Annotated in this window: 46 protein-coding genes (2 of these 46 only partly in view); 23 read left to right on the forward strand and 23 right to left on the reverse strand. The window is 68.5% G+C overall.

The features are described from left to right. The 3 genes from AC5P6X_RS13545 to glnA all read right to left on the reverse strand — a co-directional run. Window positions 1-380: the start of an ammonium transporter gene (locus AC5P6X_RS13545; protein WP_099605661.1), read on the reverse strand. 1,051 nt of this gene lie to the left of the window's left edge; 380 of the gene's 1,431 nt are visible here — the first part of the coding sequence; it begins with the start codon at window positions 378-380; its stop codon lies beyond the left edge, outside the window. A gap of 21 nt (window positions 381-401) precedes the next feature. Then, complete coding sequence (locus tag AC5P6X_RS13550) at window positions 402-740, reverse strand: P-II family nitrogen regulator (RefSeq protein ID WP_004134334.1); 339 nt, start codon at window positions 738-740, stop codon at window positions 402-404. Window positions 741-1,087: 347 nt separating this feature from the next. Beyond that, window positions 1,088-2,497, reverse strand: coding sequence for a type I glutamate--ammonia ligase (gene glnA, locus AC5P6X_RS13555; RefSeq protein WP_005407550.1), 1,410 nt, complete (start codon window positions 2,495-2,497; stop codon window positions 1,088-1,090). Window positions 2,498-2,720: 223 nt separating this feature from the next. Here glnA and AC5P6X_RS13560 point away from each other — a divergent pair, with 223 nt between their 5' ends. From AC5P6X_RS13560 to AC5P6X_RS13570, 3 genes are all read left to right on the forward strand, one after another. After that, window positions 2,721-3,515, forward strand: a complete 795-nt coding sequence (locus AC5P6X_RS13560) for an undecaprenyl-diphosphate phosphatase (protein WP_024956253.1) — start codon at window positions 2,721-2,723, stop codon at window positions 3,513-3,515. A gap of 73 nt (window positions 3,516-3,588) precedes the next feature. Then, window positions 3,589-4,416, forward strand: a complete 828-nt coding sequence (locus tag AC5P6X_RS13565) for an META and DUF4377 domain-containing protein (protein WP_005411853.1) — start codon at window positions 3,589-3,591, stop codon at window positions 4,414-4,416. A 142-nt stretch (window positions 4,417-4,558) separates the two neighbouring features. Next, complete coding sequence (locus AC5P6X_RS13570) at window positions 4,559-5,026, forward strand: META domain-containing protein (protein ID WP_049449734.1); 468 nt, start codon at window positions 4,559-4,561, stop codon at window positions 5,024-5,026. Between the two features lie 36 nt (window positions 5,027-5,062). Here AC5P6X_RS13570 and AC5P6X_RS13575 read toward each other — a convergent pair whose 3' ends face one another. The 9 genes from AC5P6X_RS13575 to AC5P6X_RS13615 all read right to left on the reverse strand — a co-directional run bounded on the left by AC5P6X_RS13575 (window position 5,063) and on the right by AC5P6X_RS13615 (window position 14,032). Next, a complete protein-coding gene (locus tag AC5P6X_RS13575; protein WP_005407546.1) occupies window positions 5,063-5,674 on the reverse strand; it encodes a YbhB/YbcL family Raf kinase inhibitor-like protein in 612 nt (203 codons plus the stop codon). Window positions 5,675-5,684: 10 nt separating this feature from the next. Next, window positions 5,685-7,754 carry a tetratricopeptide repeat protein gene (locus AC5P6X_RS13580; RefSeq protein ID WP_099604818.1) on the reverse strand — a complete coding sequence of 690 codons (2,070 nt, stop codon included), beginning with the start codon at window positions 7,752-7,754 and terminating at the stop codon, window positions 5,685-5,687. Window positions 7,755-7,810: 56 nt separating this feature from the next. After that, window positions 7,811-8,800 (reverse strand): YheT family hydrolase, encoded by a 990-nt coding sequence (locus AC5P6X_RS13585; RefSeq protein WP_024956257.1) that lies wholly within the window; start codon window positions 8,798-8,800, stop codon window positions 7,811-7,813. 52 nt (window positions 8,801-8,852) lie between these two features. Then, window positions 8,853-9,644: a lysophospholipid acyltransferase family protein gene (locus AC5P6X_RS13590; RefSeq protein WP_099604817.1), complete on the reverse strand. Its 792-nt coding sequence runs from the start codon at window positions 9,642-9,644 to the stop codon at window positions 8,853-8,855. A gap of 120 nt (window positions 9,645-9,764) precedes the next feature. Further along, on the reverse strand, window positions 9,765-10,199 hold the full coding sequence (locus AC5P6X_RS13595) for a hotdog fold thioesterase (protein WP_005407542.1): 435 nt from the start codon (window positions 10,197-10,199) through the stop codon (window positions 9,765-9,767). 10 nt (window positions 10,200-10,209) lie between these two features. Then, a complete protein-coding gene (locus AC5P6X_RS13600; RefSeq protein ID WP_099604816.1) occupies window positions 10,210-12,258 on the reverse strand; it encodes a phospholipase D family protein in 2,049 nt (682 codons plus the stop codon). After that, window positions 12,255-12,872 carry a YceI family protein gene (locus AC5P6X_RS13605; RefSeq protein ID WP_005407540.1) on the reverse strand — a complete coding sequence of 206 codons (618 nt, stop codon included), beginning with the start codon at window positions 12,870-12,872 and terminating at the stop codon, window positions 12,255-12,257. Before AC5P6X_RS13605 ends, AC5P6X_RS13600 begins: the two co-directional genes overlap by 4 nt. Window positions 12,873-12,876: 4 nt before the next feature. Next, a complete protein-coding gene (locus tag AC5P6X_RS13610) occupies window positions 12,877-13,353 on the reverse strand; it encodes a SixA phosphatase family protein (RefSeq protein WP_005407539.1) in 477 nt (158 codons plus the stop codon). 49 nt (window positions 13,354-13,402) lie between these two features. After that, window positions 13,403-14,032 (reverse strand): nucleotide-binding protein, encoded by a 630-nt coding sequence (locus tag AC5P6X_RS13615; protein ID WP_005407538.1) that lies wholly within the window; start codon window positions 14,030-14,032, stop codon window positions 13,403-13,405. A gap of 123 nt (window positions 14,033-14,155) precedes the next feature. On the opposite strand from AC5P6X_RS13615, the gene AC5P6X_RS13620 reads away from it, so the two are divergent. Beyond that, on the forward strand, window positions 14,156-15,640 hold the full coding sequence (locus tag AC5P6X_RS13620; protein ID WP_005411847.1) for an AAA family ATPase: 1,485 nt from the start codon (window positions 14,156-14,158) through the stop codon (window positions 15,638-15,640). A gap of 120 nt (window positions 15,641-15,760) precedes the next feature. Here the strand turns inward: AC5P6X_RS13620 and AC5P6X_RS13625 are convergent, their stop codons facing one another. Beyond that, window positions 15,761-16,396: a tetratricopeptide repeat protein gene (locus tag AC5P6X_RS13625; protein ID WP_076738897.1), complete on the reverse strand. Its 636-nt coding sequence runs from the start codon at window positions 16,394-16,396 to the stop codon at window positions 15,761-15,763. A 171-nt stretch (window positions 16,397-16,567) separates the two neighbouring features. Here AC5P6X_RS13625 and AC5P6X_RS13630 point away from each other — a divergent pair, with 171 nt between their 5' ends. Continuing rightward, on the forward strand, window positions 16,568-20,254 hold the full coding sequence (locus AC5P6X_RS13630; protein WP_088435748.1) for an indolepyruvate ferredoxin oxidoreductase family protein: 3,687 nt from the start codon (window positions 16,568-16,570) through the stop codon (window positions 20,252-20,254). A gap of 73 nt (window positions 20,255-20,327) precedes the next feature. Here the strand turns inward: AC5P6X_RS13630 and AC5P6X_RS13635 are convergent, their stop codons facing one another. Then, window positions 20,328-20,942, reverse strand: a complete 615-nt coding sequence (locus AC5P6X_RS13635; protein ID WP_187757399.1) for a DUF938 domain-containing protein — start codon at window positions 20,940-20,942, stop codon at window positions 20,328-20,330. Between the two features lie 698 nt (window positions 20,943-21,640). On the opposite strand from AC5P6X_RS13635, the gene AC5P6X_RS13640 reads away from it, so the two are divergent. From AC5P6X_RS13640 to AC5P6X_RS13680, 9 genes are read left to right on the forward strand one after another with little or no spacing between them, the layout of a single operon-like run. After that, window positions 21,641-23,272 carry a TldD/PmbA family protein gene (locus tag AC5P6X_RS13640; protein ID WP_049449760.1) on the forward strand — a complete coding sequence of 544 codons (1,632 nt, stop codon included), beginning with the start codon at window positions 21,641-21,643 and terminating at the stop codon, window positions 23,270-23,272. 30 nt (window positions 23,273-23,302) lie between these two features. Then, on the forward strand, window positions 23,303-24,937 hold the full coding sequence (locus tag AC5P6X_RS13645; protein WP_049449759.1) for a TldD/PmbA family protein: 1,635 nt from the start codon (window positions 23,303-23,305) through the stop codon (window positions 24,935-24,937). Between the two features lie 21 nt (window positions 24,938-24,958). Then, complete coding sequence (locus tag AC5P6X_RS13650; protein ID WP_049460822.1) at window positions 24,959-26,293, forward strand: TldD/PmbA family protein; 1,335 nt, start codon at window positions 24,959-24,961, stop codon at window positions 26,291-26,293. Next, window positions 26,293-27,000, forward strand: coding sequence for a DUF4159 domain-containing protein (locus AC5P6X_RS13655; protein ID WP_033834596.1), 708 nt, complete (start codon window positions 26,293-26,295; stop codon window positions 26,998-27,000). Before AC5P6X_RS13650 ends, AC5P6X_RS13655 begins: the two co-directional genes overlap by 1 nt. Before the next feature lie 16 nt (window positions 27,001-27,016). Continuing rightward, entirely contained in the window at window positions 27,017-28,000 is a 984-nt protein-coding gene (locus tag AC5P6X_RS13660) for an AAA family ATPase (RefSeq protein WP_049449757.1), read from the forward strand. A 7-nt stretch (window positions 28,001-28,007) separates the two neighbouring features. Further along, window positions 28,008-28,904 (forward strand): DUF58 domain-containing protein, encoded by an 897-nt coding sequence (locus AC5P6X_RS13665; RefSeq protein WP_049449756.1) that lies wholly within the window; start codon window positions 28,008-28,010, stop codon window positions 28,902-28,904. Beyond that, entirely contained in the window at window positions 28,901-30,022 is a 1,122-nt protein-coding gene (locus AC5P6X_RS13670) for a BatA domain-containing protein (RefSeq protein WP_329755825.1), read from the forward strand. The genes AC5P6X_RS13665 and AC5P6X_RS13670 overlap by 4 nt, the downstream gene beginning before the upstream one ends. Further along, window positions 30,019-32,184, forward strand: coding sequence for a hypothetical protein (locus AC5P6X_RS13675; RefSeq protein WP_329755824.1), 2,166 nt, complete (start codon window positions 30,019-30,021; stop codon window positions 32,182-32,184). Before AC5P6X_RS13670 ends, AC5P6X_RS13675 begins: the two co-directional genes overlap by 4 nt. Continuing rightward, window positions 32,181-33,989, forward strand: coding sequence for a hypothetical protein (locus AC5P6X_RS13680; RefSeq protein WP_329755823.1), 1,809 nt, complete (start codon window positions 32,181-32,183; stop codon window positions 33,987-33,989). The genes AC5P6X_RS13675 and AC5P6X_RS13680 overlap by 4 nt, the downstream gene beginning before the upstream one ends. A gap of 59 nt (window positions 33,990-34,048) precedes the next feature. Here the strand turns inward: AC5P6X_RS13680 and AC5P6X_RS13685 are convergent, their stop codons facing one another. Continuing rightward, entirely contained in the window at window positions 34,049-34,723 is a 675-nt protein-coding gene (locus AC5P6X_RS13685) for a hypothetical protein (RefSeq protein WP_099604808.1), read from the reverse strand. A 40-nt stretch (window positions 34,724-34,763) separates the two neighbouring features. Further along, on the reverse strand, window positions 34,764-35,282 hold the full coding sequence (locus AC5P6X_RS13690; RefSeq protein ID WP_123959325.1) for a hypothetical protein: 519 nt from the start codon (window positions 35,280-35,282) through the stop codon (window positions 34,764-34,766). 211 nt (window positions 35,283-35,493) lie between these two features. Between AC5P6X_RS13690 and AC5P6X_RS13695 the strand changes: the two genes are divergently transcribed. The 3 genes from AC5P6X_RS13695 (at window position 35,494) to AC5P6X_RS13705 (ending at window position 39,383) form a co-directional block, all read left to right on the forward strand. Beyond that, a complete protein-coding gene (locus AC5P6X_RS13695; protein ID WP_262091019.1) occupies window positions 35,494-37,983 on the forward strand; it encodes a DEAD/DEAH box helicase in 2,490 nt (829 codons plus the stop codon). Next, window positions 37,980-39,002: a ribonuclease H-like domain-containing protein gene (locus tag AC5P6X_RS13700; RefSeq protein WP_329755821.1), complete on the forward strand. Its 1,023-nt coding sequence runs from the start codon at window positions 37,980-37,982 to the stop codon at window positions 39,000-39,002. Before AC5P6X_RS13695 ends, AC5P6X_RS13700 begins: the two co-directional genes overlap by 4 nt. Before the next feature lie 66 nt (window positions 39,003-39,068). Continuing rightward, window positions 39,069-39,383, forward strand: a complete 315-nt coding sequence (locus tag AC5P6X_RS13705; RefSeq protein WP_012478704.1) for an I78 family peptidase inhibitor — start codon at window positions 39,069-39,071, stop codon at window positions 39,381-39,383. A 67-nt stretch (window positions 39,384-39,450) separates the two neighbouring features. Here the strand turns inward: AC5P6X_RS13705 and AC5P6X_RS13710 are convergent, their stop codons facing one another. Further along, window positions 39,451-41,448 (reverse strand): M56 family metallopeptidase, encoded by a 1,998-nt coding sequence (locus AC5P6X_RS13710; protein WP_088437001.1) that lies wholly within the window; start codon window positions 41,446-41,448, stop codon window positions 39,451-39,453. A 3-nt stretch (window positions 41,449-41,451) separates the two neighbouring features. Beyond that, a complete protein-coding gene (locus tag AC5P6X_RS13715) occupies window positions 41,452-41,838 on the reverse strand; it encodes a BlaI/MecI/CopY family transcriptional regulator (RefSeq protein ID WP_019661969.1) in 387 nt (128 codons plus the stop codon). 191 nt (window positions 41,839-42,029) lie between these two features. Between AC5P6X_RS13715 and AC5P6X_RS13720 the strand changes: the two genes are divergently transcribed. Next, on the forward strand, window positions 42,030-43,127 hold the full coding sequence (locus tag AC5P6X_RS13720; protein ID WP_088437008.1) for a serine hydrolase domain-containing protein: 1,098 nt from the start codon (window positions 42,030-42,032) through the stop codon (window positions 43,125-43,127). Here the strand turns inward: AC5P6X_RS13720 and AC5P6X_RS13725 are convergent. The 3 genes from AC5P6X_RS13725 to AC5P6X_RS13735 form a co-directional block, all read right to left on the reverse strand. Then, complete coding sequence (locus AC5P6X_RS13725) at window positions 43,086-43,736, reverse strand: hypothetical protein (RefSeq protein WP_234411870.1); 651 nt, start codon at window positions 43,734-43,736, stop codon at window positions 43,086-43,088. The genes AC5P6X_RS13720 and AC5P6X_RS13725 overlap by 42 nt on opposite strands. Before the next feature lie 165 nt (window positions 43,737-43,901). Then, on the reverse strand, window positions 43,902-45,317 hold the full coding sequence (locus AC5P6X_RS13730) for an XVIPCD domain-containing protein (RefSeq protein ID WP_088437003.1): 1,416 nt from the start codon (window positions 45,315-45,317) through the stop codon (window positions 43,902-43,904). Between the two features lie 123 nt (window positions 45,318-45,440). Continuing rightward, window positions 45,441-46,559, reverse strand: coding sequence for an SDR family oxidoreductase (locus AC5P6X_RS13735; RefSeq protein ID WP_005411829.1), 1,119 nt, complete (start codon window positions 46,557-46,559; stop codon window positions 45,441-45,443). A gap of 216 nt (window positions 46,560-46,775) precedes the next feature. On the opposite strand from AC5P6X_RS13735, the gene AC5P6X_RS13740 reads away from it, so the two are divergent. Further along, a complete protein-coding gene (locus AC5P6X_RS13740; protein ID WP_495215504.1) occupies window positions 46,776-47,084 on the forward strand; it encodes a hypothetical protein in 309 nt (102 codons plus the stop codon). Here AC5P6X_RS13740 and AC5P6X_RS13745 read toward each other — a convergent pair. After that, on the reverse strand, window positions 47,062-48,117 hold the full coding sequence (locus AC5P6X_RS13745) for a DNA topoisomerase IB (protein ID WP_322533714.1): 1,056 nt from the start codon (window positions 48,115-48,117) through the stop codon (window positions 47,062-47,064). The genes AC5P6X_RS13740 and AC5P6X_RS13745 overlap by 23 nt on opposite strands. A gap of 111 nt (window positions 48,118-48,228) precedes the next feature. Here AC5P6X_RS13745 and AC5P6X_RS13750 point away from each other — a divergent pair, with 111 nt between their 5' ends. The 3 genes from AC5P6X_RS13750 to AC5P6X_RS13760 all read left to right on the forward strand — a co-directional run bounded on the left by AC5P6X_RS13750 (window position 48,229) and on the right by AC5P6X_RS13760 (window position 54,778). After that, a complete protein-coding gene (locus tag AC5P6X_RS13750; RefSeq protein ID WP_005407509.1) occupies window positions 48,229-48,618 on the forward strand; it encodes an I78 family peptidase inhibitor in 390 nt (129 codons plus the stop codon). A gap of 174 nt (window positions 48,619-48,792) precedes the next feature. Further along, on the forward strand, window positions 48,793-53,247 hold the full coding sequence (gltB, locus tag AC5P6X_RS13755) for a glutamate synthase large subunit (protein WP_049449747.1): 4,455 nt from the start codon (window positions 48,793-48,795) through the stop codon (window positions 53,245-53,247). An 85-nt stretch (window positions 53,248-53,332) separates the two neighbouring features. Next, on the forward strand, window positions 53,333-54,778 hold the full coding sequence (locus AC5P6X_RS13760; protein ID WP_005407507.1) for an FAD-dependent oxidoreductase: 1,446 nt from the start codon (window positions 53,333-53,335) through the stop codon (window positions 54,776-54,778). Here the strand turns inward: AC5P6X_RS13760 and AC5P6X_RS13765 are convergent. Further along, window positions 54,764-57,172, reverse strand: coding sequence for a response regulator (locus AC5P6X_RS13765; RefSeq protein WP_329755819.1), 2,409 nt, complete (start codon window positions 57,170-57,172; stop codon window positions 54,764-54,766). The two genes, AC5P6X_RS13760 and AC5P6X_RS13765, sit on opposite strands and share 15 nt — an antisense overlap. A gap of 167 nt (window positions 57,173-57,339) precedes the next feature. Here AC5P6X_RS13765 and AC5P6X_RS13770 point away from each other — a divergent pair, with 167 nt between their 5' ends. Next, window positions 57,340-57,671: the 5' end (the start) of a methylglyoxal synthase gene (locus AC5P6X_RS13770; RefSeq protein WP_049449746.1), read on the forward strand. The gene runs 535 nt beyond the window's last position; only the first 332 of its 867 coding nucleotides appear in the window; it begins with the start codon at window positions 57,340-57,342; the stop codon falls past the right edge of the window.

A 57,671-nucleotide genomic window follows, 5' to 3' on the forward strand; every position in this document is an offset into this window, starting at 1 on the left:
ACCCACAGCAGCAGCACCAGCGAGAACACCACCAGGATCTGGCTGAGTACCGACAGCACGTTCTTCGAACGCACCAGGCCGCCGTAGAACAGGGCCAGGCCCGGCACGACCATCAGCAGCACCAGCAGGGTGGAGGTGAGCATCCAGGCCACGTCGCCATGATCATAGGCGGCGGCCGCTTCGGCCACGGCCGGCGCAGCGGCTGCAGCTGCAGGGTCCTGCAGCGGCTCAACGGCCACGCTTTCGCTCGGCAGCGGCGACACCTGCGCCTGGGCGTGGGCATTGCCCGGCCAGGCACCCGCGGCCAGCGCGCTCAGCAGCATCAACAGGCACACGATATGGAACCGGGCTTGCCACCCGGTGAGAAGGCGCATCTTCATGGGGGAGTCTCCGGAAGGGGGTTACAGCGCGTCGGCACCGATTTCGCCGGTGCGGATGCGGATGACCTGTTCGACGGCGGTGACGAAGATCTTGCCGTCACCGATCTTGCCGGTGCCTGCCGACGATTGGATCGCTTCGATCACCGCATCGGCACGCTCGTCGGTGACTACGGTTTCGATCTTGATCTTGGGCAGGAAATCGACGACGTACTCGGCGCCGCGATACAGCTCGGTGTGGCCCTTCTGGCGGCCGAAGCCTTTCACTTCGGTCACGGTAATGCCCGATACGCCTGCGTCGGACAAGGCCTCGCGGACCTCGTCGAGCTTGAACGGCCGGATGATGGCGGAGATCAGTTTCATGCGCATGTCCCGATGGTGGATGGGGCCAGCGCGCCAGCGCGCGTTGGCATCAGGCAACCACGGGTCATCAGGATGATGACCGTGGCTGTTGCACCGGACACGTACAGGGCCGGGACGGCCGTGCCTCTCTCCTTGCACGACTGACGCGGGAGGGAGGGCGGCCCTGGTCGCGTATCCGGTCTCTCTCTTGCCCCTGGATAAGCGGGCCAAAGGCCCACGTTCCAATGCAGCGGACTGACAGTCCGCTCTACAACGGCGGGCCTGCGCCCGCCTTGCGGCTCCCCAGCCGCGAAAACGGAAGCGATGGCGGCGGGTGGGAGGGGGAAACCCACCGCCATCGCATCCGGTCAGCTGGCGTAGTACAGCTGGTATTCCAGCGGGTGGGTGGCCGCGCGGAACTTGGTCACTTCCTGCATCTTCAGCGCGATGTAGCCGTCGATGAAGTCATCGCTCATCACGCCACCGGCCTTCAGGAACTCGCGGTCCTTGTCCAGCGCTTCCAGCGCCTGGTCCAGCGAGGAGCAGACCTGCGGGATCAGCTTCTCTTCTTCCGGCGGCAGGTCGTACAGGTCCTTGTCGCTCGGTGCGCCCGGGTCGATCTGGTTCTTGATGCCGTCCAGGCCGGCCATCATCAGCGCAGTGAAGGTGAGGTAGCCGGACTGGATCGGGTCCGGGAAGCGCATTTCGATACGGCGCGCCTTCGGGTTGGAGACCCACGGAATGCGGCACGATGCCGAACGGTTGCGGGCCGAATAGGCCAGCATCACCGGCGCTTCGAAGCCCGGCACCAGGCGCTTGTAGCTGTTGGTGCCCGAGTTGGCGAAGGCATTGATGGCCTTGGCGTGCTTGAAGATGCCGCCGATGTACCACAGCGCCAGCTGGCTCAGGCCACCGTAGCCGTCACCGGAGAACAGGTTGGTGCCGCCCTTGGACAGCGACTGGTGCACGTGCATGCCGCTGCCGTTGTCGCCGACGATCGGCTTGGGCATGAAGGTGACGGTCTTGCCGTTGCGGTGCGCCACGTTCTTGATCACGTACTTCATGCGCAGCAGTTCGTCGGCCTTCTGCACCAGGGTGCTGAACTTGGTGCCGATCTCGCACTGGCCGGCGGTGGCCACTTCGTGGTGCTGCACTTCCACTTCGATGCCGACCTGTTCCAGGGTCTTGCACATCTCGGCGCGCAGGTCGTGCAGGGTGTCGGTCGGCGGAACCGGGAAATAGCCGCCCTTCACGCCCGGACGGTAACCGCTGTTGGCGCCGTCGTACTTGGCGCCGCTGTTCCAGGCGGCTTCTTCGGAATCGACCTTGAAGAAAGTGTTGCCCATTTCATTGGCGAAACGGACCGAGTCGAAGATGAAGAATTCCGGCTCCGGGCCGAAGAACGCGGTTTCGGCAATGCCGGAGGACTTCAGGTAGGCCTCGGCGCGCTTGGCGATGCCGCGCGGGCAACGGCCATACGGCTGCATGGTGGCCGGGTCGAGGATGTCGCAGCTGATCACGATGGTCGGATCGGCGTAGAACGGGTCGACGTAGGCGCTGGCGGTATCCGGCAGCAGCACCATGTCCGACTCGTTGATGCCCTTCCAGCCGGCGATCGAGCTGCCATCGAACATCTTGCCTTCTTCGAACAGCGACGGTTCGACGATGCTGACCGGGAAGGTCACGTGCTGCTCGACACCACGCATGTCGACAAAGCGCAGATCGACGAATTCGATCTGGTTGTCCTTGATCAGCTTCTCAACGTTTTCCACGGACATCGGTACGACCTCGGATGGGGATGAATGCCTGCTGAGGTAGAGCAACGACCGTGCCAACTTTTCAGATGCCGCAAGTCATTGATTTCATGAAGGCCGCCCCGTGCGGGTGCAGAACGCGGCGCACCAAACGAGTGCACCGACCACCAGACGCACCCGTTTGGTGCAGCGCGGATCGTCTATCCTCTCGCCCTTCTTCCTTCCGCCGCGCGTGCACGCACCGTCCATGTCCGACCTGCTCTCCGCCCTGCTGCTGGGCATCCTCGAAGGCTTGACCGAGTTCCTGCCGATCTCCAGCACCGGCCACCTGCTCATCGCCCAGCACTGGCTGGGTGCCCGTTCGGACTTCTTCAACATCGTCATCCAGGCCGGCGCCATCGTGGCCGTGGTACTGGTGTTCCGCCAGCGCCTGCTGCAGCTGGCCACCGGCTTCAACCAGCGCGGGAACCGCGAGTACGTGTTCAAGCTGGGCGCGGCGTTCCTGGTCACCGCGGTGGTCGGCCTGGTGGTACGCAAGGCCGGCTGGTCGCTGCCGGAAACGGTCAGCCCGGTGGCCTGGGCGCTGATCATCGGTGGCGTCTGGATGCTGCTGGTGGAGGCCTACACCGCGCGCCTGCCCGACCGCGACCAGGTGACCTGGACGGTGGCGATCGGCGTCGGCCTGGCGCAGGTCGTGGCCGGCGTGTTCCCCGGCACCTCGCGCTCGGCCTCGGCCATCTTCCTGGCCATGCTGCTGGGCCTGAGCCGCCGCGCGGCCGCCGCCGAGTTCGTGTTCCTGGTCGGCATTCCCACCATGTTCGCCGCCAGCGCCTACACCTTCCTGGAAATGGCCAAGGCTGGGCAGCTGGGCAGCGAGAACTGGACCGACGTGGGCGTGGCCTTCCTTGCCGCGGCCGTCACCGGCTTCGTCGTAGTGAAGTGGCTGATGGGCTACATCAAGTCGCACAGGTTCACCGCCTTCGCCATCTACCGCATCGCGCTGGGCGCGGCGCTGCTGCTGTGGCTGCCGTCCGGCAGCTGAACAGCACCGGGGCATGGCAACCCCGTTGCCGGCCCTACCCCGTTTCCCCCACGGTTCCCCAAGGAGAATCACCATGAACCGCAAGCTCACCCTGCTCCTCCCGCTGGCCCTGATGGCCGCCTGCAGCCAGACCCCGGCACCGGCCGGCACCGGCGGCGACGACGTGGCCCCGGCCGCGGCCAAGGCAGCAGACCAGCAGACGCTGGCGCACCTGGATGCGCAGCGCCTGCAGAGCCAGCACTGGCTGCTGCAGCAGGCCACCGGCGCCGACGGCAAGCGCATCGACGCGCTGTTCGCCCGCGAGGACAAGCCGGTCACCCTGGACTTCGCTGATGGCCGCCTGTCGGTCAGCAACGCCTGCAACCACATGGGTGGCGGCTACACCTTGGCCGACGGCAAGCTGACGGTCAGTGCGATGGCCTCGACCATGATGGCCTGCAACGACAAGGCGCTGATGGCGCTGGACGAGGCTGTGTCGAGCCGCCTGCAGGGCGAGCTGAAGGCCGAGCAGGATGCCGATGGCAAGCTGACCCTGACCACCGCCAAGGGCGACGTGCTGGTGTTCAACCCGGAACCGACCGCTGAAACCCGCTACGGCGGCGCAGGCGAAACCGTGTTCCTGGAAGTGGCTGCGAAGACCGAGAAGTGCTCGCACCCGCTGATCCCGGACTACCAGTGCCTGCAGGTGCGCGAAGTGAAGTTCGACGACAAGGGCCTGAAGCAGGGCGAGCCGGGCAAGTTCGAGAACTTCTACGGCAACATCGAGGGTTACACCCACGAAGACGGCGTGCGCAACGTGGTGCGCGTCAAGCGCTACGAGGTGAAGAACCCGCCGGCCGATGCGCCGTCGCAGGCGTACGTGCTGGACATGGTGGTCGAGTCGGCCATCGAGAAGAAATAAAGCGATGGAAGGGCGGCCGAGAGGCCGCCCTTCTTCATGGTCGGTAGTGCCGGCCGCTGGCCGGCTGCCGTGCGCGGCACTGCCAACACACGGATGCTGCCGGCCAGCGGCCGGCACTACCCGGATGCATCGGGAGATCGGCATGAAGCACGTCCCCGTCCTCATCATTGCTGCGCTGCTGGCCATGTCCGCGAATGTGGCCGCTGCCAGCACGCCCAGCACCGATCAGCTTGAAGCACACCTGTGGCAACTGGTGCGTGCCACCAACGTGCAAGGAAAGCGCATCGACGCGTTGTTCGTCCGCGGTCGCGCGCCCTACACACTGCGCTTCCAGTCCGGTTTCATGAGCGAGTTGAACCTGTGCAACCACGTCAGCAACGAGTACCGGCTGCAGGGCAACCTGCTGATCCTGCGCAACGGCGTGCAGACCACAGCGCTATGCGTCGATCAGAGACTGCCCACGCAGCAGAAGCTCGCCGGAAAGCTGATGCACGGCGAAGGCTCGGCACCGACGCTTGCGCTTGACGACCGCGGCGCGCTGGTGCTGCGCAACGCGAGGGGCGACACCGCAGTGTTCGAACCGGCGGCGCTGCAAGCGGATGGAAGGTAGCGCCGGCCGCTGGCCGGCATCTTCCCTGTGTGCTGCTCAGCCCAGCGCCGGGTTCAACGTGTAGGTGCCGTGCAGTGCGGCTTCGGCCAGCACGTGGCCGTGCATGGCGCGGTACGCGTCGGCGGCGGTGAAGCGCTGCGGCAGGTCCAGCGACGCCACGTCCAGCGCGAATACCCGGAAGAAATAGCGGTGCATGCGCTCGTCGTTGAACGGCGGATACGGGCCGTCATAGCCCAGGTAATCACCGGCCATGTCCGGGTTGCCCGCGAACCAGCCGGTGAAGTCGTTCAGGCCCTGGCGGCTGCCGGCCGGGCCGGCGGGTGCGGGCTTGCCCTTCACCACGAAGCCGTCGCTGCAGCTGCCAGCGGCGATCTCCTGCACCGTGGCCGGGATATCGGCCATCACCCAGTGCACGAAATCGCAGCGCGGCTGGTCGCGCGGCACGCTCATGTCGCTGCGACCAACCGTCTCCGGCACGGTCGGTACGTCCGGGTCCACGCATACCAGCAGGAACGAACGGGTGCCGGCCGGCGCCCCGCTCCAGGCCAGGTGCGGGTTGCGGTCCGGGGCGAAACCGTTGGCGTCGCCCGCGGCGAACTCACGATCGATCGGTGCGCCGTTGGTCAGGCTGTGGCTGGTCAACTGCATCGGACTCTCCTCACTCTTCCGGGTAACCCAGGCGCACCGCAACCGGGGTGAGCTGGGCGAAGGCGGCGCTCATCACGTCGCGGTAGTTGCGCCAGTGGCCGGCCGGCAGGCGCGGGGCTCCCAGCTGTGCCGCCGGCGGCATCGGCCGCTCGAACAGGCGGCCCAGCAGTTCGGCCATCGCCTGCGGATCGTTGCCGATCTGGTCGATGCGCAGCAGCACGTGCGGGTACAGGTCGTCTTCATGCAGCGTGGCGATCTGGGTCAGCGCGCGGGTCAGCCATTCACTGGCTTCGGCCAGCGACGTCATCGCCAGCGGCGCGGCGGCACCGTAGGCCACCCAGTCCAGCAGCATGTCGCGCGGGTCGCGCAGCACCAGCACCAGGCGGCCCTGCGGCAGCTGCGGGCGCAGCGCCCACAGCAGGGCGTTGTCCCACCACAGCAGCCAGTCGATCACGGTGTCGCTCTGCAGGCCACGTGCCGGCAGCTGTTCACGCCAGCGCTGCACCAGCCGCTCCGGCGTCAGCACGCCTGAGGCCAGGTCCTGCAGCGTGTTGTAGTTCTGGAACGCATCATCGGGCGGCGTGTTGGTGTAGCGGTCGCTGCGCAGCACCGGGCTGGCAGCAGCCAGGCCGGTCGCCACCCGCTCAACGCCCGAACCCGGCGGGCCCCAGAGGAAGATCGGCGCGGAGCTGGCATCGCCGTCGATGCTGCCCTTGTCCGGCCAGCTCGGCGGGGACTTGGCCTGTGGCGGCAGTGGCAAGCGCTGCGGCGCCTGGTCAGCCTGCAGCGACAGCCAGGTGCGCAGGGCGTCCTGCGGCTGCCCGGCGCGGTCCTGGATCTCGCCCATCCACGTCCGCAGGTCGGCGCGATGCTCTTCCGGCGCCAGCTCGATCAGCGCCTGCACGCGGGCCACGGCGGCGGCGGGATCGCGCTGCAGCAGGCCTTCGACCAGCCGGGTCTCGCCGCTGACGCGGCCCGGTTCCAGGCTGACGATGCGTTCGGCGATCGCTTCGGCCTGAGCATGTTCGCCGGCCATGTCATGCAGGCGCAGGCGCGCCTCCAGGGCCGGCAGATGCGCGGGCATCGCCGCCATCCAGCGCTCGACCGCGGTCACGGCGCTTTCGCTGCCCACCTGCTCGATGGCCAGGCGTGCCAGCCACACATCGTGCAGCTGGTCATTGGTATCCAGTACCGCATCCAGGCGTGCACGCGCTTCATCCTCGCGCCCCAGGCGCTGCCATGACATCAGCAGCAGCTGCAGCACCTGGCGGTCTTCCGGCTGCGTCTCCAGCAGCGGCAGCAGGTAGTCCAGGGCCTGCAGCGGCTGGCCATTGCGCAGCGACAGTTCACCCGCCAGGCGTCGCATCGACGGTACGTCCATCTCCGGCTGCTGCAGGGCCACCTGCATCGCTTCGGCGGCGGCCGGTACGTTGCCCTGGCGCAGTGCCAGCTGCACCACCAGCCCATGCAGCGAGGACAGCGACGGATTGAGTTCCAGCACGCGGCGGAACGACTGCTCTGCAAACGCCAGCATGTCCTTGCCCAGGTAGGCAAAGCCCAGCGCGTACAGCACGCGGGTATCGTCCGGCAGTGCCTTGCTGGCAGCCGACAGCAGCGCCAGTGCACGGTCGGCGTCACCGCGGCGCAGTGCAACCATGCCGTCGATGGTCAGCAGTTCCGGATGGTCCGGCTCCACGCGCGCGGCCAGGGTGGAGATGCGCTGCGCTTCGTCGAAGTCATTGCGGCCGATCGCCAGGTGCGCCTGCATCAGATAGGCGGAGAACGAGTTCGGATCGAGGCCGGTGGTGCGCACCAGTGCTTCGTCGGCACCCTCGAACTGGCGCAGTGCCAGCAGCAGGCCGGCATGCTGCAGGTGCAGCTGGGCGTCGTCCGGGGCCAGCCGCAGCGCCTGCTGCAGGGCCTCCATCGCCTCCTCGGCGTTGCCCTGCTGCTGCAGCGCAAGCGCCAGCCAGCGGTGGGCGTTGGCCTGGCCGGGTTCGTCACGGGTCCACGCCTGGGCCAGCTGCACGGCCTGGTCGGCCTGGTTCTGGCGCAACGCTTGGATGATCTGGTCTTGCATGGCAGTCCGGTTCAAGTGCAAAGCCGCATTGTAGCGGGCTGCGCGCTGTCGCCGGTTCAGGCCTGCAGGACCCGCTGCAGGCGCTGGGCGACCCAGCGCTCGGAGAAGCCGTCGCCGCGCCAGTTTTCGATGAACCCGCAGTGGCCGCCCCAGCAGGCGGTTTCCAGGCGCGCCTGGCCCGGCAGCTGCCAGTTGCTGAAGGTCGCGTACGGAATCACCGGGTCATCCTGCGCCATCAGGATGTCGGCCGGTACCTGCAGGGACGACAGGCGGTCGCCGGCGATCGAGTAGCCGTCGAAATAGGCCTGCAGCGAACCGAAGCTGGTGTGGCGCTCGACCAGCCAGGCGGTCAGCGCGCGGATGTCCAGCTTCAGCACGCGGTCGTCGCAGTCGCTCAGCTCGGGGAACAGATCGCGCTTGCGGCGCAGCGAGCCGGCCCATTTGCGGCGGAAGTACCAGTCGTACATCGCCGGGCCGTTCTCGATGCTCTCCATCGTCAGCGCCGGGTCCAGCACCGGGCACACCGAGGCGACGCGCAGCAGCGGCACGCCGGCCGCCGGCGCGCGCAGGGCCAGGCGCAGCACGAAGTTGCCACCCAGCGAATAACCGGCGGCCACCAGCGGCAGCTGCGGCCAGCGCTGGGCGATATCGCCCGCGGCGTGCACCACTTCATCGATGAGATTGGAGTGGAAGATGCCGGGGTTCAGGTGATGGGTGTTGCCGTGGTCGCGGAAGTTCAGCCGCACCACGTCGAAGCCCTGCTCGATCATGCGCGCGGCGGCCATGCGCATGTAGCTGGATTCGGCACTGCCTTCCCAGCCATGCAGCAGCAGCGCGATGCCCTTGGGCTCGCGGCCTTCGACATGGCTGTGCCAGCCCTGCAGGCGCACGCCATCACCACCATCGAGGATCAGCTCTTCGCTGACCGCACCGGTGGCCGCCAGCAGCAGCAGGCCGCGCTGCAGGCGCATGCGGCTGGAGCTGAGCATCGACTGCAGGTGCGGATTGCGCAGCCAGCGCGGCGGCTGATAGTCAGCCGCATGCAGCGTCGGCGTACCGGCGTCCAGGACAGGTGGCGGGATCAGGGCCACCGCAGCCTCACCCGGCGCTCATGGCCGCCACGATGCGCGCGCGCGAGGTTTCCGCGATGCGCCGACGGCCTTCCAGGTCCTGTGCACCGATCGGCGCCAGGAAGTGCACTTCCGCACGTCGCGCCGGCTCGCCGAGCAGGCGCAGGAAATTGGCAAAGAAGCTCTCGTTCGGACCGAACGCGACGATGGTCTGCGCGTCGCCCTTCGCCCCGTACACCAGGGCCACCGGCTGCACCGGCACGCCGGTCTCGACCGCGGCCTGGAAGATGCGGGCGTGGAACGGGCCCACTTCGTGACCGCCGCGGGTCCGCCCTTCCGGGAACACGCCCACGGCCTTGCCCTTGCGCAGGCGGTCGGCCATCACCTGCATCACGCCACCGAGCGATTCGGTGTTGCCACGCTGGTGGAAGATGGTCTGGCCACGCGCGGCCAGCCAACCCACCAGCGGCCAGCTGGCGATCTCGCGCTTGGCGACGAAGCCCATCATGCGCTGGCTGTGCAGGATGCAGATATCGACCCAGCTGACATGGTTGGCCACGAACAGCACGGCTCCGGGCAGCGGCGCGCCGACCTGCACCAGGCGGAAGCCGAAGATCCACATCAGCCCGCCCTGCCACCAGTTGACCACCTTGGCGCCGAAGGTCGCCTCGCCCACGCGCAGTTCGCCCCACGGCGGAAGCATGCCGATCAGGATCAGCGGCAGGAACACGATGATGTGGACCAACAGCAGCGGTACGCGGTACAGGTAACGGCACACACGCGCCACGCCGCCACGGGGGGCCGGAGTGGGGGAAGTCATCCGCGCACGATACCGGAGGGCCGTCATCGCTGCCAGCCGATTTAGGCCATAACCGCCATCGACCGGGGCAATCGGCGGGGAACGCTGGGTTCCGCTGCCGTCAACGAGCCCCAGGGGGGCTCAGCCGTGACCGGCAGCCACCACCGCCAGGGTCAGCCGCGAGATGCATACCAGGCGGCCCTGCTCGTCCTCGATGCGGATCTCCCACAGCTGGGTGCTGCGGCCGACGTGCAGCGCGCGGGCGGTGCCGGTGACCGTGCCCGAGCGCACGGCACGCACGTGGTTGGCATTGATCTCCAGGCCCACGCAGACCTGCTTGCCGGTATCCACGCACAGGTTGCCGGCACTGCTGCCCAGGGTCTCGGCCAGCACCACCGAGGCACCGCCGTGCAGGATGCCGTAGGGCTGGCGGGTGCGCTCATCCACCGGCATGGTGGCCTGCAGCCAGTCCTCGCCGGCGGCACTGAAGACGATGCCCAGGGATTCAATCGCCGTGTTGCGGCTGAGCGCGTTGAGCTGCTCGATGGAAACGGCTTCGCGGAACACCTGGGCCATGCGGGTACCTTCAGAGGATGGGAACGAGACCGGCGCCGAATGCGGTCAGCATGCGCACCAGCAGCCACTTCGGGCCGACGTTGACTTCGGGGAAGTCGCCGACGGCGACGTAGCAGCGATGGAAATCAGGATCCTGCCGCGGCAGCGGCTGCGGGCACTCCGGGCCGGGCTTGAACTCGTAGTCGGTGGCGTAGCGCCAGGGCCAGAAATCAAGGATGGGCAGCGCTTCGGAGGCCTTGCCGACGCTGTAGTTCAGCCCCGACAGCACCGGTGGCTTGGCCCGTGGCGCCACCGTCCAGGAGTTCTGTGGGTGGGTGTCACGCAGGATGCTCTGCGCCAGTTCCTCGGCAAAAACCGGGTCGTCGATGATCACCGCGCCTTCGGTGTTGTAGTTCTCGCTGCGCGGATCGAAGTTGTGGGTGCCGACCACGCCGATGCGGCGGTCGACCACCAGCGACTTGGCGTGCAGGCCCATGCGCGCGCCCTTGCGGGTGACCGGCAACGGCTTGTTGACCGCCTTGCTGCCCAGGAACGACGGCCGCGTCTCGGTGCGCAGCAGGCGCGTTTCCACCTCGCTGCCGGCGGCGCGACGGCGTGCGCGTGCGTTGTCGTAGGCACCATCGCTGTGGCGATTCAACGGGCCCTGCCTGCTGCCGGCATCCGAACCACTGCTGCTGCCACCGCGTGCGTTGCTGCCGGCAGCACTGCCACCGATCAGCGGATTGCGACCGCCCTCGTCTTCCCCCCCGGGCGCAGCGATCGGGTCGGGCAGCAGGTTGCGGTAGTCAACCGGCGCGTCCAGCGGGAACGGCTTGTATTCGAAGATGTTGAAGCCCAGTTCGCGCATGTTGCGCCGCTTGTACTTGTACGACAACGCATACACGATCGGGTTGTCGGTCGCCGCCAGGCTGTTGCTGGACACCACCACGCGCGGTGGCTGCGGGCGCTTGCGCAGTTCACGGAACAGCTTCTGCGCCGGCTTGGACAGTACCAGGTACGGCGTCTGCAGGATCACTTCCTTCTGCGCACTGGCGATCAGCGCATCCAGCTGGGGCTCGGTCACATGCTGGCCGGCCAGCGGTGCATCGGCCTTCTCGCGGCGATGCTTGCGTGGCAGATCGGCCACGTAGCGCACCGAAGCCACCGGTAGCGCGGTATCGACGAAGGAACGGGTGACGAACTCGATGTCGTTGGCTTCGGCACTGACCCGCTGTACCCGTTCCGGGCGGCGGAAGCTGGCCGGCGGCAGCGTTGGCACGCCCTCGCGCAGCAACGTGCGGCCCACGTCGTTGAGGCGCTCGGCCGGCACGCTGCGGTGTGCGCGCCAGAACGCGTCGAAGTTGGCCGCCATCGCACGTGCTTCCGGGCCGGCGATCAGTACATCGCGGTCGCGGAAGTTGTACTCGCGGTCCCAGTCGTAATAGTCGTCCTGGTAGTTGCGGCCACCGACCACGCCGATCGCATCGTCGATCACCAGCAGCTTGTTGTGCATGCGCTGGTTGAACCGGCGGAAGCAGCACAGCACGCTGCCGGCATAGTCGAAGTAGTTCAGCCGGGCCTTGCCGAAGGTCGGGTTGTAGACCCGCAGCTGGAAGTTCTGGTGGGCGCCGGACAGGGCGCCGAGGATCTGCAGGTCGGAGATCGCCGAGAGCTGGTCGATCAGCAGCCGCACCTTCACCCCGCGCCGCGATGCGGCCAGCAGTTCGTCGATGACCAGACGGGCGCTGTCGTCCTTGTCGAAGATGTAGGTCTGCAGGTCGATGCTGCGGGTGGCGCTGCGCAGCAGGTTCAGGCGTGCGACCAGGGCGCCCTCGCCCTCATCGAGCAGGGTGGCGTAGTGGCGCGGTCGTTCCGGGGTGGATTCGGTGAACGCCCGGCCGGCCAGCGCCCGCAGCGGCGAATCCTGTGCACAGCGGTCTGCACGCTGGCAGTCGACCACGGTCGAACGTGCCTGCACGGCAATTGCCTCGGCGCGGTCGCGCTCGGCATTCGACAGCGATGCACAACCGCTGCCCAGCAACACGGTTGCCAGCGCCAGTACACGCAGCAGGAGGTTCACGGTTTCGGCGCCTCGCTCAGGCGCGCACGCAATACGAAAGTCACTCGGTCACTCAAGGCAAGCTGCCAGCTGTCCATGCCATACCGGCCTCGCTGCACGGTACCGCGGCTGACGACGTCGCAATCATAGCCGGGTCGGGCGCACTCCGCCTTCTCGACCTTCAGTGTCTCGGGGTGGCTGATCCCGCGCAGGGTCAGCCGGCCGTTGATGTCGCCACCGCTCTCCACGGTTTCCGGCCAGTACGGCAGCGAGTCGAACTCGACCACCGGATGGCGGCCGGCATCGAAGAACTCCTCGCCGCGCATCCACCCGGTATAGCGCGCCTTGCCGGGGATCTCGACCGAGCGCGTGAACATCTTCAGGTGCACCTGGTGGCGGCCGTCGGAGAGGATCTCGATGCGCCCTTCGAAGTGCGGGAACAGGCCTTCGATACGCTGCCCGAAACGGGTGCGCACCTCGAAGCCGATCTGCGAACGCTGGGTATCCAGGCGCATTACCCGGTGCGCTTCGGCGACCACCGGTGGCAGGGTGGTCGGCGTGGGCACGGCCGCCCAGGCCGGGCCGAGTGCCAGCAGCGCGGGCAGCAGATAGCGGCTGCGCCGCGCCAGGCTCATCGGATCACGGCCACCAGAATGCGTTCAGGCTGGCCACGCCTGGCTCGATCGAGGCCTCGCGCGGGAAGCCGAGCACGGCGATGCCGGCCGGCGGCATGCCGCGGTAGTCGCTGCTGGTGCCCTCGGTCATCAACGCCACCAGCCGCTCCAGGCCCGGGTTGTGGCCGACGATCAGCACCCGGTCGAGATCACGGCGGTCGTCCACCAATGCCGCCAGGGTGCCGGGGGTGGCTTCGTAGATGCGGTCTTCCAGGCGCTTTTCCACGTAGCCGATGGTGCCGAGCACGGCTTCCAGGGTTTCGCGGGTACGCCGCGCCGGTGAGCACAGCACGCAGTCCGGCAGCAGGTTGTTCTCCTTCAGCCACTTGCCGGCGGCTTCGGCTTCGGCGAGCCCCACCGGCGACAACGGCCGGTCGAGGTCGGCCTGGCCGGGGGTAGCCGGTTCGGCATGGGCATGGCGCAGCAGGATCAGTTCACGCATCGCGGGTTTCCATGAAGAAGAGGATGCAGCAGGAAGAGTGACGCAGGCATCAAAGCTTGAGCCAGGACAGCAGCGGCTCCCAGTCGGCCTGATGCTCCCGCACCTGGGCCGAGCGGTAGTCGAACAGGCTGCGGCCGAGGCCGGTCATGACCACGTAGCTCTGGCTGTCACGCAGCTGCGCGACCACCGGGTACGGCCATTCGGCCAGCATCTGCAACGCCTGCTGCGAGGTCTGGGTCCAGGGCTTGGTGCGGTTGAGGACCAGCCCCACCGGCAGCTTGCGGCTGTGCACCCGCGGGTTCTGGGCCAGGCTGTTGAGGAAGCCGACGATGGCTTCGATGTCGAGCGCCGAGGGCAGCACCGGCACCACCACCGCGTCGGCAGCGTCAAGGAAATGGGGGATATCGTCGGCCAACGCGCCCGCCGGTGCGTCGATGATGACGGTTTCGGTGCCATCGGGCAGCTTCTGCGCCCACTGCTTCTTCCGATACACATCAATGGGGAGCACCGCGCTTTCCAGCCCGGCCCGCCGTTGCGCCCAGCGGGTGCTGGAGCCCTGAGGGTCGGCGTCGGCGATCACCGTGGCCCTGCCCTGCAATGCCGCGTACGCGGCCAGGTGGGTGGCGACGGTGGTCTTGCCCACCCCGCCCTTGGAACCGGCCACCAGGATCGTCTTCATGCCAGCCTCGCTTCCGGGTACGTGCCCCGAGCGTACACCGGCGGTGGTGACGGGAGGTAGCACCGCGCTGAACCTGCGGCCATCGCCTTTGCTATCGTGGCGCCCCCGAAGGATCGAACCGGCATGAGCGAGCTGCAGGACCTGAGCGCACTGATCCGCGCCAACACCCCCCTGATCGTGATCGAGACCCAGGACGAGGGTCGCATCGTCGACCTGTTCCGGCAGACGCTGATGCACGTCTGGCGGGCGCTGCACCGGTGGTCGATCACCGAGGGCCTGCGCCGCATCGACCTGGACAGCGAAGATCCGCCGGCCGGGCCACCCGACGCCAGCGCGGCCCTGCAGATGATCCGCCAGGCCGGGCAGCGCGGGGTCTACCTGCTGCTCGATTTCCACCCCTACCTGGGCTATGCCAGCCACCAGCGCGCCCTGCGCGACCTGATCCAGCGCCGCCACAGCGAACCGCACGTGCTGGTGCTGATCGGCGCCAAGGTCGAACTGCCGGCCGAGCTGGAAGCGCTGGCGGTACGCTTCAACCCGCGCCTGCCCGATGCCAACGCCCTGCTGAAGATGCTGCGCGAGGAGGCCGATGCCTACGCCCGCGAACACGGCGGCCGCCGCGTCGAAGTCGACAGCGAGGCGGTGAAGAAGATCCTGAAGAACCTGCAGGGCCTGAGCCTGGTCGATGCCCGGCGCATCGCCCGGCAGCTGATCTACGCCGACGGCGCGCTGCGCGACGACGACCTGCCGCAGCTGGCACGGCTGAAGTTCGAGCTGCTCAACCGCAGCGGCCACCTGTTCTTCGAGCATGACAGCGCGCGGTTCGGCGACGTGGCCGGCGCCAACCGGCTCAAGCGCTGGATCAACCAGCGGCGTGTGGCGTTCATCGCTGGCTCCGCACCGGCCGGGCTGGACCCACCGCGCGGCATGCTGCTGCTGGGCGTGCAGGGTTGCGGCAAGTCGATGCTGGCCAAGGCCACCGCCGCCGGTTTCGGCGTACCGCTGCTGCGCCTGGACGTGGGCGCGCTGTACAACAAGTACCACGGCGAGACCGAGGCCAACCTGCGCCAGGCCTTGGCCTCGGCCGAGCAGCTGGCGCCCTGCGTGCTGTGGATGGATGAAATCGAGAAGGGCCTGGCCAGCGGTGGCGAGGACGGTGGCGTGTCACGCCGCGTGCTGGGCCATCTGCTGACCTGGATGGCCGAGCGCAAGGCACCGGTGTTCATCGTGGCCACTGCCAACCAGGTGCACGAGCTGCCTGCCGAGCTGCTGCGCAAGGGCCGCTTCGACGAGATCTTCTTCGTTGACCTGCCTTCGCCGGAGGTGCGCGTGGAACTGCTGCGGCTGCACCTGGGTCGGCGCCAGCTCAATGCCGACGACTTCGCGCTGCCGGCGCTGGCGGCCGCGGCGAATGGTTTCTCAGGTGCGGAGATCGAGCAGGCGATCGTGGCCGGGCTGTATGCGGCGCACGCCGAAGGGCGGCCACTGGATACCGAGCTGCTGATGAACGAGATCCGTGCGACGCGGCCGCTGTCGGTGCTGATGGCCGAGCAGGTCGAGGCACTGCGGGCATGGGCGTCGGGGCGGACGGTTTCCGCGGACGATTGAGGTTTCCCGCGAACGGCGCAGCCCCTCGTGGCGGCTGGTTGGCTTTGAACATCAAAAGCCGCGCTTGGCCGGGCGGGGTGGATTCGCGGGGGACGCCGTGAACCCGGCCGAACCCCTCCCTCAGGGCCACGCAGGCGGGGCCGCCGCCCAGGCCTGCTGCACTTCGGCCAACGACGCGCGCTCATCCTCGCGCCACTGCGGCAGCAGCTGCGCGTAATTGGCACTGGTGCTCCATTGCGACGGCTCGGTACGCACTGCTGCGGCATACCACTGCACGGCCTCCTGCTTCTGCCCCATCCGCCATAGGGCCAGCGCGTACGTGGGTGGCACCCAGCTGGGCTTGCTGCGCGCATTGCCGGCCGACGACAACCATTGCTCCAGCGCCGCCTCCGGCTTGCCCTGGCGCAGCAGGTCCCAGCCATAGTTCCAACGCACGCTGCGGCCCGCGCTGCTCTGTGCCGGCGCCTCCTTCAGGGCCTCGCCATACAGCTGGTCGGCCAGCTCGGCACGGCCCTGGGTGCTGGCCACCGAAGCCAGCTGCACGGTGGCTTCCACCGCGCGCCGGCCGCGCTCGCGCAGCCTCACCAGCTGGGTGACCAGCTCATCGCCTTCGCCCTGCATCACCACCATCGGTGCCGCCGCAAGGTCGCTGTCGAAGTAGAACTCCTGTGGTGCCGGCATGGCCGGCGCGGCCCACGCCGTGGCCGCTCCCGAGGCCAGCAGCACGCTGGCCAGGATCTTTCCTGGAACTGACATCCCTTCTCCCCAGGCTGCACAACCGCAGCCTCCCTCTCTCGCCCCGATCCTAACCCCAGCAGCGGCGCGGGCGCGAGTGCCGGGCCCACCACGGCCCCGCTGCTACAATTCGCGCCTTTCCCGCCGCGTGCCTGCACGCGGCCGGTGCCAGCCGATCCTACCGGGCCAGCCATGACCAGTACCGCGCAACTCACTTCGCCCTCCTCCGCCGACCTGCTCGACCGTGATTACACGCTCGACCACAAGTACACCCGCAACGAGGGGCGGATCTACCTGAGTGGCGTGCAGGCGCTGGTGCGGCTGCCGCTGATGCAGCGCCTGCGCGACGCCGCCGAAGGCATCGACAGCGCCGGCTTCGTCAGCGGCTACCGTGGCAGCCCGCTGGGTGGCTTCGACCTGGAACTGTGGCGCGCGCGCAAGCATCTGGAAGCGGCCAAGGTGAAGTTCACCCCCGGCCTGAACGAGGACCTGGGCGCCACCATGGTATGGGGCACCCAACAGACCAACCTGTTCCCCGGCGCCAACGTGCAGGGCGTGTTCGGCATGTGGTACGGCAAGGGACCGGGCGTGGACCGCTGCGGCGACGTGTTCAAGCATGCCAATGCGGCCGGCACCTCGCGCCATGGTGGCGTGCTGGCACTGGCCGCCGATGACCATGCCTGCCGCAGTTCGACCCTGCCGCATGGCAGCGAGGACGAGTTCGTCAGCGCGATGATGCCAGTGCTGAACCCGGCCGGCGTGCAGGACATCCTCGACATGGGCCTGCTGGGCTGGGCGATGAGCCGCTATACCGGCCGCTGGGTCGGCTTCAAGACGATCGCCGAGACGGTGGAATCGTCGGCGTCGGTGCAGGTCGATCCGATGGCGCGCCGCATCGTGCTGCCGGAAGACTTCGAGATGCCGTCGGGCGGCCTCAACATCCGCTGGCCGGACCCGCCGCTGGACCAGGAAATGCGCCTGCACCGCTATGCGGTGAAGGCCGCGCAGGCCTTTGCCCGCGCCAACGGCATCGACAAGGTGGTGATGGATGCGCCGCGCGCGCGGCTGGGCATCGTCACCACCGGCAAGAGCTACCTGGACGTGCTGCAGGCGCTGGAATACCTGGGCCTGGATGAAGCGGCGTGCGCCGACATCGGCATCCGCGTGTACAAGGTCGGCATGACCTGGCCGCTGGAGCCGCAGGGCATCGCGCGCTTCGCGCAGGGGCTGGAAGACATCATCGTGGTGGAGGAGAAGCGTGCCTTCATCGAGCGCCAGATGAAGGAACAGTTCTTCAACTGGCCGGCCAGCTGGGGCCAGCGCCCGTCCATCGTCGGCAAGTACGACGAGAGTGGCGAATGGATCCTGCCGTCCACCGGCGAACTGACCCCGGCGACCATCGCCGGCGTGATCGGCCGCCGCATCCAGAAGTTCTTCAACAACGAATCCATTGAACAACGCCTGCAGTGGATGCAGCAGAAGGAAGCCGAGCTTGCGTTGCCGCGCGCCAGCTTCCCGCGCGTGCCGCACTACTGCTCGGGCTGCCCGCACAACACCTCCACCCAGGTGCCGGAAGGCTCGCGGGCACTGGCCGGCATCGGTTGCCATTACATGGTGACCTGGATGGACCGCAGCACCGACACCTTCACCCACATGGGCGGCGAAGGCGTGACCTGGGCCGGGCAGGCGCCGTTCACCGATACCCCGCACGTGTTCCAGAACCTGGGCGACGGCACCTATTTCCACAGCGGCTCGCTGGCGATCCGCCAGGCGGTCGCGGCCGGCGTCAACATCACCTACAAGATCCTCTACAACGACGCGGTGGCGATGACCGGCGGCCAGCCGGTGGACGGCCCGCTGAGCGTGCCCGACATCGCACGGCAGATGCGCGCCGAAGGCATCCACACCATCGTGGTGCTGTCGGACAACATCGGCAAGTGGACCGGCCAGCGCGAGCACTTCCCCAGCGACGTGGAGTTCCACGACCGCAGCGAACTGGAGGAGGTGCAGAAGCGCCTGCGCGAAGTGAAGGGTGTTTCGATCCTGATCTACGAACAGACCTGCGCCACCGAGAAGCGTCGCCGCCGCAAGCGCGGCAAGCTGGAAGATCCGCAGAAGCGGGTGCTGATCAATTCGCTGGTCTGCGAAGGTTGCGGCGACTGCGGCAAGAAGAGTTTCTGCGTGTCGGTGCTGCCGAAGGAAACCGAGTTCGGGCGCAAGCGCGAGATCGACCAGTCCAACTGCAACAAGGACTATTCCTGCGTGAATGGTTTCTGCCCGAGCTTCGTCACCGTGCACGGTGGCCAGCCACGCAAGGGCAGCAAGCGCGACGCCTCCACCCTGCTGGACAACCTGCCGGCACCGACCATCCGCGGCACCCTGGAACAGCCCTGGAACATCCTGATCACCGGCGTCGGCGGTACCGGCGTGGTGACCATCGGTGCACTGCTGGGCATGGCCGGCCACCTGGAAGGCAAGGGCGCGACCGTGCTCGACCAGACCGGCCTGGCGCAGAAGGGTGGCGCGGTGACCACGCACATCCGCATCGCACGCCGCCCGGATGACATCCACGCCGTGCGCATCGCCGCCGGTGAAGCCGACCTGGTGCTGGGCTGCGACATGGTGGTGGTCAACGACTACTGGGCGCTTTCGAAGGTGCGCGCCGGCCGTTCGCAGGTGGTGCTGAACACCTACGAAGCGATGCCGGGCACGTTCACCACCCGTCCGGACATGCAGTTCCCCGCCGCCGACATCATCGCCGGTGTGCGCGTAGCCCTGGGCGGCCAGGAGCCGCTGCTGCTCGATGCCACCCAGCTGGCCACCGCGCTGCTGGGCGATGCCATCGCCGCCAACCTGTTCATCCTCGGCTACGCCTGGCAGCAGGGCCTGGTGCCGCTGTCGTTCGAGTCGCTGATGCGCGCCATCGAACTCAATGGCGCCGCCGTGGCGATGAACCAGCAGGCCTTTGCCTGGGGCCGCCTGGCCGTGGTCGACCCGCAGGCCGTGCAGCAGGCCGCCGGCCTGGTGCGCAACCGCCACACCGATACCGAGTCCACCCCCGGCCCGCTGCACCCGCTGCCGCCGGGCGAGTGGGAAGGCAATGAATGGGGTGCGACCGCGGCACCGCGCAACACCGGCGACGAACGCGAGCTGCGTGGCCTGCCCTCGCACGGTGGCGACGTGGCATTCCTGCCGCTGGACGACGCACGCCTGTCGCGTTCGCTGGACGAAATGATCGAGCGTCGCGCCGCCTTCCTGGTCGATTACCAGGACGCTGCCTATGCCAAGCGCTACCGTGATCTGGTGGCACGCGTGCGCGCCACCGAGGCCAAGCGCATCGGCGGTTCCACTGCGCTGACCGAGACCGTCGCCCGCTACCTGTTCAAGCTGATGGCCTACAAGGACGAGTACGAAGTGGCCCGCCTGTACACCAGCGGTGACTTCCAGCGCCGCCTGCAGCAGCAGTTCGAGGGCGATTACCAGTTGCGCTTCCACCTGGCGCCGCCGCTGTTCGCGAAGAAGGACGAGCAGGGCCGGTTGCTGAAGAAGGAATACGGCCCGTGGATGTTCAAGGCCTTCGGCCTGCTGGCCAAGCTGAAGTTCCTGCGTGGCGGCCGCCTGGATGTATTCGGCCGTACTGAAGAGCGGCGCATGGAGCGCCAGCTGATCGCCGATTACGAAGCCACCGTGCAGCTGCTGCTGGATGGCCTGGAGGACGGCCGCCTGGCCCTGGCGGTGGAGATCGCCAGCGTGCCCGAGCACATCCGCGGCTTCGGCCACGTCAAGGAAGCGCACTACGAACAGGCCAAGGCGCGCGAGGCTGCCCTGCTGGCGCAGTGGCGCAACCCGAAGGCGCTGCACATCGTGCAGGTGGCCTGATGGTCGTGCCGGCTGCTGGCCGGCATCCCTCCTGGCAATCGGTTGCCGGCCAGCGGCCGGTACTACCGGCGGTTCAGCCCAGCCGCCACAGCAGCAGGCGGTTGTTGGCCGGCATCGCCACATCCCCCAGTCGGGTGAATCCGTGGTCGGCGGCCAGCGCCTGCACCGCTTCGCTATCGCGGATGCCGCTGCGCGGATCACGTGCCTTCAGCCAGGCATCGAACTGCGCGTTGCTGTCGCTGGTGTAGCGGCCGCCGTAGTTGAACGGGCCATACACCGCCAGCAGCGCACCATGACGCAGCACCGGTGGCAGCGCCGCGAACAGTGCCTGCACGTGTTCCCAGCTCATGATGTGCAGCGTGTTGGCGCTGAATGCGGCATCAAACGTGGTGCCCTCGGGCAGCGACAGGCCGGGCGCTGGCGGTAGTTCCACCTGCAGCGCCAGCGGCGGCAACAGGTTCAGCAGCGCGGCCTCTGCACGCCAGGCCTCGATGCCGGGCAGATGGTCCGGATGATCACTGGGCTGCCAGCGCAGCCACGGCCAGCGCTCGGCGAAGAAGGCCGCATGCTGGCCGGTGCCACTGCCGATCTCCAGCACCCGACGGCGGTCGCCCATCCACGGGTCGAGTGCGGTGGCGATGGGTTCGCGGTTGCGCTCGCAGGCTTCTGAATACGGCTTGCTCGACATCAGGACGGGGTCCGGGCGGGGTCGGCCCCATTGTGCACGAGGGGGTGTTGCTCGGCAGGGCTGCGCCCTGCACCCGCAGGAGCCGGAGCCGGAGCCAGAGCCAGAGCAACGTCAAAAGCGGGCTTTCCGTGGGATGCCGGGGTGGGTCCGATTGAGGGGGACGCTGCAAGTACGTCCATGTAAGCTCGGTCGCCGCATCCATGCGGCTCACGCCCCCTCAACCGGACCCACCCCGCCTTCGACAGATTTCCGCGATCTGCCGGAACCGCATTGGGGTCAGATCCGTTTTCCGCAGGAAAACGGATCTGACCCCGAATTTCATTCGATATCTGACAGATGTGCCGACCAACGGTCGGCACCCACCAACAGCCACCGGCCAGCTGTCAGAGGCGGGGCGGTGTGGGTGGGCAGGACCGTTGGCGCCATGGATGGCGCCATCGAGCCCCCAGGGACGGGTTTACGGCGTGTCCTGCCCACCCACACCGCCCCGCCATCCCACGGAATGCCGCTCTGGCTCTGGCTCTGGCTCTGGCTTTGGCCGTTGCATTGAGCAGGTGCAGGGCTGCAAGCCCTGCCGAAACCCTCCCAACCATGACTGCAGTCACTTGTCCCCACGCCCCGCGCTGGCGAAAGTCGAGGAGTTGACGTGATCGGTCCGGCCCATTGCCAACCGCACGCAAGCGAGAGAGAGAAACGCTGTGCAACGACGTGAGTTCCTGGCTTTTTCCGGTCTGGGCCTGGCGGGCCTGCTGCTGCCGCATTCCCGTGCCATCGCCGCCGAGCAGCTGCTCGCCCCGGTCGATACCGCCCAGCGCAGGCGCCTCGCGGACGTGGCGCTGGCCGCCGCACGCACCGCCAAGGCCAGCTACTGCGATGTCCGCATCGGCCGCTATCTCAACCAGTCGGTCATCACCCGCGAACACCAGGTCGGCAATGTGACCAACCGCGAGTCGTCCGGCGTGGGCGTGCGCGTGATCGTCAACGGCGCCTGGGGCTTCGCCGCCACCCATCAGCAGACCGAGGCCGCCGTGCGCGCCGCAGTCGAGCAGGCGGCCGCGATCGCACGCGCCAACGCCAGCATCCAGACCCGGCCGGTGCAGCTGGCGCCGACGCCGTCGGTCGGCGAGGTGCGCTGGCAGACCCCGATCCGCAGGAACGCAATGGCGGTGCCGATCCAGGACAAGGTCGAACTGCTTCTGGCGCTCAACGCCGCCGCGCTGAATGCGGGTGCCGACTACATCAATTCCACCCTGTTCCTGGTCAACGAACAGAAGTACTTCGCCTCCAGCGACGGCTCGTTCATCGACCAGGACATCCACCGCATCTGGCTACCGTTCACCGCCACCGCCATCGACAAGGCCAGCGGCAGGTTCCGTACCCGCGCCGGCCTGTCCTCGCCGATGGGCATGGGCTACGAGTTCCTCGATGGCGATGCGAGTGGCAAGGTGCAGCTGCCCGGCGGCATCACCGCCTACCGCGATTCCTACGACCCGGTCGAGGACGCCATCGCGGCCGCCCGCCACGCGCGCGAGAAGCTGAAGGCGCCGTCGGTAAAGCCCGGCAAGTACGACCTGGTGCTGGACCCGTCCAACCTGTTCCTGACCATCCACGAGAACGTCGGCCACCCGCTGGAGCTGGACCGCGTGCTCGGCTACGAAGCCAACTACGCCGGCACCAGCTTCGCCACACTGGACAAGCGCGATGCCGGCTTCCGCTGGGGCAGCGACATCGTCACCTTCTTCGCCGACAAGACCCAGCCGGGCAGCCTCGGTGCGGTCGGCTACGACGACGAAGGCGTAAAGACCCAGCGCTGGGACCTGGTGCGCGACGGCATCCTGGTCGATTACCAGGCCACCCGCGATGAAGCCCATATCCTCGGCCGCGATGCATCGCATGGCTGCAGCTACGCCGATTCCTGGTCCAGCGTGCAGTTCCAGCGCATGGCCAATGTCTCGCTGGCGCCGGGCAAGCAGCCGCTCAGCGTCGAGGACATGATCAAGGACGTGGAGAACGGCATCTGGATCCACGGCCGCGGTTCGTATTCGATCGACCAGCAGCGCTACAACGCGCAGTTCGGCGGCCAGCTGTACTACCAGATCAAGGACGGAAAGATCGCCGGCATGGTCGAGGATGCGGCCTACCAGATCCGAACGCCGGAATTCTGGAATGCCTGCACCGCCATCTGCGATGAACGCGACTTCCGCCTGGGCGGTTCCTTCTTCGACGGCAAGGGCCAGCCCGGCCAGGTCTCGGCGGTCTCGCACGGTTCGTCCACCACCCGCTTCAACGGCATCAACATCATCAACACCGCGCGCAGTCTCGGCGCTTGAGCCACCCATCCTTCGACATGGAGAGCAGCCTTGCAAAGACGTGACTTCCTGGCCCTGACCGGGCTTACCGCGGGCGGGCTGATCGTGCCCTCCTTCTTCGGCAAGGTGATCGCCGCCGAACAGCTGCAGAGCTCGCTGGACCTGGGGCTGAAGAAGCGCCTGGCCGATGCGGCGCTGGCCGCCGCCCGCCAGGCCGGCGCCACCTACTGCGACGTGCGCATCGGCCGTTACCTGCGCCAGTTCGTGATCACCCGCGAGGACAAGGTGCAGAACGTGGTGAACACCGAGTCCACCGGCGTGGGCATCCGCGTGATCGTCAACGGTGCCTGGGGCTTTGCCGCCACCAATGCGCTGGGTACGGGCGATGTGGCCAAGGCCGCGCAGCAGGCGGCGGCGATCGCCAAGGCCAATTCCGGCGTGCAGACCGCGCCGGTGCAGCTGGCCAAGGCGCCGGGCGTCGGTGAGGTGAGTTGGCGCACGCCGATCCGCAAGAATGCGATGGAGGTGCCGATCAAGGACAAGGTCGGCCTGCTGCTGGACGTCAACGCCGCCGCAATGGGCGCCGGTGCCAGCTTCGTCAACTCGATGCTGTTCCTGGTCAACGAGCAGAAGTACTTTGCCTCCACCGACGGCTCCTACATCGACCAGGACGTGCACCGTATCTGGGCGCCGATGACGGTCACCGCCATCGACAAGTCCAGCGGCAAGTTCCGCACCCGTTCGGGCCTGTCCTCGCCGATGGGCCTGGGCTACGAGTACCTGGATGGCGCCGCCGCAGGCAAGGTGGTCGGCCCCAATGGCGTGGTCAACTACAGTTCTTCCTACGACATGAAGGAAGACGCCGTCGCCGCTGCCAGGCAGGCGCAGGAAAAGCTGAAGGCACCGTCGGTGAAGCCGGGCAAGTACGACCTGGTGCTCGACCCGTCGCATACTTGGCTGACCATCCACGAATCGATCGGTCACCCGCTGGAGCTGGACCGCGTGCTTGGCTACGAGGCCAACTACGCCGGCACCAGCTTCGCCACCCTGGACAAGCGCGAACAGCATTTCCAGTACGGCAGCGAACTGGTCAACATCTTCGCCGACAAGACCCAGCCGGGCAGCCTCGGCGCGGTGGCGTACGACGATGAAGGCGTGAAGTGCAAGCGCTGGGACCTGATCAGCAACGGCAAGCTGGTGGACTACCAGACCATCCGCGACCAGGCCCACATCCTCGGCAAGACCGAGTCCGACGGCTGCTGCTATGCCGACTCGTGGTCCAGCGTGCAGTTCCAGCGCATGGCCAACGTGTCGATGGCACCGGGCAAGAAGCCATTGAGCGTGCCGGACCTGATCAAGGACGTGGAGAACGGCATCTACATCATCGGTGATGGTTCGTTCTCGATCGACCAGCAGCGCTACAACGCGCAGTTCGGCGGCCAGCTGTTCTACGAGATCAAGAACGGCCAGATCACCCGCATGCTGGAAGACGTGGCCTACCAGATCCGCACGCCGGAGTTCTGGAACGCCTGCACCGCCGTGGCCGACGAGCGCGACTACCGCCTGGGCGGTTCGTTCTTCGACGGCAAGGGCCAGCCGGGCCAGGTCTCGGCGGTCTCGCACGGTTCGTCCACCGCGCGCTTCAACGGCATCAACGTCATCAACACCGCACGCAGCCTCGGCTGATCGGTCAGGAGCCCTTACACCATGAGTATCTTCACCGAAGCCCAGGCCAAGGCCATCCTCGACAAGGTCATCGCCCTGTCCAAGGCCGACGAATGCACCGCCGTGCTGGCCGGCGCGATCGACGGCAACATCCGTTTCGCACTGAACAATGTCTCCACCAGCGGCATCGTCGACAACACCGAACTGGCGGTCACCGTTGCCTTCGGCAAGCGCGTCGGCACGGCCTCGATCAACGAGTTCGACGATGCCGCGCTGGAACGCGTGGTGCGCCGTGCCGAAGACCTGGCCCGCCTGGCCCCGGAAAACCCGGAGTTCATGCCGGCCATCGGCAAGCAGAGCTACCGCGCCAGCCCCACCTTCAGCGAATCCACTGCCGCGATCGATCCGGCTTTCCGTGCCAAGGTTGCCGCAGATTCAATCGCGCCGTGCCGTGGCCATGGCCTGATCGCCGCCGGCTTCCTCGAAGACGGCCAGGGCTTCCAGGCCACCGCCAACAGCAACGGCAACTTCGCCTACCAGCGCACCACCAACTTCAATTACACCTGCACCGTGCGCACCGAGGATGGCCGTGGTTCGGGCTGGGTCGGCCGCAACCTGAAGGATGCGGCTGACTTCAAGGCGGACCAGGACATCCGCATCGCCATGCGCAAGGCCACCGAGTCGGCCGAAGCCAAAGCGCTGGAACCGGGCAAGTACACGGTGATCCTGGAGCCAGCTGCGGCGGCCGGCCTGATCAGCTTCATGATGAATTTCTTCAGCGCACGCTCGGCCGATGAGGGCCGCAGCTTCCTGTCCAAGAAGGGCGGCGGCAACAAGCTGGGCGAGCAGGTCTACGACCCGCGCGTGACCATGATCGCCGACCCGTGGCACCCGGACGCACCGGTGCTGCCCTGGGACAACGAGGGCCTGCCCCGCGAGCGCATGGCCATCATCGAGAACGGCAGGATCGCCAACCTGGACTACTCGCGCTTCTGGGCGCAGAAGCAGGGCAAGACCGCCAAGGCGTCGCCGGGCAACCTGCTGATGAGCGGTGGCGACAAGAGCACCGCCGAACTGGTTCGCGGCACCCAGAAGGGCATCCTGGTCACCCGCACCTGGTACATCCGCATGGTCGATCCGCAGACCGTGCTGCTGACCGGCCTGACCCGCGACGGCACCTTCTACATCGAGAACGGCCAGATCAAGCATCCGGTGAAGAACTTCCGCTTCAACGAATCGCCGGTGATCATGCTCAACAACATCGAAGAGCTGGGCAAGCCGGTGCGCGTGGCCGGTGATGAATCCAGCTACGTGATGATGATCCCGCCGATGAAGCTGCGCGATTTCACCTTCACTTCGCTGTCCGACGCGGTCTGATGGATCGCCGGGCCTGCCTGCGCTGGTTGGCCGCTGCCGCTTCGGCGGCGGCGCTGCCAACCTGGGCACAGGCAGGCCCGCGCAGTTCGCGCTACGACTTCTGGTTCACCCGCCTGCAGTACGACTCCGGTGACTGGGATGTGGACGCGCGCATGCCGTCCAACCTGATCACCTCGCTGATCGACTACACCTCGCTGCGCGTGGACCCGCAGGAACACGTGGTGGCGCTGGCCGACCCACGCATGCTGGAAGCGCCGTTCTGCTACCTGGCCGGGCACACGCTGGTGGAGTTCAACGCCGCCGAGCGGCAGAACTTCGTGCGCTACGTGCGCAATGGCGGCTTCGTCTTCGTCGACGACTGCAACCACGATATCGACGGCCTGTTCGCTACCTCGTTCGAGGCGCAGATGGGTCGCCTGTTCGGGCCCAGGGCATTGCAGAAGCTGCCCAACAGCCACCCGCTGTACCGCAGTTTCTTCCGCTTCCCGGATGGCCCGCCTGCCACCAGCTTCGAACTCAACGGCTGGGGCGACGACCTGGTGCACGACTACCTGAAGGGCATCGAGGTCGACGGCCGCCTGGGCCTGCTGTACAGCAACAAGGACTACGGCTGCGAGTGGGACTACGACTGGCGCAACAAGCGCTTCCTGGCCGAAGACAACACCCGCTTCGGCGTCAACATCGTGATGTACGCGTTGAACAACTGATAGGACCTGCACGCCCATGACCTCCCCCGACCTCGATTCCCTGCTGCCGCGCCTGGATGAGCTGCGCGCCGCGCTCGCACGCGCCGTGGTGGGCCAGAACGCCGTGGTCGAGCAGCTGCTGATCGGCCTGCTGGCCGGCGGCCACTGCCTGCTGGAAGGCGCACCCGGGCTCGGCAAGACCCTGCTGGTGCGCTCGCTCGGCCAGGCACTGGAGCTGCAGTTCCGGCGCGTGCAGTTCACCCCCGACCTGATGCCCAGCGACATCCTCGGTACCGAGCTGCTGGAGGAAGACCACGGCACCGGCCATCGCCACTTCCGCTTCCAGCAGGGCCCGATCTTCACCCACCTGCTGCTGGCCGACGAACTCAACCGCACCCCGCCCAAGACCCAGGCCGCACTGCTGGAAGCGATGCAGGAACGCACGGTCAGCTACGCTGGTACCACCTACGCGCTGCCCGCGCCGTTCTTCGTGCTGGCCACGCAGAACCCGATCGAGCAGGCCGGAACCTACCCGCTGCCGGAAGCGCAGCTGGACCGCTTCCTGCTTCACGTGCTGGTGGATTACCCCAGCGAAGACGAGGAACGGCAGATCCTGGAACAGACCACCGGCGGTGCCACCGACGCGGTGCCGAAGGTGATGGATGCCGACGCGGTGATCGCGCTGCAGGCCGCGGTGCGCCAGGTGCATGTCAGCCCGGATGTGCTGGCCTGGATCACCCGCCTGGTGCGCGCCAGCCGGCCCGGCGACGGTGCTCCGGCGGCGATCAACCAATGGGTGAAGTGGGGCGCCGGCCCGCGTGCCGGCCAGTCGCTGGTGCTGGCAGCGAAGGCACGCGCACTGCTGCAGGGCCGTTTCGCCGCCACCCGCGAGGACGTGCAGGTGCTGGCCGCGCCGGTGATGCGCCATCGCCTGCTGCTGTCGTTCGCCGCCGAGGCCGAGCAGAAGCGTGCCGACGACGTGGTCGCCGCGCTGCTGCAGGCCGTGCCCTTCCCGGGTTGAGCCACGCGTGAACGCAGGTACGCCGTTGACCCTGCCGCCGGAACTGCGTGCGCGCCTGCGCCTGCTGCGGTTGCGGCCGCGCCTGGCCAGCGGTGCCAGTGGCATCGGCCAGCACGCCAGCCGCAGCCGCGGTGCCGGCCTCGAATTCGCCCAGTACCGTGCCTACGAACCGGGAGACGAACTCCGCCAGATCGACTGGAAGCTGTATGCACGCTCGGACCGCTTCTTCGTGCGCGAGTCCGAACGGGAAAGCCCGATCACGGTCTGGCTGCTGCTAGACGCCACCGCTTCGGCCAATCAGGCGGATCGCGCTGCACCGCAGCACTCGCGTCTGGACCATATGCGCGGCGTGGCCGCGTGCCTGGTTGAGCTGGCCTTGCAGCAGGGTGACCGTTTCGGCCTGCTGGCAATCAATGGCGATGGCCTGCAGCTGGTCCCCGCGGCGAACGGCGCACGCCAGCGTGATCGCGTGCATCTGCAACTGCATGCCCTGCAGGCGCGCGGCGCCTGGCCTGCGGCCGATCGCCTTCGGCCGCTGTGGGAGCGCGTGCGCCCGGGCGACCTGCTGCTGGCAATCGGCGATGGCTTCGACGATGCCGGCATCGTGCTGCTGGAACAACTGGCCAGCGCGCGCCGCGAAGTGGCACTGCTGCAGATCCTCACCGCCGACGAGCGCGACTTCCCGTTCGACGCCGGCCACCGCTTCCGCGACCCGGAGACCGGCGAGGAACTGCTGGGCGATGGCGCGGCGATCCGCGCTGACTACCTGCAGCGCTTCGCCGACGCACGCAGCGCATTGCATGCGCGCCTGCAGGCCAACGGGATTGCCAGTGCCACCGGCTGGCTCGACCAGCCGCTGGACCAGGCGCTGCAGGCGCTGTTTGGCCGTGGGGGCGATGCATGACCCTGCTGTTCCCGCTCGGCCTGGCCGCGCTCGCTGCAGGGTTGCTGCCGCTGCTGATCCACCTGGCCCGCCGCCATCCGTACACGCCACTGGATTTCGCCGCGCTGCGCTGGCTGCGCGCGCAGATCCGGCCACGCCAGCGCGTCCGCTTCGATGACTGGCCGTTGCTGCTGGTGCGCCTGCTGTTGCTGGCCGCACTGGCCCTGCTGCTGGCACGACCTGTGTTGACTGGCCCGACGGCGCCTCCCGCTGCATGGACCGTGGTAGCGCCGGGACTGGATGCTACGACCCTGCGTGGAACGGCCGAGGATGGCAACTGGCACTGGCTGGCACCCGGCTTCCCCGCCATTGATCAGGCACCCCCTGCATCAACCGCCTCCCTGCCCAGCCTGCTGCGCGAACTGGACGCGCAGCTGCCCGTCGGCACCGCATTGACCGTGCACGTTCCCGATCCCCTGCCCGGCCTGGATGGTGCCCGCCTGCAGCTGTCGCGCGACGTGCAGTGGCACACGCAGCCGATGCCGGTCACTGCGCAACCGAGTGCCGCGACGTCGCCGCGCCTGCGCGTGCACAGCGATGCTTCGGCCACTGCCCAGCGCTGGTTGAACGCACTGCAGCGCGCGTGGGGCGTGCAGGCACCGCTTGCTCCGCTGCCGGCGGATGCCCTGCCGGAGCGCGGTGAGATCGGCGTATGGAGCCGCAGCGATGCACTGCCGGCGAACTGGCAGGCGTGGCTGCGCGGCGGCGGTCGTGTCTTGACTGCCGGCAAGCCTGCTGCCAGCGCCAGCATCCTGCTGCGCGATGCCGAGGGCGCACCGCTGCTGTGGCAGCAACGCATCGGCCACGGCTATCTGCTGGCGCTGCCGGGTGGCTGGAATGCCGCCAGCAACCCTGCGCTGCGCGATCCGCGCCTGCCACGTGCCCTGCTGCTGGCGCTGCAGCCGCCTACGGCCCCGCGCCTGGGCGATGCACGTGACCAGGCACCGCAGCGGGCTGCATTGCCTGCTGCACCACCACCGCTGCGTGAGCCCACGCCTTGGCTGTTGCTGGCCGTCGTGCTGCTGTTCGCGCTGGAACGCTGGATGGCCAGCAGCGCCCGGCGCAGGGTGGCCGCATGAACACCCTGCAGCACGCCTGGCAACGCGCACGCCGCCGCCGTGCGCTCATCACCCTGCTGTTGGGCCTGCCATGGGCGCTGGCCGCCACGGTGCTGGCCCTGCGTCTTGCAGGCTTCGATATCGCCTGCGTCGTCGGCACGGTCAGTCTGCTCGCGTGTGCGGCCTTCGCCACTGCGCGTGCCCGCCAACTGGACCGGCAGTGGCTGCAGCGCCAGCTCGATGGCAGCGGTGCCAGCGAGGACAGTGCCGATCTGCTGTTCGCCGACGCCGCCACGCTCAATCCGCTGCAGCAGCGCCAGCGTGTGCATGTGCTGGCCATGCTGGAACGCGCGATGCCGGAGCTGCGTCCACGCTGGCCGCGTGGGGCATTGGCGCTGTGCTGGATCGCAGGCCTGGCCATTGTTGTGCTGGCATTCGGCTGGCCACGTTCCGGCCCCGGCTCCGTGCCTGTCCGCACGCCGGTGCCTGGCAGCGCTGCTGCTGCGGGCCCGCTGCGCCTGCAGTCCACCCGCCTGCGCATCGACGCGCCGGCCTATACCGGCCAGGCCACGCTCACCCAGAATGCGCTGGATGCGAAGGTTGCCGCCGACAGCCGGCTGTCCTGGTCCCTGCGCTTCGACCGCGCCCCGGACAGGGCATGGCTACAGTTCCACGATGGTCGCCGGTTGCCACTGAGCGAGCGCGAAGGACAATGGCAGGCGCAGGATGTGGCACGTATGCCGCTGCTGTACCGCGTGGTGAGCGAACCGGCACTGGCAGAGACCCGCCTGCATCGGCTGGATGTGGTGGCCGACCGTGCACCCAGCGTGCGCGTACTGGAACCCACGGCCAGCCTGGTGCTGGGCACGCCGGGGCAACGGCAGTGGGCACTGCGCTTCGAGGCCAGCGACGATTACGGTGTCGCGGCGCAGGCAACGCTGTCGATCACCACTACCCAGGGCAGCGGTGAGAACATCACCTTCGTAAAGCGCAGCGTCACGCTTGCCGGCAGCGGCGAAGCCACCGCGCGGCGTTTCGCCCACACCCTTGATCTGGCTGCGCTGGGCGCGCAGCCTGGCAACGATGTGATCGCCCAGCTGGAGGTACGCGACAATCATGCACCCACCCCGCAGACCGGGCGCAGCAGCAGCGTGATCCTGCGCCTGCCCAGCGCCGAAGTCGCGCTCGGTGCAGAGCTCGAGGGCCGCATCAAGAAGACCCTGCCTGCGTACTTCCGCAGCCAGCGGCAGATCATCATCGATGCCGAAGCGCTGATCCGGCAGCGACGCAGCCTGGCCGCCGAGGACTTCGTGAAGCGCAGCGATGCGATCGGTGTCGACCAGCGCATCCTGCGCCTGCGCTACGGCCAGTTCCTGGGCGAGGAAAGCGAAGGTGCGCCGAAGCCGCCGCCGACCAGCGACCTGCCCACCAGCGATGCGCCGACCGCAGACGGCCACGACGACGATCACGAACACGACCATGGCGCGCAGGCCGGCGCGCAAGACGACCATGGCCACGATCATGGCAGTACAGCCAACGCAGATATCCCGCCGGTGTTCGGCAGCGAGACCGACGTGCTTTCCGAATACGGGCACACCCATGACCACGCCGAGGCGACCACCCTGCTCGATCCGCAGACCCGCGCCACGTTGAAGGCCGCGCTGGACCAGATGTGGTCGGCCGAAGGCGAGCTGCGCCAGGGCCGCCCGGAGCAGGCGCTGCCATTTGCCTACAAGGCGCTGGGCTTCATCAAGCAGGTGCAGCAGGCCGAGCGCATCTACCTGGCCCGGGTCGGGCCGGAGCTGCCACCCATCGATGAAAGCCGCCGGCTGGGCGGTGATCGCGCCGGACTGGCCAGTCGTGAACTGCCGTTGGCCGCGCGAACCCCGCCGGACCCGGCCATCGTTGAAGCCTGGCAACGCCTCGGTGATGACAACGGCGCACCGGATCTCGATGCGCTGGCGGCCTGGCAGCAGCGCAACGCCGCCTACCTGCCCGATGCACTCGATCTGGCTGCGGCCATCGAGCAGCTGCGCATCGAGCCCGACTGCGGCGACTGTCGCCAGCGCCTGCGCGCACAGTTGTGGCGGGCGCTGCAGCGTCCGCTGCCACAGGCGATGCGGCGCAGTGCCGCCGATGCGATGGGCCAGCGCTACCTCGACGCGCTGGAGGCGCAGCCATGAACGCCTCCGCTGTGAACCTGTGGATTGCACCGGCACTCGCTCTGATCGTGGTCATCGCCAGCGTGCGCCAGCTGCGTGCGGACACTGCGCACCCTGGCCGCCGGTGGGTCGTGATCGCACTGCAGATCATCGTCGCCACGCTGCTGTATTTCTGCCTGGCGCCCCCCACCCGCCAGCAACCCGCAGGCGGGCTGGTCGTGCTTGGCGTCGATGCGGGCAAGGCCGGCGCACTCCCGGCCAGCGAAGGCCCGCTGTTGCTGTTGCCGGAAGCTGCCGATGTGCCCGGCGCACAGCGCGTACCCGACCTAGCCACCGCGCTGCGCCAGCATCCGGCCGCCACGCTGACGCTGGTCGGTGCGGGCCTGGTCGCACGTGACCGCGACGCGTTGCTGCCGCCGGATGTGCGTTGGCAGGCTGCACCGGAGCCGCGCGGCTGGATCGCGCTGCAGCCGCCGGCCGATGTCGCACCCGGTGCCCGCTTCGACGTGCAGGCACAGGCGCGTGGCGCGGCCAAGGCGAAGGCCGAACTGCTCGACCCGGCCGACAGCGTGGTCGATCGCACGGAGGTTGCCGACGACGGCCGCGTGCAGCTGAGTGGTGTCGCCCGCGCCGAAGGCCGCAGCGTGTTCCAGCTGCGCCTGCTCGATGCCGACGGCCATGTGGTGGACAGCGTACCGGTGCCGCAGCAGACCCTGCCGTCCGCACCGCTGCGCCTGCTGGTGCGCGCCGGCGCGCCGGGTCCAGAGCTGAAGTACCTGCGGCGCTGGGCAGCCGATGCAGGCATCCGTGTGCAGGTGCAGGCGGATACCGGGGCCGGACTCAGCATCGGCGATGGCGCGGTGTCGATCGATGCAGCATCGCTCACGCGCAGCGATCTGTTGCTGCTGGACGAGCGCAGCCTGGCGGCATTGAGTGCGGGCCAGCTGGCCGCCGTGCGCCAGGCGCTGCGCGATGGACTGGGCGTGCTGGTGCGCAGTGCGGGCGCACCTTCGGCCAGCGCGCGGCAACGCCTTCGCGATCTGGGCCTGCCAGTGCAGGGTGATGGCAGCAGCCACCCCCTCAAACTTCCCGGCGATGGCGAAAGCGCGGTCCTCGCCGCACGCCGTGGCCCGCTCGCCGCTGGCACATTGCCGACCGGCTACGGCGAAGAGGCCGACCGCAGCTCGCACAGTGCCGCGCTGCCTTCGCTGGAAGCACTGGCGTTGCAGGCGCCGGGCAGCAACGCGCTGCTGCACGATCGGGGCGGCCAGGCCGTCGGCGGCTGGCGCGCGGTCGGCAAGGGCCGCATCGGCCTGCTGCCGCTGACCGACAGCTGGCGCTGGGTGCTGACAGGCCGCGATGACCGCCACGGCGAACTGTGGAGCGACGTGGTTGCCACGCTGGCACGCGCGCAGGGCAGCGGTGATGCGCTGTGGTCACCACAGCCCATCAGCTGGGCAGGCGAACGGCAGGCGCTGTGCGGCGTGCAGGCGCCGCTGCAGGCCTTCAACCTGCGTGGCGACAGCGTGCCGCTGATCGCCGATGGTGCAACGTCGGCGCTGCGCTGCGCCGGCTGGTGGCCCCGTGAGGCAGGCTGGCAGCGCCTGCAGCATGGCGACAGTATCGTCTGGCGCTATGTGTTCGACCCAAAGGACGCCGCTGCACTGCATCGGCAGGCGATGATCGATGCGACCACGCAGGCGTTGGCCTCCAGCACGTCGGCGAACGCGTCGGTGATGCAGCCCGTGCCGGGCTCGCGCTGGCCGTGGTGGCTGGCGTTCGTGTTGTGCGCATCGCTGCTGTGGTGGCTGGAACGGCGGCGCTGACCCGGGGTCGGATCCCTTTCGCCCGCGAAAGGGCTCTGCCCCCCTCCGTCAGGCGTCCTTCAACGCTTGCCCGCGCGCCGGTACACGCCGTTGAAGCGCACGTTCATGCCACCGCATTCGCTGTTGTCGGCCACGATCAGCACCTCGCCCAGCGAATGCACGCGTACCTTGCAGGTATCCTCGACGAACTCGACGTCGGCACCGCGCGGCGCGGCGCGCGCTTCCACCTGGCCCATGTTCGGTCCGTAGGGACGCTGCTCCGGCGTGGGGTTGGCGGAGGGCCAGTAGGCGTCCCCCTCCACATGCAGTTGCCCACCCTGCACGGTGATGCGCAGGCCGTTGTCGCCGTCCTTCCAGTTGCCCGCCCAGTCCTGCAGCGACGGCACGGCCACCGGCAATGGCTGCAGCTTGCTGCGGTCCACCCAGCCGGCACTGCCACCCACCCTGTTCGGGAAGAACGCGCAGCGATAAGCGCCCAGGTCGCGCCCGGTCACCACCGTATCGCCGTTGACCACATAGCTGCGCTGTCGGCAGGCCGGTTCGCCCTTGGCCGGGCAGCCGTCCATGTCGCCAAGCAGGTACAGGCGCGGTGCATCGACCACCCGCGCCAGTGCGAACCGGCTCTGTTCGGACGGGAACGCGCCATTGCGGCAGGCGCCGTCATCGGCGATGCCGGAAGCGAAGGCGGAGGCCGGCAGCAACGCGGCCATCAGGCAGATCGAACGCAGGAACATGGCAGCACTATTGGTGGGGAAGCCGGCAGGATATACCGGGCTACTTCACCGGCGGCGCGTCGCCAGCATTCTGTTCCTGGGAGAACAGCAGCGCGCGCCGCTGCTGTTCCGCACTGAGTTCCGGCGGCGGCCGCGCCACGGCGGCCTGGATCTGCGAAGGTCCACCCGTGAGCTTGTTCACGCCCTTGGCGGCCGCCATCACACCCTTGACCACGCCCATCATGATGTAGCCGCCGCCCATGCTCACCTGCTCCGGCGATGGCGGTTCGCTCCAGTCACGGCTGAAGCGGTTGTCGCCGAACTTCACCGGGTTCTTGAAGCGGTAGAGATCCAGCGGCTCGTCTTCCGGCTTGAGCGCACGCACTTCGCCGAGGGTGGTGACGTTGTCCTGCGGCAGAGCGGTGGAGATCGGTGCGGTGGTTGCCGCCGAAGCATCCACCGGGGGAACGGGCGCAGGATCGGGCACCGCCACCGGCATAGCCTGCTGCGCCTGCGCGATGCCGGCCAGCAGCATGCCGGCCAGGAGGGCTCCCTGCGTTCCACGTCGTGCCACAGCCATCCACCTGTTGGTTGCGTCCAGCGCCCAAGGATACGGATGCCGGCTTCAGATTTCGTTGCTGCACTGGCAGCTGTTCAGCCAGGGGAGATGCGGCGACGCCACGGGACGCGGGCACTGAACGGTTCACGCCCTCCGTGTGCGGTGTCTCACATCCTGAGACGTGAGTGTGGTGCCATGTGACCCCTCGCAATCCGTCCCGGCTCCATCTTCCATGGCCTACGAACTCGCCAAGCGCACCGCCGATGCCGAGCAGAAGCTCGCCACGCGCGACGGCCTGCCCGCCCGCGACGGCGCCCTGCTCAGCGCGCGCCTGCAGCGCCGCTACCAGGACCGCATCACCGGCAGCTTTGCCATTCCCGGCCGCGAAGGCCGCTATGCGCCCATTCCCGATTCAGTTCCGCCTGCCCTGGCCGCTGCGCTGAAGGCGCGTGGCATCGAACAGCTCTACAGCCACCAGGCCGAAGCCTGGGAGGCCAGCCAGCGCGGCGAGCACGTGGCCATCGTCACCCCCACCGCCAGCGGCAAGTCGCTGTGCTACACCCTGCCGGTGGTCAGCGCGGCAATGCAGGACAAGGCCAAGGCGCTGTACCTGTTCCCGACCAAGGCACTGGCCCAGGACCAGGTGGCCGAGCTGCTGGAACTCAACCGCGCCGGCGATCTGGGCGTAAAGGCCTTCACCTTCGATGGCGACACCCCCGGCGATGCGCGCCAGGCCATCCGCCTGCATGGCGACATCGTGGTGTCCAACCCGGACATGCTGCACCAGGCCATCCTGCCGCATCACACCAAGTGGGCGCAGTTCTTCGAGAACCTGCGCTACATCGTCATCGACGAGGTACACACCTACCGCGGCGTGTTCGGCAGCCACGTCACCAACGTGCTGCGCCGGCTCAAGCGCATCTGCGCGTTCTACGGCGTGCAACCGCAGTTCATCCTGTGCTCGGCCACCATCGGCAACCCACAGGCGCATGCCGAGGCGCTGATCGAGGCCCCGGTGACTGCCATCACTGAATCCGGTGCGCCCAGCGGGCCGAAACAGGTGCTGCTGTGGAACCCGCCGGTGATCAATCCGGACCTGGGCCTGCGCGCCTCGGCGCGCTCACAGAGCAACCGCATCGCGCGCATCGCGATCAAGTCCGGGCTGAAGACCCTGGTGTTCGCGCAGACACGTTTGATGGTGGAAGTGCTGACCAAGTACCTGAAGGACATCTTCGACCACGATCCGCGCAAGCCGCCGCGCATCCGCGCCTACCGCGGTGGCTACCTGCCCACCGAGCGGCGCGAGACCGAGCGCGCGATGCGTGCCGGCAACATCGACGGCATCGTCAGCACGTCGGCACTGGAACTGGGCGTGGATATCGGCAGCCTGGACGTGGTCATCCTCAACGGCTACCCCGGCAGCGTGGCGGCCACCTGGCAGCGCTTCGGCCGCGCCGGCCGCCGCCAGCAACCCGCACTGGGAGTGATGGTGGCCAGCTCGCAGCCGCTGGACCAGTATGTGGTTCGCCACCCGGACTTCTTCGCCGAGGCCTCGCCCGAGCACGCGCGCATCGCGCCGGACCAGCCGCTGATCCTGTTCGACCATATCCGCTGCGCGGCCTTCGAGCTGCCGTTCCGGGTCGGTGATGGCTTCGGCCCGATCGATCCGGAGGTGTTCCTGGAAGCGCTGGCAGAGACAGAAGTGATCCACCGCGAAGGCGAGCGCTGGGAATGGATCGCCGACAGCTATCCGGCCAACGCGGTCAGCCTGCGTGCGGTGGCCGACGGCAACTTCGTGGTGGTCGACCGCAGCGATGGCCGCCAGCAGATCATCGCCGAGGTCGATTATTCCGCCGCCGCGCTCACCCTGTACGAGGGCGCCATCCACATGGTGCAGTCCACCCCGTACCAGGTGGAGACGCTGGACTGGGACGGCCGCAAGGCCTACGTCACCCGCACGCATGTGGATTACTACACCGACAGCATCGACTTCACCAAGCTCAAGGTGCTGGACCGTTTCGATGGCGGCGTGGCCGGCCGTGGCGATTCGCATCATGGCGAAGTGCACGTGGTGCGCCGCGTGGCCGGCTACAAGAAGATCCGCTATTACACCCACGAGAACATCGGCTACGGGCCGGTGAACCTGCCCGACCAGGAACTGCACACCACTGCGGTGTGGTGGCAGCTGCCGCAGGCGCTGCTGCTGCGCGCGTTCGCCAGCAAGCAGGATGCGCTGGATGGCTTCCTCGGCGCCGCGTATGCACTGCACATCGTCGCCACCGTGGCGGTGATGGCCGATGCGCGCGACCTGCAGAAGTCGGTGGGCAACGGCGATGGTTCCTGGTTCGCGATCGCCGACCAGAGCGGCCGCGGCCAGCTGCGCGGCAGCGAGGGCGATCCCGGTGGGGTGGAGCTGCTGCAGGAGTTCGTGCCCACCGTGTACCTGTACGACAACTTCCCCGGCGGCGTCGGCCTCAGCGAACCACTGTGGCAGCGCCAGGCCGAACTGGTGCAGCGCGCGCGCGAACTGGTGCAGCGCTGCGACTGCAGGGCCGGCTGCCCGGCCTGCGTGGGCCCGGTGCTGGCCGCGCAGGAAGACGATGAGACTTCGCCGCGCGCGCTGGCGCTGCGCGTGCTCGACCTGTTCGATGCCGACGCCTGCCAGCGCGTGCCCGACCTGGTGGTGACCACGCGCGACCCGATGGAGCTGCTGGCACCGTGAGCCTGAGCCTGGACAAGCTGCGCCTGCTGCGCCGGCAGGCCGGCGACCCGAAGGCGAGCACACCGGCCGCGCCGGACGTGCCCCCTGCGCCACCGGCACCCATGGCCGCGAACGATGCGCGGCAACCACCGGCCGAACGTTCGGTGTTCGCCTGGGTCGAACAGGAGATCCGCCACAAGCCCACCGGCGCTGCGGTCTCCACACCGGCACCCGCACCGCTGCGTCGGCCGGAAGTGGGCGGTCTGCATCGCCTGCTCGGCCTGCGTTCGCGCGGTGGAGCCGCGCCGGCACGCGCCAGCGCGCAGGATCGTCAGCTGCCCGGCGAGGAGATCGCGCCGGGCCTGTTCCTGATCGAATCGCTGCAGCCGCAACCAATCCCGACTGCCCCGCTGTCATTGGCCTTCGCCAAGCGCGAGGACCAGCACGTAGCTGCGCGCGACCTGCTGTTCTTTGATACCGAGACCACCGGCCTGGCCGGTGGCACCGGCACGCGTGCCTTCATGATCGGCGCGGCCGACTGGCACGTGTGCCCGCAACGTGGCGAAGGCCTGCGCATCCGCCAGCTGCTGATGTCCACCATGGCTGCGGAAGAAGCGATGCTGGCCACCTTCGCCAGTTGGCTGCAGCCCTCCACCGTGTTCTGCAGCTACAACGGCCGCAGCTACGATGCGCCGCTGCTGAAGGCGCGCTACCGGCTGGCGCGCCAACGCGATCCGATCACCGCGCTGGACCATGTGGACCTGCTCTACCCCACCCGTCGCCGCTATCGCGGCACCTGGGAGAACTGCAGGCTGTCCACCATCGAGCGCCAGCTGCTGCGCGTAGTGCGCGAGGACGACCTGCCCGGCTCGGAAGCGCCGGGCGCATGGCTGCGCTTCCTGCGCGGCGGCGACGCGGTGAACCTGCGCCGGGTGGCCGACCACAACCATCAGGATGTGGTGACGCTGGCCCTGCTGCTGCAACGATTGGTGCACGAGGAGCAGCGCGAGCGCGAGACGCTGGCGCTGGTCGGGCAATAGGCCTTGACGCGGCCTGACGGTGGCAGCGGCGACACTGCCGCCACCATCCACGCCTGGAGCCCGACGATGCGCCTCAATCCCCTGGTCCTGCTCGCCATCCTGCCCTTGGCCGCCTGCAGTCATGCCGGCAGCAGCACCTCCCATGATCCCGCGCCAGCGCCCGTGGCCGATGCCGCGCACGAATGCAAACCGGAGGCGCTGGACGCCTTCACCGGCAGGACCGCCGACGAAGCCACGATCAAGAAACTGGTGGCTGACAGCGGCGCGCGCAATGCACGGGTGGTCAAGCCGGGCATGGCGGTGACCATGGACTTCCGCCAGGACCGCGTGACCGTGCAGGTGGATGCGCAGAACCGCATCGAGCGCGCCAGCTGCGGTTGATGTTCCCAGGGTAGTGCCGGCCGCTTGCCGGCACCCCCCATTGCCGGCCAGCGGCCGGCACTACCGATCAGAGTCGCTCGGCCTTGCCACTGGCCAGTGCGCGCGCGATCACCTGCTGCGCCTGCTGCGATGCCTGCGCGTGCACGCGTGCCTGGCGCTCGCCCAACGCGGCCTGTTGGCTGCCCAGCGCCGCCTGGCGGCTGGCCAGTTCAGACTGCTGGCTGGCCAGGCGCTGCATGGCGCGGGTGCGGCTGGCACGCGCGGTTTCGTTGTCCACTTCCTGCATCGCACGACGCGCCTCGGCGGCAGCCTCACGTGCGGCCTCACGTGCAACCGCCGCGTCGTTGGTCGCGCCCCGCGCCGCCTTCGCCGCTTCGGCCGCCGCTTCGCGGTTGATGTCATGCGCGGCCATCGCACTGCGCGCGGCCTCCGCTGCGGCCAGTGCCAGGCGGCGCGCCTCTTCACCCTGCAGACGCCCCATCTCACCCATCTGCTTGCCCAGGTCGCCCTGCTGGCGGCCCAGCGCACTCTGCTGGCGGCCCAGTTCGCTCTGCTGGCGACCAAGGTCCGCCGCACCGGCATAGGCGCGCTGCAGCGACTGGATCAACATCCGGTCGCGCACCACATAGCGCTTGTCGCCCTGGCGGAACCACAGCGCCGGGCCCTTGCCGAGCTGCCTGCGGGCCACCATCACATCGTCCATGCCGCCGTTGGCGAAGGTCGAATCACCATCGACCAGCACGAAGGCCTCCCGGGGCGACTTGCCCAGATCGAGGCGACCGTAGGTCGTGATGGAGGAGGTGGTGGTCGTGCCGTCATGGTCCTCATCCATGCCAGCGGCATCGTCGACATCGGCCACATCGGCATCGTCAGGACCGGAGGGTTCTTCCATATCGGCCGGTTCTGCGGGCGGTGCGGGAGCCACCGGCTCGGCCGGAACGCGCGCGGCCGAGGCTGGTGCGGGCGGGGCTTCCGGAGCCTTCGGCGGGGGCGGCACCACGGCCTTCGGGGCGGCCGGAGGTGCGGGCGGGGCCGGCGGGGCCGGCGGCACCGGCGCTGCGACCAGCCGCATCGGCGCCACGCCCACCACCACCACCACAGCGGTCAGCGCCACCGCCAGCAGACGCGGGCAGGACCGGTGCGACTGCAGCGAAAGCAGGCGACGCTTGAGGCTGGTGGTGCTCGGTGCGGCGCTGGCCACGCCCAGATGCGGCTGCGGGGCCACGCCCAGCTGCAGCAACAGGCGGCCATAGGCCTGGCGGCTGGCGCCATGTTGGCCGACCACCGCCGCATCCACGGCTTCCTCGCGGGCCTGCGCGTATTCGCGCACCGACAGGCGCAGCAGCGGGTGGAAGAAGAACAGGTGCTGGGCCAGCGCGGGCAGCAGGCCCCATTGCAGGTCACGGCGCTGCAGGTGCTGCAGTTCGTGGGTCAGTGCCAGGTCCAGCGCATCGCCCTGCAGGACGTTGTCGCCGGCCGGCAGCAGCAGCACCGGGCGGAACGGCCCGACCAGCTGCGGTGCGTCCACCTGCGTGCTCATCCACAGCCGCGGCGCACGGCGCACGCCGTGGGCATCGGAGGCCAGCTGCAGGGCCTGCACCAGCGCCTCGTCCTCGCAGGGATACGCCGCAGCCAGCAGTGCGCGGCAGCGGCGCCACTCACCGAAGGTGCGCAGCGCCATCACCAGCACGCCGGACAGCCACAGCGCGGACAGTGCGACCGCCCACCATGCAACTGCCGGTACTTCGGCCGTGGGCAGCGGCATCGCGGCCAGCAACTGCGCAGAGGCCTCCGGGGCCAGCGGGTAGACGATGTCAGCGGCCACGTCGGTCGCGGTCATCGCCACCGCCTGCGGCGCCGGCAGCCAGGCCAACTGCAACGGCTGGCTCCAGAACAGGCCGAGCACGGCCTGCAGCGAGACCAGCCACCACAGGCGGCAGCGGGTCGCCGCCGACAGCGACGGCAGCGCGCGGCACAGGCCGTACACCAGCGCCACCAGCAGCACGGTCTGCAGGCTGGTCCAGCCCAACCGTTCCAGCATCGGAATCAGCATCGTGGTGTCCATGGCTCAGCCCTCGTGGCGACGCGATTGGAGTTGGGCGACCAGCGCTTCCAGCTCGGCCAGTTCGTTGTCGCTGACCTGCTGGCGCTGCGACAGGTAGGCCACGAACGGCGACACCGAGCCCTGCAGGGTGTTGTCGACGAACTGGGCCACGGCACCCTGCAGCACGCTCTGCGGGCCACGGGTGGCCTGGTAGCGGTAGACGCCGTCCTGCTGCCGGCGCTGAAGATACCCCTTCGCCCGCAGCCGCTCCATCATCGTCAGCACGGTGGAACGGGCCAGGCCGCGGGCCTCGCCGTAGCCACTGGCGACCTCGCCGACGCTGGCCGGCGCATGTTCATCGATGTACTGCAGCAGGGCCAGTTCCTGGTCCCCGATGGTCTTGCCACGCATGACACCACTCCCTTGACTACACGTGTCGTCACTGTCAGCTTGACGACAACTGTAGTCAACCCCCCGGAAGTCATGGGCCGACGAACGGTAGGCACCACCGAGCGCTTAAACCTTTGACCCGCCCGCTGCATCCGATCCGCAACGCCCCGCTGGAATTCCGCATGTCCCGCCCAATGCTCCGAGTCCTGCTCATGCTCATCAGTGCACTGCCCTTCGCCGCCGTCTCTGCCAGCCAGGACCAGGCCAACGACCAGACCCGCCGCCTGATCCGCCAGATCATGCTGGAGCAGCGCATCCCGGGATTGCAGATCGCGGTGGTCAAGGACGGGCAGACCGTGTTGTCCGAGGCCTACGGGCTGGCCAACGTGGAGAACGGTGTGCTTGCCTCGCGCGACACCCGTTTCCCGCTCAATTCGGCCACCAAGGCGTTCACCGGCGTGGCGGCCGCGCAACTGGCCCAGCAGGGGCAGCTGGATCTGGACGCACCGGCCTCGCGCTACCTGGATGACCTTCCGCCAGCGTGGAGAGACGTACGCGTACACCAGCTGCTGGCGCATACCTCCGGCCTTCCCGACATCCTTGATGCGAAGGGACTGCTGGGCGGTGGCTCGGAAGCGCAGGCGTGGGCGGCCGTCACTGCGCAGCCGCTCGAAGCCGAACCCGGGCAGCGCTTCGCCTACAACCAGACCAACTACGTACTGCTGGCACGGATCATCGCGAAGCAATCCGGCATGCCCTACGAACGTTTCCTCGCCACCGGCCAGTTCAGCAGCGCGCGCATGGCCCGCACCACCTTCGGCGACAGCTACGACCTGATTCCCGATGCGGCGACGATGTACAGCCTGGCCCCGCGTGCCACCGACGCTGCGGATGCACCGTCCCGCCTGTCGCACTGGTTCTACGACATACCGCCTTCGCTGTGGGCCGGTGGCGGCATCCTCACCACCGCCGACGACACCGCGCGCTGGCTGGTCGCGCTGACCGAAGGCCGCCTGCTGCCGGAGACCGCCCTGCGGCGGATGTGGAGCGCGGAGCGCCTGGCGGATGGCCGTGCCGGCCCGTGGGCGGGGGGCTGGCCGGTACTGCGCGCATCGCCCGACCTTCAGGTGGCCGGTATCGGCGGTGCGCGCTCGGCGTTCGTGGTCTATCCCGAGCGCGGCGTGGCGGTGGTGGTGCTGACCAATCTTGTCGGTGCCAATCCGCAGCAGTTCATTCCACGCATTGCCGATTTCTATGCGCGCGATGCCTCAACGCCCAGTCACGAACGGGTCGCCCCTGCACGGCAATAACGGGCTGTCATCGCAGGGCCATAGCCCGGCCGGCACGGTCCTGGCCACTTCGAAGTGATCCTGGTTCCAGCGCAGGAAACCGCCGTGGATGGCATTGCCATGGTCGAAGCTGCGCGCAGCGTCGGCCAATGGCTGCTCGGGGTCGGCTTCGGCCACCCAGCGCACCACCGGCACCTTGTCCAGCTGCCCGATGAAGGCGAACAGATCGCCCGCGCCCCTGTCCTGGTAAGCCGTCATCGTCGCCGCATCAGGCAGCTCGACCTGCGCCAGCAACGACGCGGTGACATCCTGCAGCGGTGCGGCTCCCTGCGCGATGTAGGCGCGCATGCCCGTGGTGGTTGCTGGGCAGTCCTGCAGCTGCACGAGATACCCGGTGGTACCGCCACTGCTGGAGAACGAGCGCATCCAGTAGCGGAAACGCGGTCCGCTGCGATCGGTGACCATGAAATCCTGCTGGCCACCCTGCGCGGGAATGGAAAGCACCTGCGCATTGCCGGCACTCTCCACGTTGCACTTCAACTGCGCCAGCACCCGCCTGGCCGGTTCGGGCAGCGCAGCGTAGCGGCCGCCGGAATGGGCGCTGCCGGAAGCTTCCGGTAACGCAGGCAATCCGCGTTCAGTGGGTCCTGCCTGCGCAGGCAAGGTCTCCGGTTTCGCCTCAGGCTTCGCAGCGGGTGCGACCGGCACGGTGTGCTCCCCGGCGGGTGCGCATGCGCTGCACGCCAGCAGCAACACCCACGGCAAACCGGACATCAAGGGTAGACGGACCATCCTTCAACGTCCTCCCATCGCGGGTGCTTCGTGCTGCTGTGCCGGCGCGGGCACGGGCGCACCCTGTTCGCGCGCTTGCTGCTGCAGCTGGCGCAGGCTGGTTTCCACCGCAGTCTCGCGCACCTCGGCTGCGTTGACGCCTGCGCGCACGGCCGCCGGATCGCCCGGACTGCCCTGCACCAGGAACAGTGTCTCACCCGCAGCGCGGCCGCCACTGGGATTGCTGGCCACGATCTGGTCGACCCGGGTGATGCCTGCGGCCTTCGCTTCGCGCAGCATCACCAGGCTGTAGTCATCGGCGTGCTCGGCGTAGCGCCCGCCCAAGGCCTGCAGGTGCGTGCTGATCTGCTGCTGCAGGGCATGGTCGCGATGCTGCGGCTGCCGGGGATCGTCATTGGCCGCGAGCGGCGTGTCCTGTCCCAGCCCGCGCGCCTGGCCCGGCGCAACCGAGGTCAGCACATACTGCCAGCGGTTCTGCCCGGGGGTGCCGCGTACCGTCGCCACGAAGTCGTCGTACTCACCGCCGCCGATGGTCTGGCAGCCCGCCGAATCGGTATTGGACCGGCTGCCACGATGGATCTTGAAGGTGTCGTTGAGGTCCTGCACGCCCTGGGTATCGCGCGCATCGAACCAGCCATCGCCATTGCTGTCGCGCTCCACCCGTCCAGCGCCGGCGGTGATGGCCGCCTGCGAAGGGCGCAACGCGAATTCATCGGGATGGCCGTTGCGCGGATGCGTGGTCGCGCGCATCTCGGTGGTGCCTTCGCCCAACCGTCCAAGATCCTTGACCCGGTCGCCGTTGACGTCCTCGCCCTCGGTCTTGGTACGCGGCGCCACGTTGCCGAAGCCAGGGCTGCGTGGCGTGGTCTTGGCGTGTCCGTCGTACTGGGCGGTCGGTTCTGTCGTGGCCTGGTTGAACTCGCGCACATGGCCGTGGCCCTGCGCATCCTTCCACAGCACCACGATGCGGTCGTCGTAGACACCACGCCCTCGCGCCTCGGTGGTGCGGTTCTCGTCGCGCAGCCCCAGCACCACGCGATCCTGCGTGGCCATCGCATCGTTCGCCGCGGCGTTGCCGCGCTGGGCCACGATGCTGCCATACACGTCGTACTGCTGGGCCTGGCTCAGGCCCGCAGTCTCCGCGGCGTCGGGCATGCGCGGTGGGCGCGTCGCGTCGCTCAGGCGATCCAGCATCGGGTTGACCGTGGCCGCGTCGGTGGCGGATACGCCACCGCTCCGTCGCAGCGCCTCAAGCTCGGTGGCGCCCCGCGCCGCGATGTAGCGATCCAGCGATTCCTGCACCACCGCACGCTGGCCGTTGTGCAGGGCCTCCAGGCGGGCGGCCGCGCCACGGGCATCGTTCTGCCGCAACAGGGCGACGACTTCATCGGCCGCTGCGTTGATATCCATCTCCGGCATGATCTTTCCCTGAACGTGATCGGTATGGGAGTCCAGCCTACCCCACCGCACCGGCGCAGCCGTTGACACACGCCACACACCTGCGCGAAGCCCCGTTCAGCAGACGCCACGCCGTAGTGCTGTTCACCCTCGTGGCCCGCCCATCACCGGCAGGATCACCCCGCTGATGTAACTGGCACAGGCCGGCGAGGCCAGGAACACGTAGGCCGGCGACAGTTCCTCGGGCTGTGCAGGCCGGCCCATGTCGCTGTCCTTGCCAAATTCCGCCACGTCCTGCGCCGGCTTGTCGGCCGGGTTGAGCGGCGTCCATACCGGCCCCGGCGCCACGCAGTTGACCCGGATGCCGCGCGGCAGCAGCTGGCTGGCCAGCGATTTGGTGAACGCGTGGATCGCGCCCTTGGTCGCCGAGTAATCGATCAGCGCCTTGCTGCCGAAGATTCCCGTTTCCGAACCGGTGTTGATGATGCTGGCGCCCTCGCCCAGATGCGGCAGCACCGCGCGCGCCATCTGGATGTACCCGCCGATGTTGGTCTGCAGGGTCTCCTGCAGGTGCGCGTCTTCCAGGTCTTCCAGCCGCTCGCAGTGCAGCTGGAACGCGGCGTTGTTGACCAGGATATCGATGCCGCCGAACGCCTTGGCCACCTGCTTCACCGCTTTGTCGCAGAAGCGCGGATCGCGCACGTCACCGGCGATCACCACGCAGCGACCGCCTTCGCGCTCCACGTGCTGGCGGGTGATGTCCGCGTCCTCGGCCTCGTCCAGGTGCAGCACGGCCACGTCGGCACCTTCACGTGCGAACAGCACCGCCACCGCGCGGCCGATGCCGGAATCGCCACCGGTGACGATCGCACGCATGCCCTGCAGTTTGCCGCTGCCGGTGTAGTCGGGTGCAAGGAAACGCGGCGCCAGCTCCAGTTCGTGTTCGTGCCCGGGCTTGGCCAGCTGCTGCGCCGGCATCGCCTCCGGCTGGCGTCGTGCTCCGGCCTGGGTCGCGGTCTTCTTTGTTGCCTTCTTGGTTGCCTTCTTGGCCGCGCGGGCGTCCTTGGCCTTCTCCTGGTCCTGCAGGCGCCGCTGCCGTGCCGCAACGCGGGCGGCGCGGGGATCGCTGGCGGCGGCCTTGCGGGTTGCAGTCTTCACCACGCGCGGGCGATCGGGGTCGGCGATGGTCCTGGTTGCAGTGCTGCCTTTGCGCACCTTGGGTGAGGCTTTGCGGCGGGCGGGGGTTTTCCTGGTGGTGGCCATGCAGGTCTCCTCGGGGGGGAATGGGATTGCCGGCCAGCGGCCGGCACTACCGGGCGCATGCGCCGCAGTACCGGGGGCGGCATCCGCCGCTCCTGCAGTGTCTCCACCCCTGCTGTTGGCGGCAGTGAGCGCGCCGTGTCCATGATGTGCACGGCATTCATTCCGCCACCACGTGCGCCGTCGCACCCTGCACGCAATCACACAAGGAGCGCCTCCATGAAACACGCCATCGCCACCGCCGCCGTCTGCTTTGCCCTCGCCGCCTGCAGCAGCACACCGGTGGCCCAGGTACAGCCGATCGACGGTGTGATTTCCGGCCAGTGCCACAGCGACAGGGTGCGCGGCGCACTTGGTCTGGCCGCGTCGGACGCCACCGTCGCACGCGCACGGGTGGACAGCGACAGCCTGCACGTACGGGTACTGCGCCACGACGGCCCGCGGGTGCCGCCGGCCAGCGAAGGCGGCGACCGCCTGACCATCGAAAAGGGCCGTATCAACAACATCACCGCGATCTACTGCGGCTGAGCCGGCGCGCCCTGCGCAGCACGCGCAGGGTCGCCTGTTCCCACTGGCGCGGCCCACGCAGGCCGGCGAGCGTGGCCAGTTCGCCGCGCTCCCAGCCGGCGAACACGCAGGGGTCGATATAGGCCTTGCGGCACACCGCCGGGGTATTGCCCAACAGCGACGCCACTTCGCACACCACCGCACGCTGCGCCTGCGCCAGCGCGCGCTGGCTGGCCGGTTCCGGCAGTTCGGTGGCGGCAAACGCCTGCACCGCCGCAACCGTCCCGCCCCAGGTGCGGAAATCCTTGGCAGTGAAGTCCTCGCCCATCACCTCGCGCAGGTAGTCGTTCACCGCGCCGGAGTCGACCGGCTGCAGCGCACCGTCGTCATCGCGGTACTGGAACAGCGCCTGCCCCGGCAGCTGCTGCAGGCGCCGCACCAGCAGCCCCAGCCTGCGGTCGCCCACGGTGACCTCCTGCAGCTGCCCGGACTTGCCACGGAAGCGCATGCGCACGCGGCCACCGCGCAGCAGCTCCAGATGCCGGTTTCGCAGTGTGGTCAGTCCAAACGAACGGTTCTGCTGCACATAGGTCTCATTGCCGACCCGCACCAGCGTGTCCGCCAACAGCGCGACCACCATGGCCAGCACCTTTTCCTTCGGGAAACCGTGGCGCTTGAGATCCCGCGACAGCCGCCGCCGCAGCGTAGGCAACGCCTCGCCAAAGGCGATGATGCGGTCGAACTTGCCGGCATCGCGCTCCCTGGCCCAATCGGGGTGGTAACGGTACTGCTTGCGACCGCGCGCATCACGACCGGTGGCCTGCAGGTGGCCGTTGGCATGGGCGCAGATCCACACCGCGGTGTAGGCCGGTGGGATCGCCAGTGCGCGGATGCGTTGCAGGGTGGTGGCGTCGCGTATCGCGTGGCCATCAGCATCGCGGTAGCTGAAGCCCTTGCCGGCGCGGCGCCGGCTGATGCCCGGCTGGGTGTCGTCGACATAGCGCAGGCCGGCCGCGCGCGCTGCCTGTCGTTCGGGGGTGGAGGGAGTTGGCATGTCTCCAGTGTCGCCGTCGCCATGCCGCGATCCTGTCGATAACACAAGACAAACACGTGAGGGCCGGTTCGCCGCTATGCTCGGGTCTTCACAACCCCTTCCGGAGTCATGATGTCGTTCCCGATTCGCGCCCGTTCGCTCTCCGCCCTGTTGCTGCCGGCCGTGCTGGCCCTGACCGCCTGCCAGGCACCGGCGCTGGATGAACAGGATTCGGCCACCGCCCACGCCCAGCAGGCCGCCGAAGCAGCCAAGGCGCCGGCCGACGACGCCGGCAAGGCCACCGAGGCTCCGCCGGTCGGCACCTGCGATGCCAGCCAGGTACAGAGCCTGGTCGGCCAGGCCTACACCGATGCCCTCGGCAAGCAGGCACAGGAAGATGCAGGTGCCAGCCAGGTGCGCGTGCTCAAGCCCAATGATGTGGCCACGATGGAGTTCCTCGGCGACCGCCTGAACATCGAAGTGGACGACAAGGGCGCCGTCAGCGGCGTGCGCTGCGGCTGAGTTCGACCCCGCGCCGGCACTGGGTTGCCGGCGCGTTCCGTTGCACCTGCAACCGTGTATTGCGGCGTTGCAGCAACCTGTGATCTAGTCGAGGCATCCGGTGGCCTCACGATGCGCTCCAGGGAATGAGCGGGGACGAGTGTCGCCGCCAACCCTATACGCATCGAGGTAGAGATGGCCCCCCGCAACCGCCAAGGGCTTTACGACCCGCGCTCCGAGCGCGATGCCTGTGGATTTGGCATGGTCGCCCAGCTCGACGATCAACCATCGCGCCTGTTGGTTGATACCGCCATCGCCGCGCTTTCGCGCATGACCCACCGTGGCGGTGTCGCCGCCGATGGCCTGACCGGTGATGGCTGCGGCCTGCTGCTGCGCCGCCCCGATGCGTTCCTGAAACTGCTGGCCAGCGAAGCCGGCATCACCACCGCCGCGCGTTTCGCCGCCGGCCTGGTATTCCTGCCGCATGACGCCGACGCGGCGCAGGCCTGCCGCGCGCAGCTGCAGGCGCAGGTGGAAGCGGTGGGCTGCAAGGTCGCTGGCTGGCGCGAGGTACCGACCGACGACAGCGTCTGCGGCCAACTGGCGCGCGACACGCTGCCGCGCATCGAGCAGGTGTTCGTCGATGCCGGGGTTGGCCAGGATGATGCCGGCTTCGCACTGGCGCTGTTCCTGGCCCGTCGCCGCAGCGAACAGCAGCTGCGCGAACACGCCGACTTCTACGTCGCCACCCTCACCCCGGATGCGATCAGCTACAAGGGCATGGTGCTGCCGGACAAGCTCAGCCGCTTCTTCCCGGACCTGCAGCGCCGCGAGCTGGCCTCCAGCGCGATCGTGTTCCACCAGCGCTTCTCGACCAACACGCTGCCGCGCTGGCCGCTCGCCCACCCGTTCCGCATGCTCGCCCACAACGGCGAGATCAACACCATCGAGGGCAATCGTCGCTGGGCGCAGGCGCGCAGCAAGGTGTGGAAGACGCCGCGCTTCGATATTGGTGAATTCGACCCGGTCATCTCCATGCACGGTTCGGATTCGCAGAGCCTGGACAACATGCTGGAGCTGATGGTCGCCGGTGGCATGGAGCTGATCCAGGCGCTGCGCATCCTGGTGCCGCCCGCCACCCAGTCGCTGGAGTTCAAGGACCCGGACCTGGCCGCGTTCTACGAGTTCCACGGCCTCAACAGCGAGCCGTGGGATGGCCCGGCCGGCATCGTTGCCTGCGACAGCCGCTACGCCGTCTGCACCCTCGACCGCAACGGCCTGCGCCCGGCGCGCTGGATGCTGACCGCCGACCGCCACTTCCTGGTCGCCTCCGAGGCCGGCGTGTGGGAAGTGCCGACCGAGCGCGTGGTGCGCAAGGGCAAGCTCGGCCCCGGCGAGATGATCGCGATCGACCTCAAGCGCGGCGACCTGCTCGACTCCGACGCGGTGGACCGCATCAACCGTGGCCGTGCGCCGTACAAGCAGTGGCTGCAGCAGGGCGTGACCTACCTGCAGACCGAACTGATCGACCCGTCGCTGGTGGAAGAGCCGTTCGACGAAGCGACCCTGCGCAGCTACCACAAGCTCTACCAGCTCAGCAGCGAGGAAGTGGAGCAGGTGCTGCGGCCGCTGGCCGAGACCGAGCAGGAAGCCACTGGCTCGATGGGCGATGACACGCCGATGGCCGTGCTGAGCCAGCGCAGCCGCCCGCTGTACGACTATTTCCGCCAGGCCTTCGCGCAGGTCACCAACCCGCCGATCGATCCGCTGCGCGAAGACTGCGCGATGTCCCTGTCCACCCAGCTCGGCAAGGAGACCAACATCTTCCATGCCGGCCCGGAGACGGTGAACCACGTCATCCTCAACTCGCCGGTGCTGAGCCAGCGCAAGCTGCGCCAGCTGCTGAAGATGGAGCAGTACGTGCAGGCCAACCGTCTGCTCGACCTGTCCTACAGCGAGGACGAGGGCCTGCGCGCCGGCATCGAGCGCATCTGCAGCGAAGCCGAACAGGCCGCGCGCGATGGCATGGTGATGCTGCTGCTGTCCGACCGCTACCCGGTGGCCGGGCGGCCGATGGTGCACGCGCTGCTGGCCACCAGTGCCATCCACCACCACCTGTCGCGGCTGGGCCTGCGCTGCGACGTGAATCTCATCGTCGAGACCGGCACCGCGCGCGACCCGCACCACATGGCCTGCCTGCTCGGCTTCGGTGCCACCGCGGTATACCCGTACCTGGCCTACCAGACCCTGTTCGACCTGGGCCGCCGTGGCATCCTCAAGCTGAGCAAGGGCGGTGAGCAGTCGCAGATCGGCCGCCGCTACCGCAAGGGTGTCTACAAGGGCCTGTCGAAGATCATCTCGAAGATGGGCATCTGTACCGTGGCCAGCTACCGCGGCGCGCAGCTGTTCGAGATCATCGGCCTGGAACCGGAAGTGGTGGACCTGTGCTTCCCGGATACGGCCTCGCGCATCGGTGGCGCTGGCTTCGCGCGCCTGGATGCCGACGCACGCGAGCTGTGCGCGCAGGCCTGGGACGCGCAGCAGGACGTGGACGTGGGCGGCCTGCTGAAGTACGTGCACGGCGGCGAGTACCACATGTACAACCCGGACGTGGTCACCACCCTGCAGCGCGCGGCGCGCAGCGGTGACCCGCGTGCCTGGCAGCAGTACTGCGATGCCGTGCATGCACGGCCGCCGTCGGCGCTGCGCGACCTGCTGGAACTGGTGCCGGCGGCCACGCCGGTAGCGCTGGACGAGGTGGCTCCGGCCAGTACCCTGTTCCCGCGCTTCGATACCGCGGCGATCAGCCTGGGCGCACTGTCGCCGGAAGCACATGAAGCATTGGCCATTGCCATGAACCGCCTCGGCGGCCGCAGCAATTCCGGCGAAGGCGGTGAGGATCCCGCCCGCTATGGCACCGCAAAGCGCAGCAAGATCAAGCAGGTCGCCTCGGGCCGCTTCGGCGTCACCGCTGAGTACCTGGTCAACGCCGAAGTGCTGCAGATCAAGGTCGCGCAGGGCGCCAAGCCCGGCGAGGGCGGCCAGCTGCCGGGCCACAAGGTGAACGAACTGATCGCGCGCCTGCGCTATGCCCGGCCCGGGATCGGCCTGATCTCGCCGCCGCCGCACCACGACATCTATTCGATCGAAGACCTGGCCCAGCTGATCTACGACCTCAAGCAGGTCAACCCGACCGCGCTGGTGTCGGTAAAGCTGGTCAGCCATGCCGGCGTGGGCACGATCGCCGCCGGCGTGGTCAAGGCCGGTGCGGACCTGATCACCATCTCCGGCCACGACGGTGGCACCGGAGCCTCGCCGGTCAGTTCGATCCGCTATGCCGGCGTGCCGTGGGAACTGGGCGTGGCCGAAGCGCACCAGGCGCTGCTGGCGAACGACCTGCGCGGGCGCACCCTGCTGCAGACCGATGGTGGCCTGAAGACCGGCCTGGACGTGGTCAAGGCCGCGCTGCTGGGCGCGGACAGCTTCGGCTTCGGCACCGCGCCGATGATCGTGCTGGGCTGCAAGTACCTGCGTATCTGCCACCTCAACAACTGCGCCACCGGCGTGGCCACCCAGGACGAGCGCCTGCGCGAGAACCACTTCACCGGCCAGCCTGAGCGCGTGGAGAACTTCTTCCGGCTGCTGGCCGAGGAAGTGCGCGGTTGGCTGTCCTACCTGGGCGCGCGCTCGCTGGAAGAGATCGTCGGCCGTACCGACCTGCTGCGCCAGATCGATGCTGCGCCGCGCGACGGCGTGCGCGTGGACCTGTCGCGCCTGCTGGCCGACAGCCGCTACGAGGGCAGCCACTGCGCCGCGCAGCGGCTGTACGAATCGCCGGACAGCCTGGCCACGCAGATGGATGGCCTGCTGGCGCCGGCCATCGAGCACAAGCGCGGTGGCGAGCATCGGTTCCTGATCCACAACACCGACCGCAGCATCGGCACCCGGCTGGCCGGTGCGGTGGCACGCGCGCACGGCAACCAGGGCATGGCCGAGGCACCGCTGGAACTGCGCTTCCGCGGCAGCGCCGGGCAGAGCTTTGGTGCCTTCAATGTCGGTGGCCTGCACCTGGAAGTGGAGGGTGAAGCCAACGACTACGTCGGCAAGGGCATGGCCGGCGGCCGCTTGGTGGTGCGCCCGCCGCGTGGTGCCCGTTTCGAGGCACGCAGCACTGCGATCATCGGCAACACCTGCCTGTATGGCGCCACCGGGGGCGAGCTGTTCGCTGCCGGTCGTGCCGGCGAACGTTTCGCGGTGCGCAATTCCGGCGCGCTGGCGGTGGTGGAAGGCGCCGGTGACCACTGCTGCGAATACATGACCGATGGCGTGGTGCTGGTACTGGGCAAGGTCGGCCTGAACTTCGGTGCCGGCTTCACCGGCGGCCTGGCCTACGTGCTGGACGTGGACCGCGATTTCGTCGACCGCTACAACCACGAGCTGATCGACATCCATCGCGTCTCCGCCGAGGGCTTCGAGAACTACCGCCAGCACCTGCACCGCCTGATCGGCCGCCACCGCGAGCTGACCGGCAGCATCTGGGCGCAGCAGATCCTGGACGAGTTCCGCGATTACATCGGCAAGTTCTGGCTGGTCAAACCGAAGGCCGCCAGCATCGAGTCGCTGACCGAAACCCTGCGACGCGCCGCGTAACGGTAGTGCCGGCCGCTGGCCGGCAACCCAGGACCACGTAGTGCCGGCCGCTGGCCGGCAACCGCAAAACACCACAGAGCCCGCCATGAGCCGCAAGCACGCCTTCCAGTTCCTCGACCTGCCCCGCACCATGCCGCAGCGCATTCCGGTGGAACTGCGCACGTCCGGCGACTGGGGCGAGTTGTACGGCAAGTTCGGCAAGGAGGACGCCCAGTACCAGGCCGGCCGTTGCCTGGACTGCGGCAACCCCTACTGCAGCTGGAAGTGCCCGGTGCACAACGCCATTCCGCAGTGGCTGCAGCTGGTGCAGGAAAACCGCATCCACGAAGCGGCCACGCTGTGCCACAGCACCAACCCGCTGCCGGAAGTGTGCGGCCGGGTCTGCCCGCAGGACCGGCTGTGCGAAGGCAGCTGCACACTGGAGGAATTCGGCGCAGTCACCATCGGCGCGGTCGAGAAGTACATCGTTGATACCGCGCTGGCCACGGGCTGGCGCCCGGACCTGGGCGCGGTGCAGCCGACCGGCCACAGCGTGGCGGTGATCGGCGCTGGCCCGGCCGGGCTGGCCTGTGCCGACCGTCTGGCGCGCGCCGGCATTGCCGCCGTGGTCTACGACCGCTACGAGCAGATCGGCGGCCTGCTGCAGTTCGGCATTCCCAGCTTCAAGCTGGACAAGGATGTGATCCACCGCCGCCGCGAAGTGCTCGAGGGCATGGGTGTGCAGTTCCGCCTCGGTGTGGAGATCGGCCGTGACCTCAGCGTGCAGCAGCTGCTGGACAGCCACGATGCGGTGTTCGTCGGTACCGGTGCCTACCGCTATACCGACGGTGGCCTCGACGGCCAGGACCTGAAGGGCGTGCTGCCGGCACTGCCGTTCCTGGTGCAGAACAGCCGCATCGTCGGCGGCGATGATCCGAAGGGCCGGCCCATTGCCGGCTGGGAAGACAGCATCGCCCTGCCCGACCTCAACGGCAAGCGCGTGGTGGTGCTCGGTGGCGGTGATACCGGCATGGACTGCGTGCGCAGCGCGGTGCGGCTGGGCGCGGCCAAGGTCACCTGTGCCTACCGCCGCGACGAAGCCAACATGCCCGGCAGCGCGCGCGAAGTGGCCAATGCGCGCGAGGAAGGCGTGCGCTTCCTGTTCAACCGCCAGCCGCTGTCGATCGAAGCCGGCGCCGACGATGAGGTGATCGGCGTGACCGTGGTCGAAACCCGGCTGGGTGAGCCCGACGCCAATGGCCGCCAGAATGCGGTGCCGATCGACGGCAGCGAATCGCTGCTGGAGGCCGATGTGGTGATCATCGCCTTCGGCTTCTCGCCAACCGTGCCGGCGTGGCTGGCCGAGCACGGCGTGGAAGGCCGGTCCAACGGCCGCATCGTGGCTGGCGGCAAGGACCGCCTGCCATTCCAGACTGCGCACCCGCGCCTGTTCGCCGGCGGTGACGCAGTGCGTGGCGCCGACCTGGTGGTGACCGCCGTGGCCGAAGGCCGCGACGCCGCCGCCAGCATCATCCGCCTATTGGCGCACTGATTCCGGCGCCAGCAGCACGGCCAGCAAGCCCCGCAGTTCCTGCGCCGCCACCGGCTTGGCCAGGAAATGATCGATGCCCGCTTCGCGGCAGGCCTCGCGGGTGCGATCCAGCGCGCTGGCCGTGAGCGCGATGATCGGGACCTGCGCGCGAACCGCGCAGGCGTCGGCGCGGATGGCCCGTGCCAAGGCAAAGCCATCCATGTGCGGCATGTGGCAGTCGGTGATGACCAGGTCGAACGCCCGCGCCTGCCAGGCCTCGAAGGCCTGGCGACCATCGGCGCAGGCGTGCACCTGCAGACCCAGATCATGCAGGCGCTGCTCCAGCAGGTGCAGGTTGGTGGGGTGATCTTCAGCTACCAGCACCCGGGCCGACGACAGTGGCCGCGCCGCCTCTGCCGGAAGCGGCAATGCCTCGGCAGGCAACTCACAGGCGTCCAGATCCAGTTCCAGCCACACGGTGGTGCCCTTGCCTGGCGCGCTGCGCAGGCACAGTTCTGCTTCCATCGATGCAGCCAGTTCACGGCAGATCGCCAGGCCCAGGCCGCTGCCGCCGAAACGGCGCGTTGTCGATGCCTCGGCCTGGGTGTAGGCAGCGAACACCGCCTGTTGCCGTTCCGGGCTGATGCCCACCCCGCTGTCACTGACCTGCAGGCGAAGACGTTGGCCGCGATCGTGCTGCTGCAGCACCTGCACCTGCAGATCCACGCCGCCATGCTCGGTGAACTTGAGCGCGTTGCCGGCAAGGTTGAACAGGATCTGGCGCAGGCGCAGGCCATCGGCCAGCGATCCGGCCTGCAATTCCGGATCAAGTTCGATCCGCAGATGCAGGCCCCGGCTGGCCGCCACCGGCATCAGCAACTGCTGTACCGCGCGCACCAGTGCCGCCACGCTCGTGGGTCGCAGCTGCAGCGGCAGTGCCTGCAGCCGTTGGCTGTGCAGCACGTCGTCCAGGATCTGCCGCAGCATCTGGGCAGCATCACCCACGGTCACCAGCACCTGTTGCTGGCGATGATCCAGATCGCTGCCCTCCAACCGCTCGAGCATGCCCAGCAGGGTGCTCATCGGCGTGCGGATCTCGTGGCTCATGGTTGCCAGGAAGTGGGCCTTGGCCAGCGCTGCCTGCTCGGCCGCACGGCGCGCCTCGGCCAGCGCATGGGTGCGCGCCTGCACTCCGCTTACGTCGATCCAGTAGCCACTCCACTCGACGTCGCCGCTGTCCAGGGACAGCGGCCGTCCATGCGAGTGGACCCAGCGCCAGCCTTGTGGCGAGCGCGTGCGGAAGGTGACATCGATCGGGCCCCGCGCCAGGGCAGCGGCGTCGACGGTATCCATCAGCCGCGAGCGATCATCGGGATGAACCGCAGCCAGCAGGCGCTGATGATCGATCAGGGCGGTTTCCACGCTGATTCCGAACAACGCCTGCACGTCGCCTGCGATCTGGGGAAAGCTGTAGTGGCCGGTGGCAGAGCGACGCACCTGATAGACCACCGCTGGCAGGTTCGAGGTCACCTCCTGCAGGCGTTGCGCAGCCACGCGGCGACGCTCGCTCTCGCGATGCACGCGCCAGTAGCCGAAGGCGTACACCAGCATGAGCGCCAGCAGGGTCAGCGAGGCCGGCACCAGCCAGCGCAGGGGGGACGCAGAGGGCGGGTGTCGCGGCTGGTTCGGCAGCCAGGACGTGCGGATCGCCTCGCGTTCGTTCGCGGTCAGCTGCGACACGGCCCGCTCGAACACCGGGATGACGTCGGCGCAGGCGGGCACGGTGGCCAGCACCGGCGCGTCGTCGATTCCGGCCGGCGCAGCGATTACCAGCGGCTCGCCCCGATAGTGGCGCAACGCGGCCTCGACCTCCCCAAGATTGGCGACCACGGCATCGACCAGGCCCGTGCCCAGCAGTGACAGGGCGTCGTCGATGGGGGCGGGGGGCAACAGCTGCACGCCAGACGCCTGTTCGGTCAGCGCCCCGACCAGCGACAGCGGGTCGGGACTGGCCACGGTGCCTCCGCGCAACGCCTCCAGGCCCAGCACCGGCGATGCATCCCGGCGCCGCACGATGACCTGTGGCAGCTGCACGTAGGGCGCACTGGCCACCCACCCCGTCGGCAACTGCGAGCGCGACCAGCCCAGCATTGCCTGGACGTCGGGCGGCACCGTTCCCTCAGCGATGGCGGCGGTTGGCAATGGCTGCATCTGCAGTGGTCGCTGCGCGCCCAGCAGCTTCAGGTACTGCGCGCTGAGCCCGCGCGGCTGGCCCTGCTCGCTGGAGGACAACGGCGCGCGGTCGGCGGGCCAGGCAATGCGCAGCGGCGTCCTGCAACCCGCAGCGGCGGCCAGGGCAGGCAACAGCAGGCCGGCCACGACCGCGGTGGCGGCACGCAGGCCAGCGGCGTTCACGATGGGCATCCTCTTCTGGCGGGCGGAATGAACGGCCGCGCAGCGGTACCGCTGCCTCTTACGCTAGCGGCGCGTGGACGAGGCGCAATGAAGAAAGTTGTAAAAACACCAAGATAGGTGAATGGCGACATACACTGCCGCTTTCACCCGTATCTGCGGAGCATTCGATGCGCATCGGCCTGGCTGCCAACCGTCTCCATCACCACGACGCGCGCGCCGCCCTGTTCCGCTGGCTGCGCGTCAGCGAACCCGGCCTGCGCGAGCTGGGCGTGTCGCTGCACGCGGTCGGCCGCACCCATGACGCGATACAGCGACAGGGCTTCCTGACCGGATACGCGGGCCTGCATCGCTACCCCTACGGTCGCGAGGGTGGCTTGATGAAGCTGGTGGCCGAGGTGGTTGGCATGGGGCCGGATCGGACACTGGATGGCGCGGTCTACCTGATCGATCCGGTCGATCCATCCTCGGTGTTTCCGGAAGCCACGGCGCTGAAGCGGCA

Source organism: Stenotrophomonas sp. YJH_SMC_40, assembly GCF_059368615.1.

Bases quoted from the DNA above. Each gene is read 5' to 3' on its own strand.
- AC5P6X_RS13550 (WP_004134334.1), bottom strand. From the start codon at position 740: ATGAAACTGATCTCCGCCATCATCCGGCCGTTCAAGCTCGACGAGGTC.
- glnA (WP_005407550.1), bottom strand. From the start codon at position 2,497: ATGTCCGTGGAAAACGTTGAGAAGCTGATCAAGGACAACCAGATCGAA.
- AC5P6X_RS13560 (WP_024956253.1), top strand. From the start codon at position 2,721: ATGTCCGACCTGCTCTCCGCCCTGCTGCTGGGCATCCTCGAAGGCTTG.
- AC5P6X_RS13565 (WP_005411853.1), top strand. From the start codon at position 3,589: ATGAACCGCAAGCTCACCCTGCTCCTCCCGCTGGCCCTGATGGCCGCC.
- AC5P6X_RS13570 (WP_049449734.1), top strand. From the start codon at position 4,559: ATGAAGCACGTCCCCGTCCTCATCATTGCTGCGCTGCTGGCCATGTCC.
- AC5P6X_RS13575 (WP_005407546.1), bottom strand. From the start codon at position 5,674: ATGCAGTTGACCAGCCACAGCCTGACCAACGGCGCACCGATCGATCGT.
- AC5P6X_RS13580 (WP_099604818.1), bottom strand. From the start codon at position 7,754: ATGCAAGACCAGATCATCCAAGCGTTGCGCCAGAACCAGGCCGACCAG.
- AC5P6X_RS13590 (WP_099604817.1), bottom strand. From the start codon at position 9,644: ATGACTTCCCCCACTCCGGCCCCCCGTGGCGGCGTGGCGCGTGTGTGC.
- AC5P6X_RS13595 (WP_005407542.1), bottom strand. From the start codon at position 10,199: ATGGCCCAGGTGTTCCGCGAAGCCGTTTCCATCGAGCAGCTCAACGCG.
- AC5P6X_RS13605 (WP_005407540.1), bottom strand. From the start codon at position 12,872: ATGAGCCTGGCGCGGCGCAGCCGCTATCTGCTGCCCGCGCTGCTGGCA.
- AC5P6X_RS13610 (WP_005407539.1), bottom strand. From the start codon at position 13,353: ATGCGTGAACTGATCCTGCTGCGCCATGCCCATGCCGAACCGGCTACC.
- AC5P6X_RS13615 (WP_005407538.1), bottom strand. From the start codon at position 14,032: ATGAAGACGATCCTGGTGGCCGGTTCCAAGGGCGGGGTGGGCAAGACC.
- AC5P6X_RS13620 (WP_005411847.1), top strand. From the start codon at position 14,156: ATGAGCGAGCTGCAGGACCTGAGCGCACTGATCCGCGCCAACACCCCC.
- AC5P6X_RS13625 (WP_076738897.1), bottom strand. From the start codon at position 16,396: ATGTCAGTTCCAGGAAAGATCCTGGCCAGCGTGCTGCTGGCCTCGGGA.
- AC5P6X_RS13630 (WP_088435748.1), top strand. From the start codon at position 16,568: ATGACCAGTACCGCGCAACTCACTTCGCCCTCCTCCGCCGACCTGCTC.
- AC5P6X_RS13635 (WP_187757399.1), bottom strand. From the start codon at position 20,942: ATGTCGAGCAAGCCGTATTCAGAAGCCTGCGAGCGCAACCGCGAACCC.
- AC5P6X_RS13650 (WP_049460822.1), top strand. From the start codon at position 24,959: ATGAGTATCTTCACCGAAGCCCAGGCCAAGGCCATCCTCGACAAGGTC.
- AC5P6X_RS13655 (WP_033834596.1), top strand. From the start codon at position 26,293: ATGGATCGCCGGGCCTGCCTGCGCTGGTTGGCCGCTGCCGCTTCGGCG.
- AC5P6X_RS13660 (WP_049449757.1), top strand. From the start codon at position 27,017: ATGACCTCCCCCGACCTCGATTCCCTGCTGCCGCGCCTGGATGAGCTG.
- AC5P6X_RS13670 (WP_329755825.1), top strand. From the start codon at position 28,901: ATGACCCTGCTGTTCCCGCTCGGCCTGGCCGCGCTCGCTGCAGGGTTG.
- AC5P6X_RS13675 (WP_329755824.1), top strand. From the start codon at position 30,019: ATGAACACCCTGCAGCACGCCTGGCAACGCGCACGCCGCCGCCGTGCG.
- AC5P6X_RS13680 (WP_329755823.1), top strand. From the start codon at position 32,181: ATGAACGCCTCCGCTGTGAACCTGTGGATTGCACCGGCACTCGCTCTG.
- AC5P6X_RS13685 (WP_099604808.1), bottom strand. From the start codon at position 34,723: ATGTTCCTGCGTTCGATCTGCCTGATGGCCGCGTTGCTGCCGGCCTCC.
- AC5P6X_RS13690 (WP_123959325.1), bottom strand. From the start codon at position 35,282: ATGGCTGTGGCACGACGTGGAACGCAGGGAGCCCTCCTGGCCGGCATG.
- AC5P6X_RS13695 (WP_262091019.1), top strand. From the start codon at position 35,494: ATGGCCTACGAACTCGCCAAGCGCACCGCCGATGCCGAGCAGAAGCTC.
- AC5P6X_RS13705 (WP_012478704.1), top strand. From the start codon at position 39,069: ATGCGCCTCAATCCCCTGGTCCTGCTCGCCATCCTGCCCTTGGCCGCC.
- AC5P6X_RS13710 (WP_088437001.1), bottom strand. From the start codon at position 41,448: ATGGACACCACGATGCTGATTCCGATGCTGGAACGGTTGGGCTGGACC.
- AC5P6X_RS13715 (WP_019661969.1), bottom strand. From the start codon at position 41,838: ATGCGTGGCAAGACCATCGGGGACCAGGAACTGGCCCTGCTGCAGTAC.
- AC5P6X_RS13720 (WP_088437008.1), top strand. From the start codon at position 42,030: ATGCTCATCAGTGCACTGCCCTTCGCCGCCGTCTCTGCCAGCCAGGAC.
- AC5P6X_RS13730 (WP_088437003.1), bottom strand. From the start codon at position 45,317: ATGCCGGAGATGGATATCAACGCAGCGGCCGATGAAGTCGTCGCCCTG.
- AC5P6X_RS13735 (WP_005411829.1), bottom strand. From the start codon at position 46,559: ATGGCCACCACCAGGAAAACCCCCGCCCGCCGCAAAGCCTCACCCAAG.
- AC5P6X_RS13740 (WP_495215504.1), top strand. From the start codon at position 46,776: ATGAAACACGCCATCGCCACCGCCGCCGTCTGCTTTGCCCTCGCCGCC.
- AC5P6X_RS13745 (WP_322533714.1), bottom strand. From the start codon at position 48,117: ATGCCAACTCCCTCCACCCCCGAACGACAGGCAGCGCGCGCGGCCGGC.
- AC5P6X_RS13750 (WP_005407509.1), top strand. From the start codon at position 48,229: ATGTCGTTCCCGATTCGCGCCCGTTCGCTCTCCGCCCTGTTGCTGCCG.
- gltB (WP_049449747.1), top strand. From the start codon at position 48,793: ATGGCCCCCCGCAACCGCCAAGGGCTTTACGACCCGCGCTCCGAGCGC.
- AC5P6X_RS13760 (WP_005407507.1), top strand. From the start codon at position 53,333: ATGAGCCGCAAGCACGCCTTCCAGTTCCTCGACCTGCCCCGCACCATG.